This is a genomic window from Gordonia pseudamarae (genome assembly GCF_025273675.1).
GTDB classification, from domain to species: Bacteria; Actinomycetota; Actinomycetes; order Mycobacteriales; family Mycobacteriaceae; genus Gordonia; species Gordonia pseudamarae.
In genome coordinates this window covers 5,067,909-5,125,579 of record NZ_CP045809.1, presented here as the reverse complement: position 1 = coordinate 5,125,579, position 57,671 = coordinate 5,067,909, and the positions used below count along the sequence as shown (strand labels likewise).

The 57,671-nt window shown below is 67.5% G+C and carries 40 protein-coding genes and 1 riboswitch (2 of these 41 cut by a window edge); of the genes, 20 read left to right on the top strand and 20 right to left on the bottom strand.

Annotated elements, in window-relative coordinates; all coding sequences use genetic code 11:
• From murJ to GII31_RS22355, 3 genes are all read right to left on the bottom strand, one after another.
• A protein-coding gene (murJ, locus tag GII31_RS22365; protein WP_407649861.1) for a murein biosynthesis integral membrane protein MurJ crosses the window boundary here: on the bottom strand, positions 1-1,820 show its 5' portion. Its footprint begins 2,143 nt before the window's first position; only the first 1,820 of its 3,963 coding nucleotides appear in the window; it begins with the start codon at positions 1,818-1,820; the stop codon falls past the left edge of the window.
• A gap of 512 nt (positions 1,821-2,332) precedes the next feature.
• A complete protein-coding gene (locus GII31_RS22360) occupies positions 2,333-5,446 on the bottom strand; it encodes a hypothetical protein (RefSeq protein WP_260840205.1) in 3,114 nt (1,037 codons plus the stop codon).
• On the bottom strand, positions 5,439-6,683 hold the full coding sequence (locus tag GII31_RS22355; RefSeq protein ID WP_246222016.1) for an NUDIX hydrolase: 1,245 nt from the start codon (positions 6,681-6,683) through the stop codon (positions 5,439-5,441). The genes GII31_RS22360 and GII31_RS22355 overlap by 8 nt, the downstream gene beginning before the upstream one ends.
• 991 nt (positions 6,684-7,674) lie before the next feature.
• Between GII31_RS22355 and GII31_RS22350 the strand changes: the two genes are divergently transcribed.
• Complete coding sequence (locus GII31_RS22350; protein ID WP_213245617.1) at positions 7,675-9,156, top strand: CCA tRNA nucleotidyltransferase; 1,482 nt, start codon at positions 7,675-7,677, stop codon at positions 9,154-9,156.
• Positions 9,157-9,278: 122 nt separating this feature from the next.
• Positions 9,279-10,619: an NADP-specific glutamate dehydrogenase gene (gene gdhA, locus GII31_RS22345; RefSeq protein WP_213245615.1), complete on the top strand. Its 1,341-nt coding sequence runs from the start codon at positions 9,279-9,281 to the stop codon at positions 10,617-10,619.
• A 188-nt stretch (positions 10,620-10,807) separates the two neighbouring features.
• On the opposite strand, the gene GII31_RS22340 is transcribed toward gdhA, so the two are convergent.
• From GII31_RS22340 to GII31_RS22290, 11 genes are all read right to left on the bottom strand, one after another.
• A complete protein-coding gene (locus GII31_RS22340) occupies positions 10,808-11,884 on the bottom strand; it encodes a 2,3-butanediol dehydrogenase (RefSeq protein WP_213245613.1) in 1,077 nt (358 codons plus the stop codon).
• Positions 11,885-12,087: 203 nt separating this feature from the next.
• A complete protein-coding gene (locus GII31_RS22335) occupies positions 12,088-12,990 on the bottom strand; it encodes a MinD/ParA family ATP-binding protein (protein ID WP_287384401.1) in 903 nt (300 codons plus the stop codon).
• 1,269 nt (positions 12,991-14,259) lie between these two features.
• Complete coding sequence (locus GII31_RS22330) at positions 14,260-15,477, bottom strand: MinD/ParA family ATP-binding protein (RefSeq protein WP_246222015.1); 1,218 nt, start codon at positions 15,475-15,477, stop codon at positions 14,260-14,262.
• Between the two features lie 368 nt (positions 15,478-15,845).
• Entirely contained in the window at positions 15,846-16,985 is a 1,140-nt protein-coding gene (locus GII31_RS22325) for an MSMEG_0565 family glycosyltransferase (protein WP_213245609.1), read from the bottom strand.
• A 19-nt stretch (positions 16,986-17,004) separates the two neighbouring features.
• Positions 17,005-17,901 (bottom strand): carbon-nitrogen hydrolase family protein, encoded by an 897-nt coding sequence (locus GII31_RS22320; RefSeq protein ID WP_213250908.1) that lies wholly within the window; start codon positions 17,899-17,901, stop codon positions 17,005-17,007.
• A gap of 91 nt (positions 17,902-17,992) precedes the next feature.
• Complete coding sequence (locus GII31_RS22315; protein WP_260840203.1) at positions 17,993-19,450, bottom strand: MSMEG_0567/sll0787 family protein; 1,458 nt, start codon at positions 19,448-19,450, stop codon at positions 17,993-17,995.
• A 14-nt stretch (positions 19,451-19,464) separates the two neighbouring features.
• Positions 19,465-20,517 (bottom strand): MSMEG_0568 family radical SAM protein, encoded by a 1,053-nt coding sequence (locus GII31_RS22310; protein WP_213245607.1) that lies wholly within the window; start codon positions 20,515-20,517, stop codon positions 19,465-19,467.
• 57 nt (positions 20,518-20,574) lie between these two features.
• Positions 20,575-21,897 (bottom strand): MSMEG_0569 family flavin-dependent oxidoreductase, encoded by a 1,323-nt coding sequence (locus GII31_RS22305; RefSeq protein WP_213250904.1) that lies wholly within the window; start codon positions 21,895-21,897, stop codon positions 20,575-20,577.
• 14 nt (positions 21,898-21,911) lie between these two features.
• Positions 21,912-22,232, bottom strand: coding sequence for an MSMEG_0570 family nitrogen starvation response protein (locus GII31_RS22300; RefSeq protein WP_213245604.1), 321 nt, complete (start codon positions 22,230-22,232; stop codon positions 21,912-21,914).
• Positions 22,225-23,124: a carbon-nitrogen hydrolase family protein gene (locus GII31_RS22295; protein ID WP_213245602.1), complete on the bottom strand. Its 900-nt coding sequence runs from the start codon at positions 23,122-23,124 to the stop codon at positions 22,225-22,227. The genes GII31_RS22300 and GII31_RS22295 overlap by 8 nt, the downstream gene beginning before the upstream one ends.
• A gap of 6 nt (positions 23,125-23,130) precedes the next feature.
• Entirely contained in the window at positions 23,131-23,655 is a 525-nt protein-coding gene (locus tag GII31_RS22290) for an MSMEG_0572/Sll0783 family nitrogen starvation response protein (protein WP_213245600.1), read from the bottom strand.
• Positions 23,656-23,916: 261 nt separating this feature from the next.
• Positions 23,917-24,105, top strand: a riboswitch (cobalamin riboswitch).
• Positions 24,106-24,173: 68 nt separating this feature from the next.
• Between GII31_RS22290 and GII31_RS22285 the strand changes: the two genes are divergently transcribed.
• From GII31_RS22285 to GII31_RS22255, 7 genes are all read left to right on the top strand, one after another.
• Positions 24,174-25,241, top strand: coding sequence for a FecCD family ABC transporter permease (locus tag GII31_RS22285; RefSeq protein WP_246222013.1), 1,068 nt, complete (start codon positions 24,174-24,176; stop codon positions 25,239-25,241).
• A gap of 83 nt (positions 25,242-25,324) precedes the next feature.
• Entirely contained in the window at positions 25,325-26,386 is a 1,062-nt protein-coding gene (locus tag GII31_RS22280; RefSeq protein ID WP_246222012.1) for an ABC transporter substrate-binding protein, read from the top strand.
• A gap of 219 nt (positions 26,387-26,605) precedes the next feature.
• The gene (locus GII31_RS22275; protein ID WP_246222011.1) at positions 26,606-27,412 is read left to right on the top strand and encodes a Rho termination factor N-terminal domain-containing protein; all 807 of its coding nucleotides are present in this window, start codon (positions 26,606-26,608) and stop codon (positions 27,410-27,412) included.
• A gap of 247 nt (positions 27,413-27,659) precedes the next feature.
• On the top strand, positions 27,660-28,751 hold the full coding sequence (locus tag GII31_RS22270; RefSeq protein WP_213245596.1) for an S-(hydroxymethyl)mycothiol dehydrogenase: 1,092 nt from the start codon (positions 27,660-27,662) through the stop codon (positions 28,749-28,751).
• On the top strand, positions 28,748-29,374 hold the full coding sequence (locus tag GII31_RS22265; RefSeq protein WP_213245594.1) for an MBL fold metallo-hydrolase: 627 nt from the start codon (positions 28,748-28,750) through the stop codon (positions 29,372-29,374). The genes GII31_RS22270 and GII31_RS22265 overlap by 4 nt, the downstream gene beginning before the upstream one ends.
• Before the next feature lie 229 nt (positions 29,375-29,603).
• Complete coding sequence (locus tag GII31_RS22260) at positions 29,604-31,331, top strand: SulP family inorganic anion transporter (protein ID WP_246222368.1); 1,728 nt, start codon at positions 29,604-29,606, stop codon at positions 31,329-31,331.
• A gap of 133 nt (positions 31,332-31,464) precedes the next feature.
• The gene (locus tag GII31_RS22255) at positions 31,465-32,190 is read left to right on the top strand and encodes a glutamine amidotransferase (protein WP_213245590.1); all 726 of its coding nucleotides are present in this window, start codon (positions 31,465-31,467) and stop codon (positions 32,188-32,190) included.
• Between the two features lie 12 nt (positions 32,191-32,202).
• Here the strand turns inward: GII31_RS22255 and GII31_RS22250 are convergent, their stop codons facing one another.
• Positions 32,203-33,234, bottom strand: coding sequence for an NAD(P)-dependent alcohol dehydrogenase (locus GII31_RS22250; RefSeq protein ID WP_246222010.1), 1,032 nt, complete (start codon positions 33,232-33,234; stop codon positions 32,203-32,205).
• A gap of 72 nt (positions 33,235-33,306) precedes the next feature.
• Between GII31_RS22250 and GII31_RS22245 the strand changes: the two genes are divergently transcribed.
• Positions 33,307-33,975 carry a TetR/AcrR family transcriptional regulator gene (locus GII31_RS22245; protein ID WP_213245588.1) on the top strand — a complete coding sequence of 223 codons (669 nt, stop codon included), beginning with the start codon at positions 33,307-33,309 and terminating at the stop codon, positions 33,973-33,975.
• A gap of 29 nt (positions 33,976-34,004) precedes the next feature.
• Here the strand turns inward: GII31_RS22245 and GII31_RS22240 are convergent, their stop codons facing one another.
• Positions 34,005-34,436 carry a YccF domain-containing protein gene (locus GII31_RS22240; protein ID WP_213245586.1) on the bottom strand — a complete coding sequence of 144 codons (432 nt, stop codon included), beginning with the start codon at positions 34,434-34,436 and terminating at the stop codon, positions 34,005-34,007.
• Between the two features lie 360 nt (positions 34,437-34,796).
• Here GII31_RS22240 and GII31_RS22235 point away from each other — a divergent pair, with 360 nt between their 5' ends.
• The 3 genes from GII31_RS22235 (at position 34,797) to GII31_RS22225 (ending at position 38,536) form a co-directional block, all read left to right on the top strand.
• Positions 34,797-36,125 (top strand): sigma-54-dependent transcriptional regulator family protein, encoded by a 1,329-nt coding sequence (locus tag GII31_RS22235; protein ID WP_213245584.1) that lies wholly within the window; start codon positions 34,797-34,799, stop codon positions 36,123-36,125.
• A 249-nt stretch (positions 36,126-36,374) separates the two neighbouring features.
• Positions 36,375-37,898: an acetaldehyde dehydrogenase ExaC gene (gene exaC, locus GII31_RS22230; protein WP_213245582.1), complete on the top strand. Its 1,524-nt coding sequence runs from the start codon at positions 36,375-36,377 to the stop codon at positions 37,896-37,898.
• 200 nt (positions 37,899-38,098) lie between these two features.
• Positions 38,099-38,536: a DUF779 domain-containing protein gene (locus tag GII31_RS22225; RefSeq protein ID WP_213245580.1), complete on the top strand. Its 438-nt coding sequence runs from the start codon at positions 38,099-38,101 to the stop codon at positions 38,534-38,536.
• A gap of 167 nt (positions 38,537-38,703) precedes the next feature.
• On the opposite strand, the gene GII31_RS22220 is transcribed toward GII31_RS22225, so the two are convergent.
• Positions 38,704-39,300: a DUF937 domain-containing protein gene (locus tag GII31_RS22220; protein ID WP_213245578.1), complete on the bottom strand. Its 597-nt coding sequence runs from the start codon at positions 39,298-39,300 to the stop codon at positions 38,704-38,706.
• Between the two features lie 351 nt (positions 39,301-39,651).
• Between GII31_RS22220 and GII31_RS22215 the strand changes: the two genes are divergently transcribed.
• From GII31_RS22215 to GII31_RS22205, 3 genes are all read left to right on the top strand, one after another.
• Positions 39,652-42,525: a branched-chain amino acid ABC transporter permease/ATP-binding protein gene (locus GII31_RS22215; protein ID WP_213245576.1), complete on the top strand. Its 2,874-nt coding sequence runs from the start codon at positions 39,652-39,654 to the stop codon at positions 42,523-42,525.
• Positions 42,522-43,229, top strand: a complete 708-nt coding sequence (locus tag GII31_RS22210; protein WP_213245574.1) for an ABC transporter ATP-binding protein — start codon at positions 42,522-42,524, stop codon at positions 43,227-43,229. Before GII31_RS22215 ends, GII31_RS22210 begins: the two co-directional genes overlap by 4 nt.
• Positions 43,230-43,402: 173 nt before the next feature.
• The gene (locus GII31_RS22205; protein ID WP_213245572.1) at positions 43,403-44,656 is read left to right on the top strand and encodes an ABC transporter substrate-binding protein; all 1,254 of its coding nucleotides are present in this window, start codon (positions 43,403-43,405) and stop codon (positions 44,654-44,656) included.
• Between the two features lie 47 nt (positions 44,657-44,703).
• Here the strand turns inward: GII31_RS22205 and GII31_RS22200 are convergent, their stop codons facing one another.
• On the bottom strand, positions 44,704-45,780 hold the full coding sequence (locus tag GII31_RS22200; protein ID WP_246222009.1) for an alpha/beta hydrolase: 1,077 nt from the start codon (positions 45,778-45,780) through the stop codon (positions 44,704-44,706).
• Positions 45,781-46,335: 555 nt separating this feature from the next.
• On the opposite strand from GII31_RS22200, the gene gltB reads away from it, so the two are divergent.
• Both gltB and GII31_RS22190 read left to right on the top strand, forming a co-directional pair.
• Positions 46,336-50,955: a glutamate synthase large subunit gene (gene gltB / locus GII31_RS22195; RefSeq protein WP_213245570.1), complete on the top strand. Its 4,620-nt coding sequence runs from the start codon at positions 46,336-46,338 to the stop codon at positions 50,953-50,955.
• Entirely contained in the window at positions 50,948-52,429 is a 1,482-nt protein-coding gene (locus GII31_RS22190; RefSeq protein WP_213245568.1) for a glutamate synthase subunit beta, read from the top strand. Before gltB ends, GII31_RS22190 begins: the two co-directional genes overlap by 8 nt.
• 116 nt (positions 52,430-52,545) lie before the next feature.
• Here the strand turns inward: GII31_RS22190 and GII31_RS22185 are convergent, their stop codons facing one another.
• A complete protein-coding gene (locus GII31_RS22185; protein ID WP_260840202.1) occupies positions 52,546-54,954 on the bottom strand; it encodes a protein kinase domain-containing protein in 2,409 nt (802 codons plus the stop codon).
• A 651-nt stretch (positions 54,955-55,605) separates the two neighbouring features.
• On the bottom strand, positions 55,606-55,818 hold the full coding sequence (locus GII31_RS22180; protein ID WP_213245566.1) for an RNA-binding S4 domain-containing protein: 213 nt from the start codon (positions 55,816-55,818) through the stop codon (positions 55,606-55,608).
• An 85-nt stretch (positions 55,819-55,903) separates the two neighbouring features.
• Here GII31_RS22180 and rraA point away from each other — a divergent pair, with 85 nt between their 5' ends.
• Both rraA and GII31_RS22170 read left to right on the top strand, forming a co-directional pair.
• Positions 55,904-56,398, top strand: a complete 495-nt coding sequence (gene rraA / locus GII31_RS22175; protein WP_213245564.1) for a ribonuclease E activity regulator RraA — start codon at positions 55,904-55,906, stop codon at positions 56,396-56,398.
• Positions 56,399-56,437: 39 nt separating this feature from the next.
• On the top strand, positions 56,438-57,671 hold the 5' portion of the coding sequence (locus GII31_RS22170; RefSeq protein WP_260840526.1) for a succinic semialdehyde dehydrogenase. The gene runs 323 nt beyond the window's last position; only the first 1,234 of its 1,557 coding nucleotides appear in the window; it begins with the start codon at positions 56,438-56,440; the stop codon falls past the right edge of the window.

Below are 57,671 nucleotides of genomic sequence, written 5' to 3'. Positions count from 1 at the left end.
AGGCCGGCCAGACCCGACGCCTCGGACACCGCCCACACGGCCGCCGCCACCAGTGTCGACGTGACGATCGTCACCACGGTGGTGCGGTACACATCCTTCATCCGGAACGCGCCGAGGCGGCGCCGGAGAAGCTGGTGACCGACGATCGCGCCGACGAGATAGCCCAGCCCGTTCGACAGCGCCAGCCAGCGCACCACCAGGTCCGGATCGTCGAACAGGACCGTGCCCAGATAGGAGGCGACGACCTTGACGCCGGTGATGCCCACCACCATGACCGTCGGTGTCCACGGATCCTCCCGCGCGTAGAACACGCGCAACTGGACCAGCGTCATCGCGTACGGGATGAGGGTGAACGCACCCCAGGAGAGCACCGAACCGAGTTGGTCGGCGTCGTGCTGGGTGTAGTTGCCGAAGTTGAACACCGCGATCGCGATCGTCGGGCCGAAGAACGTCATGAACGCGACAATCGGCACCAGTGAGACCATCGTGAGCCGGGTGGCCAGCGACATGTCGTCGACGACGGCCCCGTGGTCGTGTGCGGCGGCGTTGCGGGAGAGCCGCGGCATGATCGCGGTCAGGATGGTGACGCCCAGAATGCCGTACGGCAACTGCAGCAGCTGCCAGTGCGTGAAGTAGGCGCTGATGCCGCCCTCGGACGCGGAGGCCGCGATCCGGTAGGTGATCATCATGCCGACCTGCAGCACCAGGACGTAGCCGATGATCGCCACGGCCATGTTGCCGAACTGGCGCAGCCGGGCGTCGATACCCCATTCCAGGCGCAGCTTGACGCCGGCGCGGCGTAGCCACGGCACCAGGATCAACGCCTGCGACACCACGCCCAGCGTGCAACCGATGCCGAGCACCAGCAGCTGAGGATCGGTCATCTTGACCGGGTTGACCGTGATCTCCCCCGGCATCAGCCGGTACACCACCAGCGTGGAGATCTGCACGACGTTGTTGAGCACCGGAGCCCAGGCGCCGGGTTTGAAGTAGCCGCGCATGTTCAGAATCGCGATGAACAGCGCGGTGAGCCCGTAGAACAGGATCTCCGGCAGGAGCAGATAGGCCAGCGCCGTGGCAAGTTGCCGATCGACCTTGCCGTCGCCGACGTTGAGGTATGTCAGCACCGGTGCGGCGATGACGGCCACCACCGTCGCCACCCCCAGCACCGTCACGACCAGCGTGAATATCTTGTTGGTGAATGACTCGCCACCGTCGGGGTCCTCGGCTTCGGCCCTGGCGAGCAGCGGGATCACGATAGCGGTGAGAACGGCACCGAGTACGACCTCGGCGATCATGTTGGGCAGCACGTCGGCCGCCTGGAAGGCCGATGCCAGCGCCGAGCCGAGCATCGACAGGATCAGAACGGTCCGCAGGAAACCGGTGATGCGGCTGAACAGCGTCGCCAGGGCGATCGAACCACCGGTCTTGAGGATCGATGAATCCGAATCCTCGGGCGGCGTGTCGGCCCCGGTCTTGGTCGGGGTGGTCTTGGTCGGGGTGGCGTTGCCCGTGTCGGCGGATGTGCCGGCGGCCCGGGCCTCGTCCACGTCACCCGTCGAGTTCGATTCACGGGCCGATGCCGCGCCCGCGATCAGCGTCTTGGCGCCCGCGCCGACCGCCTGTGGGACGGCCCGGGGCCGGCCCGCAGGCGCGATGTCCGGGTGAACGGTGTCGGTCTGCCGGGCGGATGGTTGCCGGGGTGCGGGCTTCTGGGTTCCGGGTTGCTGCGCCGGCCGGGGCCCGGGCGGGGTTGTGCCGGACCCGGTGGCCGCGGGACGGCGACTGAGGGCGGGGGTGGCGGCTTCGCCGTAGTTCACCGGGCCCCGGGGGCCGCCCGTGCGGGGGGCACCGCCCCGTCCATCGTGTGCCCGTCCATCGTGTGCCCCGGGTGGTGCGCTGTTCGGCGGTGTCGGGGGTTGGCTCTGACGTCCGGCTGGTGCCGACGGTATCTGCACGGGACCGGGTCGCCGGTCGCGGGGCTGTCCGGGATCGGGTGGCAGGTGGTCGGGCAGGCGACGGGTCGGTTGGTCAGGTCCTCGCCCGCGCGGCGCCGGGTCGGGTCGCCGGGCCGGGCCGGGCAACCGGTCCTCGGGCCTGATGGCGCGCTGCGCTCGTGGTTCGGGCCTGCGGACCGGATCGGTTCCGCGCACATCATCCGGCCCGGGCCGTCCTCCCGGGACCTGCCGGCCGTCGTGAGGCTGTCCCGGACCCGGCCGACCCCGGCCTCGCAGCGTCCCGTCATGGCCCGGCCGCCCCTGTGGGGGGGTTCCGGGCTGCTCGCCGGGTGTCCGATCAGGACCACCGGCGGGCGGGGTGGGTCGTTGAGGGGTCACGTGCTGTCTCCACGGTCTTCTGTGGGTGGGTCGCTCGGGGTGGGTGGATGTGTGGGTGGCTGGTCGGGGTTCGGGTTTTCCGCGTCCTCTCGACGGTACTGATCGATACCGCCGTTGTGCTCGGTCGACTCGCGGCGAAACTCATATGTGCTGGCCGCGAGTTGCTTGTCGTGGTCGTCGGCCTCGGGCCGGTCGGCGTCGGCGGGGTCGGGTTCGCCCCGGAAGCGGTGCCACAGGCGTCGGGCGACCAGCGCCACCAGGAGCACCGCGGCCACGATGGTCGCGTAGAACAGTGGTTTGCCGTAGGCGTTGGAGTGCACCGAGATGGTGATCGGTTGTCCGAGGGCGAGGTCGGTCGAGGTGGCCAGACCGATCGACACGGAGGTCGCCTCGGAGGAGTCGGCGTTGGCGGGCAGTTGGATCTGCCGGGTGCCGCGGGCAGGTATCTCCATCACGCCGACATCGCCGATGTTGAGTTCGTCGGGGGCGCTGATCTTCAGCGAAACCCGGATGGGCAGTGCGAGTTCGTTTCGGATGACCAGCAGGATCGGGCTGCGTTCGGAGGCCAGGGTATATCGTCCGCCGGGGTCGAGCATGGTGACCGATTCACGCATCCGGGTGAGTGTGGAGTTCACGGCCGACACGGATCTGTCCCGGTGGGCGCGGTATGCCTCGCGGTCGGCCGGCGAGTCACGGTCCGGGCTGCGCAGTGCCCGCAGCAGGTCTTCGCGCAGCGGCGCCAGATATCGTTCGGGCGTCGCCTCGACGTCGGCGGAGCGTACGAGCGACGACTGCAGCTGCCATGTCAGGTCGGCGTGGGTGCTGATGGCCGCCGCCTGTGCCAGCGACACCACCCACCAGCCACGGGACAGGGCCGGTTTGCCGGGCGGCGCGTGCAGCCGGGCCGGTCTGCGTGCCGTGTCGAGTTCGGACACCACGGTCTCGAGCCCCTCGGGCGTGGCCACGCCGACGTTGAACAGCACCGTCGCGGTCGAGAGCAGCGCATCGGTGTCGGCCTCGGTGGGTGACCAGTAGGCGGGCGGCACGATGAATTGGCTCCGCCCGCCGACGGGCAGCGGGCTGCTCTGGTCCCCGCCCGTGTGGTCGTTCACCGAGTGCGGCGGGGTGAGGGCGGTGAAGGCCAGCGCCGCGGCTGCCGACTGGCGCCTGCTGACCACTGATTCCCGGCTCAGGTCGACGATCTGCGATCGGGGGGTGAGGGTGGGGGTGGTGGGTGCGGCGCCCAGCGCGGCCAGTGCCGCGGTGACCGGTGCCTCGGTGGTCTGTACACGGATGTCGCCGACCTTGTAACGACCGCCCGGGTCGGCCTCGCGGTCCGGGTCGAGTGTTGCGGTCGTCGACACGGCCTTGGTGATGGTCGCCGACTTGAGGACGGTGGCCCCGGTGCTGTCGAGTGTCCCGATGGCGGGGATGGTGATGCCGCGCACGCTGGTGATTCCGAGTATCGAGTCGACGATGTCGGCGGGGCTGGTCAACGCCGCGGTGGTCAGGCCGACGTTGTCGACGTGGGCGAGTGAGTCAAGGTCGGCTGAGGCGAACGGCAGGGCGACCACGCACGTGTCGGCGGCGAGCTGTTTGAGGTCGGCCAGCCAGCGGGCGGCGACCTCGGTGCCTTCACCCGGTGTGGTCGCCGATGTCGGCGAGGACGGGTCGCGCGAGATGACGTATCCGGTGGACATCACGCGCACGGTGATCAGCAGGTCGGGGTCGACGGCCAGGCAAACACTCGTGCGCAGCGCGGCGTTGGTGTCCGCACCGGCGGGCCGGCCCCGATCGGTCGGTCCGGGGGTCTGGGTGCCCGCCGCTTCTGTCGGTGAGTCCCCTGTCGGTGAGTCCCCTGTCGGTGAGTCCCCTGTCGGTGAGTCCCCTGTCGGTGAGTCCCCTGTCGGTGAGTCCCCTGTCGGTGAGTCCCCTGTCGGTGACGCTTCTGTCGGTGACGTTTCTGACTGTGATGGGATCGTCGACGAGTCGGGCTCCGGCGTCGGCGGGGTGTTCGCGGGCGACTCGGTGGAGTCCTCGCCGTCGGTGAGCAGCCGCGAGCGCAGCGCGTCGAGATTGCGGTAGAGCCGTCCTCCGGGAGCCAGGGAGCCGGCCAGGTCGTCGCTGATGAGCCGAACCGGCTCGGTCCCGCCGCCGAGGGTGCCCGGCGCCAGCTGCGGTGGCGCGGCCAACGGCCACAGCAGCGTCATTCGCGACGGGTTGGCGGTGTCCGCGGGTATTGATCCGTCACGTCGGGGCGCGGGAGAGCCGTCATCGTAGGAGCTGTCGTCTTGGGAACTCTCTGCGGGGGAACTCTCTGCGGGGGAACTCTCTGCGGGGGAACCCTCTGCGGGAGAGGACTCCGTCAGGGACGGGTCGGACTGTGTGGCGCTGTACAGCGCCGCGCGCGCCCGGTCGGACGGCAGTGACAGCACCGGCAGAAGCGTCGACGAGTCGGCGACCCGGGCGGCGGACCCGTAGTCGGGGGTCGCGTTGATGTTGACGATGATCGGGTATACCCCGGCCTCGGAGATCTGCAGCCCGCCGTCCGACAGTGGCAGCGTCAGGGTGAAGCCGGTCTGCCCGCCGGGCTGTAGGGCATCGGCGAACGACCGGAACGGTCCGGCGACGCTGACCGGAACGATGTCGGCGGCGGATGCGGTGCGCAGCCCGGCGGCGTCGGTGATCCGGTCACCTCGTTCCAGACGTGCGGTGACCGTCCGGAGCGGCCGATCCCCGGTATTGCGGATCATGCCGCTCACCGAGACGGTCCCGGGGCCGTCGACGGTGACCATCGTCGGGGTGATGGAGGTGATGTCGACGCGGGCGAATGTGCTCGCGCCGTCGTTGGTCCCGGTTTGGTCGTTGGTCCCGGTTGGATCGCCGCCCGGGTTGTCCGAGTCGGGGGTGTCGGAGTCGGGGACGCCGGAGGTCGTCGGGGTGCCTGATGACGGTGAGCCCGGCTGTTGCGAACTCGGGGTATGGGAATCGGGCACCGCTGAACCGGACGGTTCGGCCTGAGCCGGCGGCGTTGCCAGGACGATGAGCAGCAGTGTCAGGACGGCACCGAGGAGAACCGATGCCCGGCCCATGTCACGGCGCTCAGGCATCGCCTGCTGCGGGACGTCGCGCACGTCTGCGTCGACGCCGCGACCGCGTCGACGGTGTCGGATCGTTGCGGCGCTGATTGCGTGCGGCTGCGGCTTTCTCATATGCGTTGGGTTCGGTGCGGACGCTCTCGGCCTCGGACTTTGCCAGCCGGAACGGATCGGCCGCGAGGTCGGCGATGACGCCGCGGGCCATCCGGGCGAGCCGACGCTCGTCAGAGTACGTGAGCCTGCGTGGAAGTTCGCGCAACGGTACCCACGCCACCTCGCTGACCTCGTAGTCGGCGTCGGACAGTTCACCGCCGATGCTCCGCAGCAGGTAGTGGTGCACAGTTTTGTGGATCCGCCTGCCTTCGCTGACGAACCAGTAGTCGATCTTGCCCAGTGGCGCCATGACGGTGCCGGCGATGCCCGTCTCCTCCGCGACCTCGCGGATCGCGGTCTGTTCGGCTGTCTCGCCGGTCTCGATGTGGCCCTTGGGCAGCGACCACATCATGCGGCCGCGCCGGTCGACGCGGCCGATGAGAACGGCGCACAGCTCGTCGACGGGGCTGCTGAGGCCGCCGGAGATCACCAGGCCGCCCGCGGAGGTCTCCCGAACGGTGCGGAGCTTGCCGGTGCCCTCGTCGTTCGCCGGGTGGGCTGCCGCCTTACGGCGGTTGCGGCCGCCCTTACCCTCCGGTCTTGCCTTGCTCTCCGGTGTTGACCTGCCGCCCTGCGGCGAGTCGGCCGGCCTTTTGATCGGCGTGCCCTGGCCGTCGGCCTGAAGCCTCTTCGTGGTGATCCCGGCGGTCCGGCTCACGAGGTCGGACGGTTTCGTACGTCGGGCTTCCGCAGGTGCGGCGCTCTCCTCCGCCCCGGCGGGTTCGGCGGTCGGCCGGTGACGGCCGGCGTCCTGTGCGCGGAGCTTCTCGAAGGATCCGGGCTTGGCGCGCGGCGCACCGCTGGTCGTACCGTGTTTGGCCGCCGGCACCTGCTGCGCGGGCGTGACCGTCGACTGGACGTGTACCGCCGCCCGCTCGTCGTCGAGGGCGGTTTCGGTGGTGTAGCTGACCGGTCCGGTGCGCCTCGGCATGGACGACGGCGAGGGGCGTCGCGACTTGCGCCGCCGGGGCGCCGCCGGGTCGCGGGCCGGCAACCCGGTCACCTCGGATGCCGGTCTGGATACCGGTCCGCCGTCGGTGGGTGGTGCCTCCCCGTCCTTATTGTCTCCGGGGGGCGTGTCTTTTCCGGAGGGCAAGCCTTCTCCGGAGGGGATGTCGGCGGTCGATTGCGTCCGCTGCGGGACGGTTGACGCGCCGCGGCGGCCGGGCGGCCCGGGTTTGGGTACGCGGCGCGGTTCCGATGCCGGTGGTGTCCCGGCAGATGGGGATCCGTCGGGTCCGGGTCGGGTCGACCCGGGCAGGGTCGTATCCGGCCGGTCCGAATCAGCCGGGGTGGAATCAGGTCGGTCGGGCTGGGAGGAGTTGGCCCGATCGGAGCCGGACCGAGCGCCGTCGGCGGTGGTGGTGGCACCGGTTTCGGGTGACCGACGTCCCCGGCGCCTGCCTCGCCGCGACCGTCGTGACCTGCGGCCGCCCTGACCGCCCGCGTTCTCGTCCGGTCCGGTGTCCGCGTCGCCGTCCTGTCGGGAGGACCCTGATCCCGTGCCGGCCGATCGCGCCGGATTGTCGCCCGCCGGATTGTCACCCAAGGGGTTCCCGGACTGCGGTGGTCCATCTCCTGCCGGTGCGGGTGAGCCCTGCTTCCCGTCGCGGTGACCACCTACGGCGTTGTCGCCGTGGCCGTTGGGAGCCGGTGGGTGCGCATCTGTTGGCGAGGTTGTCGCAGGTCGGCGCGGAGTTTGTGGTGTCAGGGAAGTGGCCGGGGCGATCGCGCCGCCCGCCCGTAGGGCGAGGGTCGCCGGACTCGGCCCGCGACCGACGGTGTCGGCGGGGCCGTCGTGACGGCGGGTAGGCGAATCGGTGGACACGTTCCTGATGCTAGCCGCTGGTCACTGACCGTTTGCCTGGATGGCTCCGGCTGTGGACGGAGAACAAGGTACCCGGCGGTGTTACCTATGTGACACAAGTGACATTTGAGTGGCGCGTTGTGCGATGAAATTGTTTGGCCATCGGGCGTGTCGCGGTCTGATACCGGCGAAACCCGCTGACAAAAGGCCGAAATCCACGGAGAAGAGGCCCAAAACCCTCGGCGAAAAGGCATTGCCGGCACCGGTAGTCTGACCAGACGTGACAGGTCCCGAGCACCCCGCTGCTGAGAATCCCGACACCGAGGAACGCCGTACCCGGCTGCTGGCCGCCGCGGCGGTCTCCTTGCGTGGCTTTTCCGACATTCTCCGGCCGCTCGGCGAACTGTTCACCGGTGCCGGCCACGACCTGTTTCTGGTCGGCGGTTCGGTCCGCGACGCCGTTCTCGGCAGACTGTCCAACGATCTGGACTTCACCACCGACGCGCGGCCCGATGTGGTCATCGCGCTGCTGTCGGGGTGGGCCGACGCGATCTGGGACGCGGGCATCGAGTTCGGCACCGTCAGCGCCCGCAAGGGTGACCTGATCATCGAGATCACCACCTACCGGGCCGAGGCGTACGACCGGGTCGGCCGCAATCCCGTCGTCACCTTCGGCGACACCCTTGACGGCGATCTGGTCCGGCGCGACTTCACCGTGAACGCGATGGCGGTGCGTATCGGTCCCGACGGTGCGCAGGAGTTCTGCGATCCGCTCGAGGGCATGACGGCGCTGCTCGCCGGCGTGATCGACACGCCCGCCACTCCGCAGGAATCGTTCGACGACGATCCGCTGCGGATGTTGCGCGCGGTGCGGTTCGTCTCTCAGTTGGGTTTCCGTCTCGCGCCCCGGGTCGTCGAGGCGATTACCGACATGGCCGGGCAGATCGATCGGATCACCGCCGAACGGGTCCGGGTCGAACTCGACAAGCTCATCTGCGGCGAGTACCCGATCGACGGCCTGGAGATCATGGTCGACACCGGTCTGGCCGACCGTGTCATCCCGGAGCTCCCCGGAATGAAGCTGACCATCGACGAGCACCATCAGCACAAGGACGTCTATCAGCACTCCCTCACGGTGCTGCGCCAGGCGATCGACCTGGAGGAATCCGATCCGGACCCGGTCCTGCGGTGGGCTGCGCTCCTGCACGACATCGGCAAACCGGCCACGCGGCGGCATGAGGCGGGCGGCGGCGTCAGCTTTCACCATCACGAGGTGGTGGGCGCCAAGATGGTGCGCAAGCGTATGCGGGCGCTCAAGTATCCGAAGGTGATGGTCGAGGACGTCGCGACCCTGGTGTTTCTGCATCTGCGGTTCCACGGCTACGGCGACGGGGCCTGGACCGATTCGGCGGTGCGGCGGTATGTCACCGACGCGGGTGAACTGCTCGATCGCCTCAACAAGCTGGTCCGTGCCGACTGCACCACCCGCAACAAGCGACGTGCCCGGCGCCTGCAGGAGAACTACGACGACCTCGAGCGCCGCATCGGCGCGCTCAAGGCCGCAGAGGACCTGGGCCGGGTCCGGCCCGATTTGGACGGCAACGCGATCATGGAACTGCTCGGACTGTCTCCGGGCCGTGAGGTCGGCGAGGCCTGGAAGTATCTCAAGGAGTTGCGGCTGGACCGGGGCCCACTGCCCCGCGAGGAGGCGGAGGCGGCATTGCTGCGGTGGTGGGCCGATCGGGGCAATGTCGGCGACTGACCTACTTCACGTCGGTTCTGTATACATCTGTAATCTTCATGTCACTGCCGTGTAAATACCCGGTAAAGCCTGACCGCTCGTGTGGATCCAGTGCGAGCGAGACGATAGTGAAGGGATCGACGGTGCACGCAAAACTCCACGATTTGTACGATCAGGTGCTGCAACGCAATCCTGGTGAGGCTGAATTCCATCAGGCCGTCACCGAAGTGTTCGACAGCCTCTCCCCCGTTGTCGACAAACACCCGCACTACGCCGACGCCGCGGTGATCACCCGGCTGTGTGAACCCGAACGACAGATCATCTTCCGCGTGCCGTGGATCGACGACGAGGGCCAGATCCACGTCAACCGTGGCTTCCGTGTCGAATTCAACTCGGCACTCGGACCCTACAAGGGAGGACTCCGGTTCCATCCGAGCGTGTACCTCGGTATCGTCAAGTTCCTCGGATTCGAACAGATTTTCAAGAACGCGCTCACCGGGCTGCCGATCGGTGGCGGCAAGGGCGGCTCCGACTTCGACCCCAAGGGCCGCTCGGATGCCGAGGTGATGCGCTTCTGTCAGTCGTTCATGACCGAGTTGTACCGGCATATCGGCGAATACACCGACGTTCCCGCCGGTGACATCGGCGTGGGCGGGCGCGAGATCGGCTATCTGTTCGGGCAGTACAAGCGCATCACCAACCGCTACGAGTCGGGCGTGCTCACCGGCAAGGGTCTGGCCTGGGGTGGATCCCAGGTTCGCACCGAGGCAACGGGTTTCGGTGCTGTCTTCTTCGTCGACGAAATGCTCAAGGCCAAGGGCGATTCGCTCGAGGGCAAGCGCGCGGTGGTGTCCGGCTCGGGCAATGTGGCCACCTACGCCATCGAGAAGATCCACCAGCTCGGTGGCACCGTCGTGGCCTGCTCGGACTCGTCCGGCTATGTCGTCGACGACAAGGGTATCGACCTCGACATCCTCAAGGAGGTCAAGGAGGTCCAGCGCGGGCGCATTGTCGATTACGCGCGCCTGCGCGGCGAGAACGTGAAGTTCGTCGGTGGTGGCAGCATCTGGGATGTGCCCGCCGACATCGCGATTCCGTGCGCCACGCAGAACGAGCTCGGCGGCAAGGATGCCAAGCAACTCATCGACCACGGCTGCACCATCGTCGCCGAGGGCGCCAACATGCCCTGCTCCCCCGATGCCATCCGGTTGTTCACCGACGCCGGTGTGCTGTTCGCACCGGGTAAGGCCGCCAATGCCGGTGGTGTGGCCACGAGTGCTTTGGAGATGCAGCAGAACGCATCTCGTGATTCTTGGAGCTTCGAGCACACCGAGGAGCGCTTGGCCGACATCATGCGCGGCATCCACGACCGCTGTCTGCACACCGCCGACGAGTACGGTGCCCCGGGCAATTATGTGGTCGGTGCCAACATCGCCGGCTTCATCCAGGTCGCGGACGCGATGCTCGCGCTCGGCGTCATCTGAGTCACCGACTCAGCCACTCGCCGGTTGAGGATAGATCATCGGCCGGGCGAGGAGCACCGAAACCTGGTGAGACAGCTTGCATCGTCTCACCAGGTTTCGAATTTTGTCAGGTTTGGAGTTGATCGGTCCACCCCACCGGTACCGTCATCGCGTAGCCCGGCGAAGGGAGAATCCGGTCTCGGCCGGGTCTACAATCCCGAGCCCGACGGGGACACCAGGATTTTCACAGCGGTCTCGTTGCGGTGGATGAGGGTGTCGAAGCCCTCGTCGATGAGGTGGTCGAGGCCGATTCTGCCGGTGATGAACGGTGCCAGGTCCACCTTGCCCTCCTCGACCAGCCTGATGGTGTCGGGGTGGGAGTTGACATAGGCGATGGTGCCCCGCATATCGATCTCCTTGAGTACCAGCTTCTGCATGTCCAGAGTGCCTGGGTATCCCCAAATCGACACCACCACAAGGACTCCCGTAGGCTTGAGCGCGTCGAAGAGGGTATCCAGAGCCGCTTGCACCGACGTGCATTCGAAACCGGCGTCGGCGCCGCGTCCGTCGGTGATGGCGAGGGTCCGGGCCACCACGTCCTGTGTGACGGGATCCAGAATATGGTCTCCCACACCGGTTTCGGCTGCCTTGGCGCGGCGCAACGGGCTCGGTTCGCTGATGATGGTGGTCAGGCCGCGGGCCTTGCAGACCGCCGCGGTGAGCAGACCGATCGGTCCGGCGCCGGTGATCAGAACGGTGTCTCCGGCGATGGCGTCGCTGCGGTCGACGGCGTGATAGCCCACCGATAGCGGCTCGATGAGCGCGGCCTGATCGAGTGGTACGTCGGCCGATATCTTGTGCACCCAACGACGTTTCACGGAGATCTTCTCCCCCAGTCCCCCGCCGCAGCCCCCGAGGCCGATGAAGTTCATGTCCTTGGACAGGTGGTAATCGGTGCTGGTGGGTCCGGTGTCGACATCTTCGTACAGGATGTACGGCTCGACCACCACGTGATCACCGACCGCGAGGTCGTCGACGCCCTCACCCACGGACGACACCACGCCGGACATCTCGTGGCCGAGGGTGACGGGGGCGTCCTCGTGGCTGATGGGGTGCGGGTGCCCGGCGGGTGGGATGAAGATCGGGCCGTCGGCGTACTCGTGCAGGTCGGTGCCGCAGATGCCGCACCAGGCGACGTCGATACCCACCTGACCGGGTCCGACGGCGGGTTCGGGGATGTCTTCGATTCGGATGTCGCCGCGGTCGTAGTAGCGTGCTGCCCGCATGGGAGTGGCTCCGTTCGTGAGGTGCTGGTCCGTGGTCGATAGGTGATATGGATCACTCATCTACCACGGGCAAGTCCACTCCGCGTGGTGGCCCCACCGCAACGGTTGCACTGGGTTGTACCGTGCGTATCGCGGCGAATCCGCTGTTCATGGTGACAAGTTGGGTCGTTGGTCCCGTGGAAACAGGACCAACGACCCAACTGTCAGCGGTGCCGGGCGTTTGGGAAGTCGGCGGCCACGGTCGCGGCCAACTCCATGAATGCCAGCTTCACCGGCTTGCTTACCCGATCAAGGTCTACTTCGGCGCCCTCGGCCAGGTGGTCGTCGAATCCTATGTGCTCGATGGCCCGGCAGCGGGAGGAGAAATACTGTGTCAGCGGCGCGGTGTCGATGTTCGACGATCCGGGCCGCGGCGAGCTGATCACGACGATCGCCGACGACACCAGTCGGCCGAAGCCGTGGGCGTCGAGCCAATCGAGGGTCGATGCCGCGCTGCGGGCACCGTCGATCGCCGGCGAGGTCACCACAATGATCGAATCAGCGGTTTCCAGAACGCCTTTCATTACCGAATGGCTCAGTCCGGTGCCGCAGTCGGTGATGATGATGTTGTAGAATCGTTGCAGCACGCTCAGCACACTGCGGTACTCGTCGTCGCTGAACGCCTCCGATACCGATGGGTCACGTTCGGAAGCAAGAACTTCCAGTCTGCTCGGGGCCTGCGAAGTATGTGCGCGAACATCGGAATAGCGAGTGAGATCACCGTCGGCGAGCAGATCACGCACGGTGGAATCGGTCTGTCGCTGAACCCGCTGTGCGAGCGTACCCAGGTCGGGATTGGCATCGACGGCGATCACCCGGTCGCCACGCACGGATGCCAGTGTGGCGCCCAAAGTGACTGTGGTGGTGGTCTTTCCGACACCACCCTTGAGTGAGAGCACCGCAATCCGGTAGTCGCCGGCCAGTGGTTGGTTGATCGCCGCCACAAGTTCGCCGCGATGGATCTCCGAGCGCGGAGTGCGCGGTTTGATGGTGCCGCCGCTCATCTTGTACACCGCGCGCCGCCAGCCCTTCGGCGGTGTCCGGAAGTCGCGCCGGACCAGTGTCACGTCATCGATGGGATGTGAATCTGTTTGTGGCGCAGGGTATATGACGTGTTCGGTACCGGTTGCCCCAGGTCCGAAGCCGGCCGGGGGTACCCCTGTCGGAGGTGCTGTCGGGTGGAATGCGGCGTGTCCGGGCACGCCCTGATACGGCGGCACCGGGGCGGCGCCCGGCCTCGGCATGGGCGCGGACTGCCGGGGACCGGCGGACCGGGGGTCGGGATAGTGCTGATCCGGGTGCGCCCGATCGCGGTATCCGGGGCCGGCAAAGCCCGGGTCGCCGAACCCGGGATTCATCTGGCCGGGATCTGCATGGTCGTGTCCGGGTCCGGCCTGCGGCGCGAACGGTGCCCGCACGGTATCGCCACCGGGTGCCGGAAACGGCGTGAACGGCCCCTGTTCGGCGGGGGCGAACGGAGGTTGTGCGGCGGGCGGGATCGGTGGCTGGGCCGGATCCGCAAATGTCGTCACGTTCGGGCTGAGCCCGTCGGGACCACCCGGGAACCCCCCTGGTACAGGCCCTTCTGGTACATGCCGTTCTGGGACATACTCGTCTGGACCGAATCTCTCAGGACCAAACCGCCCTGGCCCGAACCCTTCAGGACCGAACCCTTCAGGCCCGAACCCGCCTGGTCCGAATCCTTCCGGACCGCCCTGGTTCGGATGCGGTCCGGAGAACGGCACCGGACGGAAGGCTCCGCCCGTCGCCGGTGCACCATTGTGAGGGTCGGCCCACGGTGGCGCGTAGGCCGCCGGCGGCATGTCCGGCCCCTCACCCCTGGGGACCCAGCTCGGCAGGTTCTGCTCGGGCCCGGGTAGGTGATCGGCGAAGGGCGGCTGATCGGCGAACGGCGGGCCATCGGGTGCCGGTTGACCGGGATCGGCATCCGGGCCTCGTGACCCGCTCTGATCACGCCTCCAGGTGCGATCACGTCCCCAGATGTCGTCCGGCCCCGCGCCCTGTGGGTGGCCCGGGCCGTGCTCGGGCGCCGGACCCGGCTCGGGGATGCGGCGCGGTTCGGGGACCGGCGGCAGATCCGAGAAGCTCACCGGTCCCAGGTGCGGACGCGCACCCGGATGGGGTGGGTGTTCCGGGCCTTCCGGCCCGGTGAAATCTGCCGAATGATCGGCGGGTGTGTCGTCTTGTGCGCCCATCGGATCGTTCCCCCCTCGTATGCCGACCCTACCCGGTCGTGCGTGTCCTGCCGTCGAATCTAGGGCATGTCGTAGCCGGTTCGCCGATGACGGTCTCGTGACGGAGCCTCCGCCTGCCGGTCACCAACCCTCAGGTGAGGGCGGGCATCGGCCCGACCGGAAAGAGCCCGCCACGGTGGCGGCCAGTTCCAGGAATGCGGTGCGGGTACGCCGGTCCATCCGGTCGAGGTCGATGTACGATCCGGTCGCCAGATGCTCGTCGTACGGAATAACCTGAACCGCCCGGACCCGACCCAGGAAGTGTTCGGTGAGGGCATTGATGTCGACGGCCGAACCACCCGGCCGGGCCGCGGAGATCACCACCACAGATTCCTGGACCAGGCGTTGATAACCATGTGCCTCAAGCCAATCCAGAGTTGCCGATGCGCTCTGCGCTCCATCGACGGCGGGCGTGGTGACCACGATGATCGCGTCGGCCAGTTCCAGCACGCCTTCCATCGCCGAATGCACGACGCCGGTGCCGCAATCGGTCATGATGATGTTGTAGTACGACTCGAGAATGGCGATGACCCGCCGGTAGTCGTCCGCGTCGAACGACTCCGAGATCGCCGGATTACGTTCGGAAGCAATTACTTCCAGACGGCTCGACGACTGGTTGGTGTGTCGCCGGACATCGGTGTAACGGCGCAGGTCCGGATCGTTGAGCAATGTGCGTACGGTGGCCGCGGACTGCTCGGGAATCCGCCGGGCGAGAGTCCCGAAGTCGGGGTTGGCGTCGACGGCGATCACCCGGTCACCGCGCAGTGAGGCGAACGCGGACCCCAATCCTACTGTGGTGGTGGTCTTTCCGACACCACCCTTGACAGAGAGGACAGCCAGCCGGAAATCACCGTGGATGGGGGTGCGGGCGTGGTGCACCAGCAGTGCGAGCTGCTCCTGGGTCCTGCTGGCCCCGAACGTGATCAGGCCGCCGGAAGCCGCCCGGAGCCTTTCGCGCCAGCCGCCGGGATGTTTGACGCGCCGGACCGGATGAGCCAGGTCGTCCGGCAGCTGCGGTCGCCGCTGGGGCCCGGTCCACTGGGGCTGTGTCAGCGGGTACGGTGCCGGATCGGGAGGTGCCGGCTGTGGTGCGGGCCGGTATCCGTTGAACCCGGACGGAACCTGTCGATGACCGATTCCCGGTCCGGTGTTGTGCTGTGCGCCGGGGTCCGGCCGCGTGTCCGGGACCGGCCGGATCGGAATCGTGAGCGGCCCAGGGCCGCCGTCGTCGAACCGATATGGAGCGGACCGGCCGGGGGATGTGGCCGCAGGAGATGTGTTCGCAGGGGATGTCGTCACCCGGGACGTGTTCGCGGGGTCCTGGGCAGCCTCGTCGGGGGCCGCGGCGCGGTCAGGGGGTCCGGGCGGAGCAGTCCGCACGGGCACCTCCGGCCTGGGTGTCTCCCGCTCGGGTGCCGTCTGCTTCGGTAGCTCTTGCTTTGGTGTCGCCTGGTTAGGTGTCTCGGTGTCGTGCTCGCCCGAAGAGTCCTCACGGTCCTGGTCCGCAAGGTTGTCGCCGTCGATCGCCCGGAGCCAGGGGGCCGACTGTGGGTGGTCGGGCAGTGACATCAGGGGTCCCCTCGCTCGGGTACGGCCTTCCCCGGGGTCCGAGGCTGCCGGGTTCGTGCGGATCCGCGGCCGGCCGTCACAGGTGGTCGGGTGTCATCTTACCGGGACGGGTACCGCGTAGCGCGTGGCTGTCGGCCCGCAGGGGGATGAGCAGTGTAGAACTCGAGGTGCGCCCGCGCCGCCCGATCCCAGGTCAGCGATTGTGCGAGCAGCCTGCCACGTTCGGTGCGATCGTCCGGACCCGAACTCGAGTGGGCTGTCGCCCGCGCCATCTGGGCCGCCATCTGCGCCGGGCTCGACGCGTAGCGAACGGTGTCGCCGAACACTTCGCGCAGCACGGGCAACTCCCGGGCGACGACGGGTCGTCCGGCCGCCAGCGCCTCCATCGCGGCCAGCCCGAAACCTTCCTTGGTCGACGGGAAGGCGAACACCTCGCACGCGGCGACCAGGGCGGGGAGGGCATCGTTGTCGATGCTGCCCAGAATGATCGGGGAAACACCGAGTTCGGCTCTGCATCTCTCGAATTCAGCGCGGTAGTCGCGGTAGTCGAACAGGGTCTCACCGCCCGCGAACACCAGCTGCAGCGATGGATCCTCACGGCGCAGCAACGCGAACGCCTCGATCAGATCGATGCTGCCCTTGCGGGGTTCGATGCCGCCGACCGCCAGCACATATCGCCCCAGCCCGGTTCTCCACCGTGACCGCGCCGCCACCGCATCGCAGCGATCCGACGCCGCTGCCGCAAACCGTGCGAAATCCACGCCGTTGGGAATCACCGTCGGTGAAATGCCCCAGCCTTCGTTCACCTCCGACGCGACACCCCGGGAGACGCAGATGTGCGCGTAGGGGGTCACGATGGCCTTCTCGTGGCATGCGGCGAGTACCGGTGTGGTGAACCGGTCGAGATGGTGGACCGTCCTGATGCATGAGCCGACCGCGTTGGCGCTGATGCAGTCCTGGGCGTGCACGATGTCGTAGTCGGATCGGAATCCGCTGCGCAACACCTCGATCGAGCGGACGATACGGTCGCCGACCGTCTCCCCGGCCACATCCGGAAACGGCAGAAGCCGTTGCCGGACAGCAGGATCGACATTCCGGAAGAATCCCTGATCCCCGCTGCGCGCCAGACTCCACACGGTGACGTCGGTGCCGAGTGCGGCGAGTGCCTCGGCCAGATTCAGCGTGTGGACCACACCGCCGCGCGGCCGGGTCGAATACGTCAGCAGTGCGATGCGCATCGAGTCACCCCTGTTCTGATCATTGCTGTTCCGACAGGTCCTGTTGTGATCGTTCACCGCCGGGCTCCCGACCGGTCGGTGTGACCGCGGCTGATGCGTACAGTTCCGGCCGCAGCTCGTTCAGATGATTGAGAACCTTTCTGGCCCGGTAGATATCGGCATCGACATCGGTATCGTAGGTGGCCATGCCGCCCTTCGAACGGGTGGTGGCGAGGATATCGCCGCCGGGGCCGACGATCTTGGCCTGCCCGAGGAATTGCAGCGAGCCGGTCACCCCCGTCAGGTTCGACGACACGACGAACACCTGGTTCTCGGCGGCCCGCGCACAGTCGTACAGGTCGAACAGCCGGGACTGCCGATCGGCCGGAAGTCGTGCCGCCCGGTCGGTGACACTGGCGGGCCACGCCGACAGCGCCGCGATGATCCGGGCGCCGTCGAGGGCGAGGGTGCGGGCCGACTCGGGGAAGGTCTTGTCGTAGTCGATCAGCATCCCGAGTCGCCCCACCGGGGTGTCGAAGGCGCCGAAGGTGTCACCGGCGGCGTACGCCTTCTCCTCGCCGGCCGGCTGATGGACCTTGCGGTGGTGTCCCAGAATTCCGTCACCCGATACGCACACGGCCGAGTTGTAGTGCAGTGCTCCAACAGCTTCGGTGTAGCCCAGGCACACCGTCATCGGTCCGGCGGCGGTGATGACCCGTCCCAGCTCCGGGCCGTCAGGAGCGATGGCGGGCGGTAGCTCGAATCGTTCCGGGTTGCGCATGTCGCCGATGTATCCGCCGAGGGTGGCGTCGGGAAACACGAGCAGGTCCACCCCGTCTCGGCGGGCGGCCTCGATGATGCTCAGCGCCTTGGTCAGTCCTCGTTCGATGTCCCGGCCGAAATGTCCGGCGAGCGCGCCCAACGACACCGTGCCCATCTCCGGGTCCTTTCGCTTCACGTCTACCGTTTCCCTTCACCTCCCCGTGCTGACACCCGCAGCTGCCGGCGCACCGTCGTGATCGGCCCGGCTACGCGGGCCCCAGACCGGTCACGCGCTCGGTCAGCGCCGTGGTGACCTCACCGTCCGGCCAGCGTAGCCGTACACCCGGTTGCGCGGTGAGTCGTCCGCAGGAGGCGGCGGTGACGGGTGTTGGGGTGACGGGTGCCGTGACGGCGGGCGCGGCCGCGGGTCGGTCGGCGACCAGCATGGCGAACCCGGGGAAACATGTCAGCCAGTCGCCCATGGCTGCTCCGGCGGGCCGCGGCACGGCACCGACGTCGAGTTCTGCTCCGGTCCCCGATGCCTCGGCCAGCATGCCCAGCGTTCCCGCGAGCCCGGCCATGCTGACGTCCTTCGCCGCGGCCGGCCGGAGCGCGGGGACTATCGAGGACATCGCGACGAGCTCGTCCGACGACCGTGCGCTGGTGCTGTCCCACTGGCGCCCTTGGTATCCGGGACGCCATCGCCCGCCGAGGTCGGCGATCACCGATACGGTGTCACCGACACGGCCGCCGCCCGCCGGGACCGGTGCGTCGGCTCGCCCGAGAGCGGTCACCGACAGCGCCGCCGGCACCCCGGCCTGTGTGTGACCACCGAGAACCGGTGTCCGCCAGGCCTGTGCCGCCGACGCGATGCCCCGGACGATGCGGGTGAGCTGCGAGGTCGTGGGTGCGGCGACGGCGTCGAGCACACCGACGGGCCGCGCCCCCATCGCCGAGAGATCATTGAGGTTGACCAGAATCGAGCACCAGCCGGCCCATTCCGGGTCACGTTCGATCATCGACGGAATGATGGCATCGCAGGCGGCGATCAGATCGCCGCCCGGTACCGGTACCCTGTCGTCACCGCGAAAACCCTCCGGCCCCAGACCGTTGCGCTGCTCGGCCAACGGGGCCAGGACACCGGCGAGCATGGCCTTCGTCGACGACGCCAGCTGCTCGATCCGGCCGATCGGCCACCGCACTCGCCGGTGCGCCCGTCCGGAGATCACCGCCCCGGCGCTGTGATCGGACCACCCGAGGCGAGTGAACAGGGGTGCGTAGCGGTCCTGGATCTCGGCGTCGAATCGCAGCACCCCCGCCGACTCGACGAAGGCGCACGCGGCCCGCACCAGCGCCGAGCCGACACCGGCCGCCGTCGCGCCGCCCGCCTCCGCGGTCACGACGAGCCGACTGCCCGCCCACCAGCCGAGGTCGACCGGGGTACAGGGTGCGACCCGCACACCACCGATCACGCTTCCGTCCGGCGTCCGGGCGACCAGAATCCGGGCGCGTGGATCGTCGTCGATGTCGTCGCGATCGGTGTGGGTGAACAGCCCCTGGCGTTCGACGAACTCACGTCGGCGCAGAGCAAGATACGCACGTTCCGATACGGCATCGTCGGCAACCGAGATCAGGAACGGCAAGGCCGGCGTCGGCCGCGCACCGGCCAGCAGCGACAGGTCCGTCGTCGAGGGGATCGTGGGAGTGTTCGGCGTCCACGTCATTCCGTCGAGCATGATCACGCCCCCAGGCTCTGCAGCACGCCGCAGGCACCGCATGCGGCACATCCGGCCGACTGGTCGCCGCCGAGCATCCCGACCAGGCGCAGGTGCGCGGCCACCTCACGGCTGATCTTCTCCACCAGCGCCGGATCGGGTGCCCTGGCGCCGTCGACATCGACGGCCAGGGTGCCCGCATGCGGCCGGAACGGCACCACGAACGGGTACACGCCGGAGTCGGCGAGCAGTGTGGCACCGGAGATCAGCTCCTCCGGATCCTCACCGAGACCGACAAGCAGATAGGTGGAAACCTGGTTGCGCCCAAACACTTTCACGGCATGATGCCATGCCGCCCAGTACTCGGCCAGTGGTACCGACGCCTTGCCGGGCATCCAGGTGCGCCGGACGTCGTCGTCGAGGGATTCGACGTGGATTCCGATGGCGTCGGCACCGGCGTACCGCAGGTCGTCGATGGTGGACAGGTCGGCGGGCGGTTCGCACTGCACCTGGATGGGCAGTTCGGGGACGGCTTCCTTCACCGCATGCACACATCTGGCCAGATGCTTTGCACCACGATCGGTTCCGTTGGACGTGCCGGTGGTCATCACCATCTGGGTGACACCGTCGAGATCGACCGCGGCACGGGCCACCTCGGCGAGTTGTCCGGGCCTTTTCACCGCCACCGTCGACCCCGACCGCAGTGATTCCTCGATGGAACAGAACCGGCATCGCTGAGCCTCGTCGTAGCGTACGCAGGTCTGGACGACGGTGGTGGCCAGGACGTCGCGGCCGTGCAATGTGGCGATCTGCTCGTAGCGCACCCCGTCCTCGGTGGTCAGATCGTAGAAGCGGGGTCTGTCGATCACGCTGATCTCGACACCGCAGTCCGCACCGTCGCGGAGTATGCGGCTTCCATCGAAGATAAAGGGACTGTTCTGATTTCGTGGTATCGAAGCGTTGAGGCCGTCGATGAGAAAATGTCCGTCGTCGGTGGGACCGGCACCACCGGTGCGATTGACCGGCGGACTGCCGCGAACCCCGAGGAGGGTGAGATCGACTCGTGTGGAGACCATGGGTTGCTCCCGTCGTGGCTATCGGGTGGAGGTGGGGTCGGGGACGTGCGGGGCGGGCTACTGGCCCGCGGCGAGGCGGAATCGGCGGCCGGTGTTCAGGGCTTCGGTGTTCAGGGCTTCGGGGTCCAGTGCCGCGGGGTCCAGCGATTGCGCGATCACCTCGGCGATGTGCCGGGCGTCCCGGTCGATCCCGAGGAACCGTCCCGATCCCCAGGTATGCATCCACGGCAGCCCGACGAAGTTCAGTCCGGGAACCTGTGTGACACCACGGGTCTGCATGGGCCGGCCGCCGCCGTCGAAGGCGCTTGCCTCGATCCAGCGGTAGTCGGGCCGATAGCCGATCGACCAGATGACCGAGGTGATCCCGGCCTCGGCGAGATCGAGTTCGGTGGGTTCATCGGCGGGCTCCCACACCGATCGGTACCTCGACGGCGGCGGCGCGTCTATCCCCTCGGCGGTGATGTGGGCGTCGATGTCGGCGCAGATGGAGTTGTACGTGGCGTCGGCGGCGTCCAGTGATGCGGTGAGCGTGGGCGCGAAGGTCAGCCGCGTATCCTTGCCGCCGATGAGATGCCCGTACAGGTGCATCCCCTCGGTGGCGAAACGCCGCAGATCGATGTCGCGCCCGCCGTCGCGGCCGGTGACATAGTGGTTTGTCTTCTCCTGCGCCGCTTTACCACCCGGATACTGGGCCGCCGGCGTGTCGTAGATTCCCATGTCCGAGAGCCAGGTCATGCAGTCGCGGCCCCGGTAGGTACGGGCCACCCGCGGCGCGTTGCCCACCGCCAGGTGCACGGTGCGCCCGGCCAGATGAAGATCCTCGGCGATCTGCGTCCCCGACTGTCCGGTACCCACGACCAGCACCGCCCCGTCCGGAAGCTGTTCGGGTGCGAAGTACTGCTCGGAATGAAGCTGCGTGACAGCCGGATCCAGTGATTGCGCGAACGGTGGGGTTATCGGAAGCGGATACCCGCCGGTAGCGACGACGACCTGTTCGCAGTGCAGTACGCGGGGTCCGTCCGACCCGGACAGGGTGAGCTCGAATCCGTCTCCGGCGAGCTGCCGCAGACGCGTCACCGTGGTGTGCTCGCGCACCGGCGGCGTGAATGTGCGCAGCCAGGACGCGAGCCAGTCGACCACCTCGTCGCGGGTCATGAATCCGTCCGGGTCGGGACCGTCGTAGACGTGGCCGGGCAGTCGGCAGTGCCAGTTGGGTGTTACGAGAGTGAAGTTGTTCCAACGCTTGTCGGACCACGCGTGGACGAGGGTTGCCGACTCGACAACCAGGTGCTCGATGCCCGCGGCGCCGAGATACCAACTCACCGAGAGCCCGGCCTGGCCGCCGCCGATCACCACAACCGGAATTCGTTCTGGGGGCATATAGTCGGGGGCGTTCACGGGTTCACCTCCCCGACGGTGGCCGCGGTGGGCAGGGGTGGCCGCATCGCGACGATCTGTACGGTCGCTCCGTCCTCGAAAGCGGCTGCATCGGTGTGGATCTGCTCGGTGGTCATCGCCGCGGAGGTGCATGCGAAGCCGAACTTGGCGCGAACTCGCTCGGAGGCCTCGGACAGTGCCGTGGTGCTGCGGGCGCGGAAGTCGGTGACGGTGTAGGTGCCGCCGACGTCGAGATGATCGTGCATGACGAGGCTGGGGGAGTAGTACTCCCGTCGTCGGCCGTCGGGCCATCGCACGGAGAACAGCATCTCAGGCATGGGCCGACCTCCGCCATCCGGCCGCCCCGGTCGGGTCGAGGTCGATCAGCGGTGTGTACACATCGGGCCGCCGATCGCGGAGGTGGAACATCCCGGCGCGCATCGTCGCGAATGTTTCGGCGATGTCGACCTTGGCCACCGCCATACCGCTGTCCAGGAGGGTGGTGGCCAAGGTATTGCCGCCCGGATCAACGATTTTCGCATTGCCGACGTAGCGGAGGGAGCCGAATGTGCCGGACTGGTTGGAGGCCACCCAGAACACCTGATTGTCCAGCGCGCGGGCTGCGTCGAACAGGTTGAACCGGTATGTCCAGCGATCGTCCTGCAGGTTCTCGGCGGTCGCGGTGCGGGCCGCCGGCCAGGCCGACAGGCTGGCGATGATCTCGGCGCCGTCGAGCGCCATAACCCGGGCCGCCTCGGGAAATGCCTTGTCGTAACAGATCTGGAGTCCGACTCGGCCCACAGGAGTGTCGAAGACGCCGTAGTCGCCGCCGGGGGAGTACGACATGTTCTCGCCGAGCGGCTGATGGACCTTGCGGTAGGTTCCGTAGACGCGATCGCCGTCGAGGATGGCGGCGGCGTTGTAGCGGGTCCGGCCGTCGTCGGCGAGTTCGCAGAAGCCGATCGCGATCACCAGATCGCCGATGATCGACTGCACGCGCGCGATCTCGGGTCCGTCGAGACGGATGGCCGGCGGGAGCGAACGGCCCGTGTTCTTCACGGTGTCGCCGTGGTTGCCCAGCGACGAGAGGTATCCGCCGATCGCTGCTTCCGGGAAAACCACGAGGTCGACATTCTGTTCTCGGGCGCGGGTCGTGAACTCGGCGATGACGCGGTAGTTCTGTTCGAGGTCGCGGGTGAAATTGGCTGCGACGGAGCCGATGACAACCATATCTGGCTACACCATGTAGGTCGAGTTGATGATGGCGCCCTTGCGGGCGAAGTGGATGAGGGCATCCTGGACGTCCAGGGGATGCGCTGGGATGACGCCGTCGATCAGATCCTCCTCGCGGCCGCCGTGCAGCGCGAGACCGAACCTGCAGCAGAACACGGCGCCGCCCTCGGCGATGAACGTCTCGAGGGAGTTGTTGATGTTCTGCTCACCCGGGAATCCGGAATCTCCGGTTGTCGGAAATCCGCGCGTGGCAAGGCAATTGATGGCTCCGGGACCGTAGAAGTACATCGTCGAGTCAAATCCCTTGCGCAGCGCGCGGGTGGCCTGCAGGACGGCGACGAAGGACACCGACGATTCGTGGGCGATTCCGTGTACGAGGGTGAAGTACGATTCGCCCTCGTGGGCCTGATAGTCCGGGAAGATCTTGGTGCCGCCATAGATGTTGGAGCCCTTGGGAAGTGACGGATGGGGGATCTCGGCGAGGGAGGTGGCGATGTTGTCGGCGATGGCGGGATCGAAAGAAGGCACGATGACTCCTGAGATAGGGGATGGCAAACAGATGAGGGGGGTGGGGGCGGGCGAGGTCGCCCGGTCGGATGTGGCCGGTGGTCGCTCGTCGTCCGCGTTGACGGCGTATTCCGTTCGGCTACGGCTATCAGTTCACGCCTCGAATGATTCCGTGTGGTTACCGATGGAAGAATTGCCGAACCAATCGCGTTAACACGCCGGTCCACCGGGGTTCGGCGGTGGTGTCGTGTCCGAGGTGGTTGAACCCGCGCGGCGGATGATACTGTCCAGCGCAGAGTCGGTGCCACGCACATCCGCGGATGTGCCGGGAATCCGGTGAGAATCTGGAACTGTCGCGCAGCGGTAAGGGTGATTGACCGGGGCGAGTACCCACTGGGCAGGGATGTCCGGGAAGGGGCCCCGGCCGAGGTGACCCCGAGTCCGAAGACCGGCCGACTCTGTGGATTGTTGGCCGGGCTTCGCGAATTGAGCCCCGACACGTGAGGGCAGGCATGACGCCAGCGCCTGATGGTGCCACCGTGAGCGGCGTTCGACGCGGGCGGCGCGGCGACGCACGCCGGGTACCGGTTCTTCCGCTGGTCGTGGTCCTGGTGGTGGCGGCGCTCGCCAGTGCTGTCGTCTCCCTGGCGTTCGGTTCCGAACCGCTCGAGCTGGGCGGCGTCGTCGATGTGGTGATCGCGCGGCTCGGCGGATCCGCCGAGCCGGATCAGGTGTACGACACCATCGTGTGGGATCTGCGTGCCCCCCGCGTCCTGTTGGCGCTGATCGTCGGCGCAGGTCTGGCGGTGGCCGGTACGTGTATCCAGACGCTGGTGCGCAACCCGCTCGCCGACCCGTTTCTGCTCGGTATCTCCTCGGGCGCCGGGGTGGGGGCGACGTCGGTGATCGTGCTGGGCCTGTTCGGCGCCTTCGGTGTGTGGGCGTTGTCGGCGGGTGCGCTGGTGGGCGCGCTCGTGGCCACCGCGCTGGTGTTCGGGGTGTCGATCGCGCAGGGCGGGATCGACCCGTTGCGGCTGGTGCTGACCGGTGTGGTGTTGTCCTCGGCGTTCTCGTCGGTGTCCAGCTTCCTGGTGTTCGCGAGCGACGATCCCGAGGCCACCCAGTCGGTGCTGTACTGGCTGCTGGGCAGCTTGTCGGGCACCACCTGGGCGCATGTGCTTCCGGCCTCGATCACCGTCGTGCTCGGTGTGACGGCATTGCTGGGCCTGCACCGTTGGCTCGACGCCCTGGCCATCGGCGGCGACGCCGCCGCCGGGCTCGGGGTGCCGGTCAAACAGCTGCGGATCGCGCTGTTCGTTCTCTCGTCGGTGCTGGTGGGAGTGCTGGTCGCAGTGTCCGGCGGCATCGGATTCGTCGGGCTCGTGGTGCCCCATCTGGCGCGTATCCTCGTCGGGTCACGGCACTACGCGGTGCTGCCGGTGGCGGGGGCCGGCGGCGCGCTGTTCCTGGTGTGGGTGGACACGCTCGCCCGCACCGTCGTCAGCCCTCAGGAGATCCCGCTGTCGGTGGTCACCGGCCTGATCGGAGCCCCGATCTTCCTCATCCTGCTCGGCCGTAGACAGTACCGCTACGCGGGTGGTGCCTGATGGTTTGGCGCCTGATGGTTTGGTGATCGGGGGCTGGGAGCCCCGTTCGATTCCCCGGAAAACCCCTATCGAAAGGAGCCGATATGACCGTGAGAACGGTGCGGTACAAGAGGACCGGTGTGGCGATGGCCGGAGCGCTGGCGCTGGGCGTCATTCTCTCCGGCTGCGGCGACGATTCCGGCGGTGACAACGCCAGGTCGACGACGGCCATCGAAAACTGCGGCGGCCAAGAACAATTCCCCGTTCCGGCCGAACGGATCTTCGTCAACGACGGAAACATGACCTCGATGCTGCTGCAACTCGGTGCGCAGGACCGGATCGCCGGGGTGTCCGATCTCGAACGGCATCGGGACGTGCTGTCGCAGGTGTACGGCAAGGATGTGGTCGACGCGCTGCCGGTGGCGGCCGAGTCGTATCCGACGCTGGAGAACATCATCGCGCGCACACCCGATGTCATGGTGGCCGGGTGGAACTACGGCTACAAGCAGGAGAAGGGTGTCACGCCGGACATCTTGCGGAGCAAGGGAATAGCTCCCTACATCCTCACCGAGAGCTGCCGTCGCGACGACGGCGCCCGCGGTATCGTGCCCGCCTGGGAGGCCCTTGACACCGACCTCACCAACCTCGGTGTGCTCACCGGTGAGGAGGTCACGGCGAAGGAGACCATGGCCGACATCGACACCCGGCTGGCCGCCCTGGCACAGGCCCCCAAGGGTGACAAGGTGCCGACGGTGTTTCTGTTCGACAGCGGTACCAACGAGATCTACACGAGCGGATCGTACGGTGGGCCGCAGGCGATCATCTCCGCGGCGGGGGCGCGCAACGCCACCGAGGACGTCCAGGACACCTGGACCGGTGTTTCGTGGGAGCGCCTGGTCGCATCGCGGCCCGACTTCTTCGCCTTCGTCGACTATCCACCGCAGACGTTCGCCGACAAGGTGAACGTCCTCCGCACCAATCCGGCCACCAAAGACCTTCCGGCGGTGAAGGAAGGACGATTTTTGAATCTGCCGTACGCCACCTGGACGAGCGGCCCGCTGAACGTCGACGCCGCCGAGAATCTGCGCAAGGCATTGGAGACGGCGAACCTGTTGCCCGAGAGTCAGATCGCGCCCCGGCACGATCTGGGCCTGCCGCTGTCGTAGCCGTCTGTCGGCATTCCGTCCCGGCCGGACCGTCCACGCGACGGCGAGGCCGGGTCCGGCGGCCGCTCGCGCGGTGAAGTGGTGGAGTGGTGCGGCGGCTCCATATATCGCACGTGGTCGGCATGTACTCCCGCACAACCGGACGGTCGCTGGTTACGCTGCACGCAGCGTCGGCAATACTGTCGGCGCCGCGTCGTACCCGTGATGAATGGAACTCAGATGTCGAGGAAGAACAAGATCATCGAGCGGCTGGAGGTCGAGGTCACCCGGCTGCGCGGCGAACTGAAGAATGTGACCAGACAGGCCAAGGAGGCGGACAAGGCCGCGCGCAAGCGCTTCCGCCGGGCCGAACGCGACATCGCCACCCTGCGTGACGATGTGCTCGCCGCCCTCAACCTCGGCGGCGGCAGCAGCGCCCCGATCGCCTCGGTGACGCCGCTTGTGGCCGAGCCCACCGCCGCTGATGCCCCGAAGCCGGACGAGAGCGAGTCCGTGACGGATGCGCCGCCGGTGCCCGCCGCCGCCCGGCCCGTACCCGCCGGGCCGCCTGAGGCCGACCCGGTCGCGGCCCCGCCCGCGCCTGCGGACAAGGCGACACCGGTGAAGAACGCGGCACCGGCGAAGAAGGCACGTGCCGAGAAGGCATCGTCGCTCGAGGAGATCCCCGCGGCCAACAAGGAGCCGGTGGCCACGAAGGAGCCGGTGGCCGCGAAGGAGACTGTGGCGAAGAAGGAGCCGGTGGCCGCGAAGGTGCCTGTGGCCAAGAAGGAACCCGTGGCCAAGAAGGAGCCGGTGGCCAAGAAGGAGCCGGTGGCCAAGAAGGAGCCGGTGGCCAAGAAGGCGCCTGTGGCCAAGAAGGAACCCGTGGCCACGAAGGCCCCTGTGGCCGCGAAGGAACCTGTGGCCAAGAAGGCACCTGCCCGTGGTGGGCCGACCGTCGCAGAGTTGCGTGCCCGGGCCAAGGCCACGGGGATCACCGGATACTCGTCGATGACCAAGGCCCAGTTGATCGAAGTGCTCGGCTGAGGGCGTCGGCGGCGCGTCGACCGCTTCTACTGCTACTTCGCGAGTGACGACCCCGAAATCTGGACACTTGTCTAGTCTTAGGGGAGGCGTTCGGCGCGGACGCTCACGCATGGTGAATTTGCCCACTCATGGTGGACGTAATTTACTACGAGTGGACCGAGCGCGCGGTCGTCTATAGGCTGACGGCCATACGTCCCCTGCAGTCATCAGGTCTTGCAGGTCCACAGCGTCGCGGAAGGAACCTCGTATGTCACAGACCGTCAAAGGTGTTATCTCACGAGCCAAGGGAGCGGCGACCGAGGTCGTCGACGTGGTGGTTCCCGATCCGGGTGCCAACGATGTGATCGTCAAGATCGCTGCGTGCGGTGTGTGCCACACCGACCTGGCCTACCGTGAGGGCGGCATCAACGACGAGTACCCGTTCCTGCTCGGCCACGAGGCCGCGGGCATCGTGGAGACGGTCGGTGAGGCCGTCACCCACGTGGAGGTCGGCGACTTCGTCATCCTCAACTGGCGCGCCGTGTGCGGCCAGTGCCGCGCCTGTCGGCGAGGACGCCCCTGGTACTGCTTCGACACCTTCAACGCCAGTAAGAAGATGACCCTCACCGACGGCACCGAACTCACCCCGGCCCTCGGCATCGGCGCGTTCATCGAGAAGACGCTCATCCATGAGGGTCAGTGCACCAAGGTCAACCCGGAGACCGACCCGGCTGTGGCGGGCCTGCTCGGCTGCGGCGTGATGGCCGGCATCGGTGCGGCCATGAACACCGGCAACGTCGGCCGCGGCGACTCGGTCGCCGTCATCGGCTGCGGCGGCGTGGGTGATGCCGCGATCGCCGGCGCCAAGCTGGCCGGCGCCACCACGATCATCGCCATCGACCGCGACCCGGCCAAGCTGGACTGGGCCACCGGACTCGGCGCAACCCACACCATCAACGGTGCCGAGGTCGACGACGTGGTCGAGGCCGTGCAGGAACTGACCGGTGGCAACGGCGCCGACGTGGTCGTCGACGCGGTGGGCCGTCCGGAAACCTACGAGCAGGCCTTCTATGCCCGTGACCTGGCCGGCACCGTCGTGCTGGTGGGTGTGCCGACGCCGGAGATGAAGCTTGAACTGCCGCTGGTGGACTTCTTCTCGCGCGGCGGCGCGCTCAAGTCGTCGTGGTACGGCGACTGCCTGCCCGAACGCGACTTCCCGATGCTGATCGACCTGTACGAACAGGGCCGCTTGCCGCTGGAAAAGTTCGTCACCGAACGTATCGGGATCAACGACGTCGAGGCCGCCTTCGATGCGATGAAGGCCGGCAAGGTGCTGCGTTCGGTGGTGGAGATCGGATGACCTTCGGCATCACGAACGTCGTCACCTCGGGGACCTTCTCGCTCGACGGTGGCACCTGGGACGTCGACAACAACGTCTGGGTGGTGGGTGACGAGAACGAGGTCGTCATCATCGACGCCGCACACAACGCGGCACCGATCCTGGAGACCGTCGGTGATCGCACCGTGCGGGCGATCGTGTTGACGCACGGCCACAACGATCACGTCACCGTGGCCCCGGAACTGTCGCGGGCCACCGGCGCGCCGATCCTGCTGCACCCCGGCGACGACATGCTCTGGAACCAGACGCATCCCGACGTGACGCACGTCGATCTTGAAGACGGACAGAAGATCTCGGTCGCCGGAACCGAACTGACCGTGATCAACACGCCGGGCCATTCACCCGGATCGTGTGTCGTATACGCCCCCGAGGCCGGCGTATTGTTCAGTGGTGACACGCTTTTCCGCGGCGGTCCGGGTGCGACGGGGCGCTCGTTCTCGAGCTTCCCGACGATCATCGAATCGATCCGCGACAAGATCTTCACGCTCGACCCGGAGACCAAGGTCTACACCGGACACGGCGACGGTACGTCGATCGCCGACGAGGCTCCGCATCTGGAGGAGTGGGTCCGGCGCGGACACTGATCTGCCCGAGCACTGATCCGCAGACGCGACGGCCGTCGGGTCCGCCGGGGACCAACCGGTCCCGGCGGCCCGGAGGCCGTCGCCGAGGTCGGCTGAACGGCAGATCGACTGAACGGCAAGGGCGCCGGGCCCTGGTCGTCCGCCGGATTTCCGGCGTAACGTCCGGTGAGTGAGCGAGGATAACAGGTCCGGCCCGGCATTCGGGAAACCGGGCAGCCGGGTTCGGGACCTGCTTGACCGGGGGCTGCTGAATTCCCTGACACCGCCGTCACTCGTCGGTTACCGGGTGCGCTGGCTCGGCCGGGACGTGCTCGCCGGTGTGACACTGGCGGCCATCGCGATTCCCGAATGTCTGGGGTACGGCGCCATCGCCCAGGTGCCGGTCGTAGCGGGTCTTTACACGATCATCCTGCCCGCCATCGTGTTCGCACTCGTCGGGTCGTCGCGGTTGATGGTGGTGGGGGCCGACTCCGCCACCGCCGCGCTGTTGTCGTCGGGCATCGCCGGGCTCGGGGTGGCCGGGCTGCGGGCCGGTTCGGACCAGTGGCTGCAGTGGGCGTGCCTGATCGCCCTGGTGACCGGGGTGATGCTGTTCGCGGCGTGGATCTTGCGCCTGGGGTTTCTCGGCGATTTCCTGTCCACCGCGGTACTCACGGGATTCCTTACCGGCACCGCGATCACCGTGATGACAGGCCAGCTGCCGACGATGCTCGGCATCCCCGACGGCCACGCCGACCAGATCTGGAACCGGTGGTGGGAGATCGTCCGGGCGATCGACGACATCGATTGGTGGGACGCGCTTCTCGCCGCCATATCACTGCTGGTGCTGGTCGCCGGCCGGCGAATCGCGCCACGCCTGCCGATACCCTTCGTGTTGGTGACCACGGCCATCGCGCTGGTGTGGATTTTCGGCTGGGGTGAGGAGGTCGCGGTCGTCGGAAAGGTGGACGCCGGGCTTCCCGAGCTGGGTCCGCCGGACGGGCTGGGCTTGTCCGACGCGGTCACCGCGGTGTCGATCGCATTCGGGTGCACCATCGTGATCCTGGCGCAAAGCGCCGCGACCGCACGCGGATTCGCGCAGCGTCGAGGTGAATCGGCCGACGTGAACCGGGACATTCTCGGTTTGGCCGGGGCCAATGTCACCGCTGGGCTCAGCGGTGGCTTCGTCGTCAACGGCAGCCCGACCAAAACAGAGGTACTCGATGAGCAGCGAGCGCACAGCCAGGTGGCCAATCTGACCATGGCGGCCGCGACGCTGCTGGTGGTGACGCTGCTCAGCGACGCACTCGCCCATCTGCCGCACGCGGTACTCGGCGCGATCGTGTTCGTGGTCGCGGCCAAACTCATCGATGTCCGCGAATTTGTGCGGATCGGCCGGGTACGCAGATCCGAGCTGGCCATCGCGGTGTTCGCGGCGGTGGTCGTGATCGTGTTCGGCGTGCAGACCGGCATCGTCGCGGCGATGACGGTGTCGCTGCTGGCGCTGATCCGGCGGCAGTATCGCCCCGAACGCTTCGTGATCGGGGTGAATGACCGGGGTACCCGCAGCTTCCTGCCCGCACGGCCCGGCCTGCAATCGTTGCCGGGGCTGATCATCTTCCGCTACGACGCCGACCTCTTCTACGCCAACGCGAGTCGCTTCTCCGAGGATGTGCAGAGCCTGCTGCGATCGGCGCCCACCCCGGTGCGCTGGCTCGTCCTGGACTGCACGGCCATCGGTGACGTCGACTATTCGGCGTCGACGATGCTCGGATCGCTCATCGACTACGTGCACTCGCACGGCGCCCACTTCGTGCTCGCCGGGGTCGATCCCGAACTGCAATCGGCGCTGCTCACCGAGGGTGTGTTGGCCGGACTCGATCCGGACCACGTATACGCCTCGGTCGGTGCGGCGGTGCGTGCATACCGGAGTCTCGACGGGGAAGATGATGAGGCCGCGGGCCAGGAAGGGCCGTAGGCGGACGCGAGCGAGAACGACGCGGCAGAACATCACACCCGCGCACATCGTCGACCCGGTGGTACCGGCCGCCCAACGAGGTTGGGGCCGGCTGCCCGGCTGATGTGTCACGCTCGGCGTAGTGTCCGTGCGTGTGAGTACCGCATACGTCGTCCGGCACCTGATGTTCGAGGATGCAGGACTCCTCGCGCCACTGCTCATCGAGCGGGGCTATCGCATCAGAGTTATCGAACCGGGAGTCGATGATCCGGGCCCCGGCGGTGTGCTGTCCGAGGCCGACGATTCCGACCTGCTCATCGTCCTCGGTGGCCCGATCGGGGTGGGTGACGCCGCCGGGTATCCCTTTCTCGTCGACGAGACCGCGGCTCTGCGGGAGTGGATCGACGCCGGGCGTCCCGTCCTGGGTATCTGCCTCGGTGCACAACTCATCGCCGCGGCGCTGGGTGCGCGGGTGCGACCGACGGGACGCAAGGAGATCGGATTCTCCGAACTCGAATTGACCGATGAGGGGTCCCGGTCGGTGCTCGCGCCGCTGGCCGGGGTCGACGTCCTGCACTGGCACGGCGACGAGTTCCTCGTGCCCGACGGAGCGGCGTTGCTGGCATCGACGCCGGGGTTTCCCAACCAGGCCTTCGCAGTCGGCGGGCCGACGGGTGATCGGGTGTTGGCACTGCAGTTTCACCTGGAGGTGGAGTGCGGTCTCATCGAGCGCTGGCTCATCGGCCATGCCGGTGAGTTGGCGGCGTCGGGGATCGATCCCCAGGCCATTCGCGACGATGCGGCGACGGCGCGGCCGGCCCTGGAGGCCGCTGCCGCCGCAGTGTTCTCGCGCTGGCTGGATCGGGTGGCGGCGGCGTGATCGGCGGCCCGCTCAGCGATCGAGGGTGACCACGATCTTGCCGCGGGCCGCCCCGGACAGCAGGTAGTCCATCGCCCGCGCGGCGTCGTCGAGGGCGAACACCTTGTCGACGGCGGGCCGGATGCGGCCGTCGTCGACCATCGCCGCGAGTTCGGCGATGTCGGCGCCGGTCTCCTTGCTGACCAAGCCGGTGAGGCGGTGGCGCACGAACAGCGAGGTGACGCCCGCGTACAGCTGCCGCTGCACGCCGTCGGTCCAGCGGCCGCCGGTCTCGGCGCCGACGACGACCAGCGTGCCCCGGTTGGTGAGCATCCGCCGCAGCCTGCGGACCGGCAGATACCCGGCGATGTCGATGACGGTGTCGAACCGGGCGCCCGTGCGGTCGATCGGGCCGGCGGTGTAGTCGATGAAGCCGCTCGCGCCGAGTGACCGCACGAAGTCCTCCTTGGGTCCGGACGCCGCCGCGATGACCTCGGCTCCCGCGGCCGTGGCGATCTGCACCGCGTACGAGCCGACCCCACCGGATGCGCCGGTGACCAGCACGCGGCCACCCGGGGCGATGCGTCCGGTGCGGACGGCCTGCAGTGCGGTGAGCCCCGAGATCGGCAGGGCGGCGGCCTGCGCCGGGGCGGCCGCCGACGGTGCCACCGCGAGCCGGGTGAGCGGGACCGTCGCGTATTCGGCCAGTGAGCCGTCGGCGGTGCCGATCACCTCATCACCGCAGGTGAATCCGGTGACCCCCGGGCCCACTGCGGCGATCGTCCCGGCGATGTCGCGGCCGGGGATCGGCGTCCTGGGCCTGCGCATTCCGATCGCGGGCCGGGCGATGAGCGGCAGACCGGCCATCAGATGCCAGGTGCCCCGGTCGATGGCCGCAGCCCGCGTCCGGACGAGAACCTCACCGGGACCCGGCTCGGGCCGGGCCAGCCGGGTGATCTCGAAGGTTTCGCTGCCGCCGTATCGGCGCTGAACGATCGCCCGCATCGTCGCGGTCGCCTGTGTGGGTGGGTCCTGCATCGTCGCCTCGCCGTCCGTCCGAAACACCCTTACTTTGTAAGGCATGCGGCTCAAGCTACCCTTACAAAGTAAGGGCGTCAATCGTGGGAAAGGTGCGACATGTCCGGAAACTCGCGCTCGACACCGCTGACGCGCGCCGACATCGTCGGTGGCGCGATGGCCATCGCCGACGCCGACGGGCTCGGCGCGGTCACCATGCGCGCCATCGCCCGCGGCCTCGGTGTCGAGGCCATGTCGCTGTACCACCACGTCGCCAACAAGGACGCGATTCTCGACGCGCTCGTCGACGCCGTCTTCGACGAGATGTACACCCCGCGGATCGGTGCGCCGTGGGCGCAGGAGCTGCGCCGCCGCTGCCATTCGGGGCGCGAGGTGCTGACCCGTCATCCGTGGGCGGTCGGCCTGATGGATTCGCGCCGGGGCGCCGGGTACGCGACGATGCGGCACCACGACGCCGTTCTGGGCTGCCTGCGCGAGGCCGGATTCACACTCGAGGCGGCGGGTGCGGCATTCGCCGTGCTCGACGCCTACCTGTACGGATTCCTCGTCCAGGAACTCGCGCTGCCGTTCGGCGGGGACACCGAGCGCACCGAGGTCGTCGGCGAGATGCTCACCGCAGTACCGGACGGGGAGTTGCGCTACCTCAGTGAGTACGCGACCGGGCGTGTCTGCCTGCCCGGATACTCCTTCGGCAACGAGTTCGACCCGGGGCTCGAGCTGATCATCGACGGGCTCGAACGGCGCCGGGTGGCCGACCGGGCGCGGTAGGACCGGTCGGTGCCGTTACCGATATCGCGCTACCGGTACTGCTGGGGCGCCCCAAACTGCTGCGGGGGATAACCGGTGGCCGCGGGGGAGTCGCTGGGCACGATCTCGGCGCCCAGTGGCAACAGCGACACCGGCACCATCTTGAACGAGGCGATCCCCAGCGGGATACCGATGACGGTCAGGCACAACGCGATGCCGGTGGTGATATGACCGATCGCCAGCCAGATGCCCGCGACCAGCAGCCAGATGATGTTGCCGACCATCGACATCGTGCCGGCCTCGGGGTGGCGCACCACGGTGCGGCCGAACGGCCACAGGGCGTAGTTCGCCATCCGGAAGCTGGCGATGCCGAACGGAATGGTGATGATGAAGATGACACAGATGACGCCCGCCACGGCGTAGCCGATCGCCATCCAGAACCCCGCCAACAGCAGCCAGATCACGTTCAACACGGTCTTCATCGGTGTGCCTCTCTCCCGGATGTCGCCTCTCATTCTGCCCTGCCGGGCACCCGTTCGGGTGATGTGACCGGCGTCGCGTGTATGACCCGAGACATCGCTCTGTGACACCGTGGTCGATGACGCCTCGTGTGCGACGCATCGTCGATGTTTCACATGAAACATCGACGATGACGTGCGGCGAGACCGATGCGGACGGGTATCTTCGGGATCAAGTACGTGCAACCGTGCGCTGATCACGCCGGTATTCCGGGCAGCGGCAGGAGGGCAATGGGACAAGGTCCCCACATCGTCCGGGTTATCGTTGCCTGCATCACAGTGTCACGGCACAATTGGACATGATGACGAAGTCGGTGAGTGGATGTGAGTGATCCCGGTGCGGGGCCTTCGCGTGTTCGGCGCGCTTACGAGGATTTTCTGTCCGGTGTCACGCCGTCATCCGACGCCGTCCGCACCGTGGTCCGCGACTCCTGGGCCCGATCCATGCACAATGGCGTCGATCCTGGGATAACCAGTCCCGACGACCCGCGGGTGATGAGCCACCCGGAGTTCATCGAGTACCGCGCGACCCACCCCATCACCGCCGTCCTTCCGCTCGTGCGTTCGCTCATGCTCGATGACATCGCCGATTCCGGCGTGCTGGTCGCGCTCACGGACGAGGTCGGCAGGCTGCTGTGGGTCGAGGGATCCTCGGATGCCCGCGACAGGGCCGGCGGTATCAACTTCGTCGAAGGCTCGGTGTGGAGCGAGGACGTCGTCGGCACCAATGCCCCGGGTCTGGCGCTGGCCGTCGACCGCGGGGTGCAGGTGATCGGCCCCGAACATTTCGCCGGACCGGTCCAGCAGTGGAGCTGCGCGGCCGCGCCGGTGCACGATCCGATCACCGGGCACGTCATCGGTGCGATCGATGTGACCGGTGGGCGCGAGGTGGAGGCGCCGTTCGCCCTTGCCGCCGTCCGCTCGGTGGTCGCGGCCGTGGAGCGTGAACTCAAATCTCGCGCGGTCGACCTCGCCGCCGTCCGCGACGGCGCGCGGCGGTCGGGCCGGTCCTCGGGCATCCCGCACGTCGTGGGAACCACGGTGCCCGCGCCGCGCGGGGCACGGTTGGAGGTGCTCGGTGACGGCGGATATCGCTGGCAGCGAGGCGGCGACATGACCGGCGTGCGCAACCTGTCCAAGCGGCACGCCGAGATCCTGGTACTTCTGCAGTCCTTCCCCGACGGCCTCGGCACCGAACAGCTCGCGCTGCTGCTCGCCGAGGACGGCCTCGACCCGGTCACCGTCCGCGCCGAGATCTCCCGGCTTCGCAAGGACCTGGGCAGCACGGTGGTGGGATCCCGTCCGTACCGACTGACCGTCGCCGTCGATTCGGACCTCGGCCGGATCCGCGAGCAGATCGCCTCGGGCGACGACCTGGTCTCGGCGATCGAACGGCTCGGCCGCGGCGGATTGCTCGCCGAATCGTCGGCCCCCGGCATCGTCGATATTCTCGAAGAACTACGGGAGGATCTGCGCTCGCGCATCATCGCCGCCGGCGACGTGGCCGCGTTGCGCAGGTGGACGACGTCGGTGCACGGCCGCGACGATCTCGACGCCTGGCGGAGGCTGGAGCACCGGCTGCCGCCCGGACATCCCGACCGGGCTGTTGTCGCCGGACGTATTCGATTGCTGGACAAGCGCTTCGGGATCTGAGTCGAATTCTCCGCCGCGCACGCCGCAGCCCCACCGCGCGGATGTCGCCGACGGCGGGGTCGTGAGATCACGTCTGGAGACCAGGTGCCGCCGGGGTCATGACTCCAGGGCGTGCTGAACAGATGTTTACCTGCGGTTGTCGTGTTCTCCCAACGTTGGCAACGTAATGCATGGTGACTGCAACCACCCCAGCTCTAATCTATGTAACAGATCACATCCAGGTCCGCGCCACACTGTTGAGGAGAAGCGATGACTGTTTACACCAAGCCGGGCACCGAGGGTTCGGTGATGAACTTTGAATCCCGCTACGAGAACTGGATCGGCGGCAAGTGGGTTCCGCCGGTCAAGGGCCAGTACTTCGAGAACCCGTCCCCCGTCGACGGCAAGGTGTTCTGCGAGGTCGCCCGCTCGACCGCCGAGGATATCGACCTCGCCCTCGACGCCGCCCACGCCGCCGCACCGGCCTGGGGCAAGACCTCCGTCGCCGAGCGTTCGCTGATCTTGCTCCGCATCGCCGATCGCATCGAGGAGAACCTCGAGAAGATCGCCGTCGCCGAGACCTGGGACAACGGCAAGGCCGTCCGCGAGACCCTCGCCGCGGACATCCCGCTCGCCGTCGACCACTTCCGCTACTTCGCCGGTGCCCTTCGCGCGCAGGAGGGCTCGATCTCCGAGGTCGACGAGGACACCGTCGCCTACCACTTCCACGAGCCCCTCGGCGTGGTCGGCCAGATCATCCCGTGGAACTTCCCGATCCTCATGGCCGTGTGGAAGCTCGCCCCAGCGCTCGCCGCCGGCAACGCGGTGGTGCTCAAGCCGGCCGAGCAGACCCCCGCCTCGATCCTGTACGTGATGAGCCTCATCAGCGACCTGCTGCCCGACGGTGTCATCAACATCGTCAACGGCTTCGGTGTGGAGGCGGGCAAGCCGCTCGCGTCGAGCAACCGGATCCGCAAGATCGCGTTTACCGGTGAGACCACCACCGGCCGCCTCATCATGCAGTACGCGTCGGAGAACCTGATCCCGGTCACCCTCGAACTCGGCGGTAAGAGCCCCAACATCTTCTTCAGCGATGTCACCGCCAAGGACGACGGCTTCCTCGACCGCGCCCTCGAAGGCTTCACGATGTTCGCGCTCAACCAGGGCGAGGTGTGCACCTGCCCGAGCCGCGCACTCATCCAGGGCGACATCTACGACGACTTCATCGGTAAGGCCGTCGAGCGCGTCAAGCAGATCAAGCAGGGCAACCCGCTCGACACCGACACGATGATGGGTGCGCAGGCATCCAACGATCAGTTCGAGAAGATCACCTCGTACCTGAACATCGGCAAGCAGGAAGGCGCCAAGGTCCTCACCGGTGGCGAGCCCGCCGACCTCGGTGGCGACCTCGCGGGTGGCTACTACATCCAGCCCACCGTGTTCGCCGGCGACAACAAGATGCGCATATTCCAGGAGGAGATCTTCGGTCCGGTTCTCGCGGTCACCACGTTCGACTCCTACGAGGACGCGATGGCCATCGCCAACGACACCCTGTACGGCCTCGGTGCGGGTGTGTGGACCCGTGACGGTGCCACCGCGTACCGCGCCGGCCGCGAAATCCAGGCCGGTCGTGTGTGGACCAACACTTACCACGACTACCCGGCACACGCCGCCTTCGGTGGTTACAAGCAGTCCGGTATCGGCCGCGAGAATCATCTGATGATGCTCGAGCACTATCAGCAGACGAAGAACCTGCTGGTCGGTTACGCTCAGAGTGCGAAGGGTTTCTTCTGATCCGGAGAACCGTCCGGAGGATTCTGATTCCCTGATTCTCCGGGAAGGAGTTGTCGTCCGGAAAGGAATTGTCCGGGAAGGAATTGTTCGGGCCTGGGCCGTCACCGCGATGAGGATGTCGCGGTGGCAGTCCAGGCTCGGGTTACAGCCAAGTCACTGTCGGGACCGCTTTCATCAACCAGATTGAGAGGTGACAATCCGTGTCAGAACAGAATGTTTCACAACAGGACGTTCCCGATCGGGTCACCGCCACAGACTCCGCCGTGCAACTCCTGACCAAACTATCGGAGTTGCACGGCGGCCTCATGATCCACCAATCCGGCGGCTGCTGTGACGGTTCGGCCCCGATGTGCTACCCGGTCGGCGAATACCGCATCGGCCAACGCGACGTGCTGGTCGGTGAGATCGGACTACCCGAACCCATTCCGGCGGTGCGGGTCTGGATCAACGGTGACCAGTTCGAATTGTGGAAGCACACACAGTTGATCCTCGACGTGGTCAAGGGCCGCGGTGCCGGATTCAGCCTGGAGGCCCCTGAGGGTGTGCGTTTCCTGTCGCGCTCAAGGGCTTTCAGTGCCGACGAGAACGATCTGCTGGCCCAGGCACCGCCGAAGGTCGGGGCTGATTTCAGCGCGTAGGTCATCGGCCCCGTACCGCCGGTTGAGATGTGACCACGGTAGGTGAAGTGCGGGCCTGTGAGCCCAGAAACCCGGTGAGACGACGACGCCGTCGTCTCACCGGGTTTCTTGTCATCTCACCGGTTTCGAGGTTCGCCGCCCGCGCCCTCACCTTTACCGGCCGGTGGCTACTTGCGGCCGCCGAGGATTCCGCCGAGCAGATCGCCGAGTCCGCCGCCCTTGGCCGCCCCGCCGCCCGCGTTGCCGCCGAGCACCGAACCCAGGATGCCGCCCAGGCCGCCGCCCGCGTTGCCGCCGAGTACCGAACCCAGGATGCTGCCGAGGTCGCCGCCGGAGGATTTCGTGCCGCCGCCCTTGCCGCCGAGGACCTTGGAGGTCAGGTAGCTGAGCACGATCGGTGCGAGTATCGGCAGCAGCTTCTGCACCAGACCCTGGTCGACACCCGCGGCGGCGTTGGCGCCGGACAATGCCTGGGCGACGTTGTCGGTCTCGGAACCGAAGATCTTGTTGACGATCTTGCCGCCGTCGGCGGTGTCGACGTCGGCGAGGTTGATGTCGCCTTCGGCGAGGTCGGCCGGGTGCTGGGCGAGCGCTGATGCGAGCCCCTGGGCCGATGCCTCGTCGGTGGTCTGCTGCTGCAGCCCGGTCAGCAACGCCGGCACCGCCTGTTCGACCGCCGCGCGGGCGGTCGTGTCGTCGACACCGAGTTGCTTGGCGATGTCGCTGACGGGGATGCGGGTGAGCAGGTCGTCGAGATCTGACATGGTGAACCTTTCCTGGGTCCGGCGCCGTCGCCGGCCGTCTCGCTGAACTGCGAGAACTCTATCCCGTTGCCGGTGTCGGCGACGGGATCGCGATGGCCCGCGCCCCGTCGGTGGGGTGAGTCGAGGCATTGCATGGACGGTCCCCGACTGGGATCGTCTCCGAGTGGATCCCCGGTGGGGGCCGCTCGATCCGGCCGTAAGAAAAGCGATGTAGTTGTCAAGAGTCGGGCGCCGTTGCCAACAGGCTATCGGGGTCGATACTGTTGGCATCACGGTGAGACTCACGTCACATTGCTCATGCCTACGGAGGGACACGGCCACGATGCCCGTAGACAGTCCGGGGTGGTCACGGTGACCGACCACGTTCAGTTTCTGCTGCTCGGACTCGGGTCGGGTGGGGTGTTCGCCGCCCTCGCACTGGCACTGGTGGTGATCTACCGCAGCTCCGGCGTGATGAACTTCGCCACCGGATCGCTGGCCCTGTTTGGCGCGTACACCTACGCCTACCTGCGCCAGGGTGAGTTGCTGGTGATGATCCCCGGACTGCCCGAGAGCATCGAGATCGGCGGTGATCCGGGATTCGCGGTCGCGGCCGTCATCTCGATGATCGCGTGCGCGGCAGTCGGCCTGCTTCTGTACCTGGCGGTGTTCCGGCCATTGCGCAAGGCGCCACCGGTGGCGCGTACGGTCGCGTCGATCGGCGTGATGATCATCTTCGCCGCCCTCACCACCGCCCGGCTGGGCACCAAGGGGCCGGCCGTCGATGCGATCTTCCCGATCGACATCCTCGAGTTCGGTGACATCCGGGTGCCCCTGGACCGGGTGCTGTTCGCCGCCACCATCGTGGTGATCGCCCTGGCCCTGGCCGCGGCCTACCGGTTCACCCGGTTCGGGCTGGCCACCCGCGCGGCGTCGGAGAGCGAGGCGGGAGCCTACGTCAGCGGACTGTCCCCGGACAGGATCGCCGCCGCCAACTGGATGATCGGCGCCGCCGTCGCGGGCCTGGCCGGCATCCTGATCTCGCCGATCGTGCCGCTCACGCCCAACGCCTACACGCTGTTCATCGTGCCCGCGCTGGCCGCGGCGATCATCGGCCGGTTCTCCTCGATCCTGGCGGCGGTCGCCGCGGGTCTGGTGATCGGGATGTTGCAGTCGGAGGCCACCTACCTGCCGCGCGTGTACGACTGGCTGCCCTCGACCGGGCTGGTCGAGCTGGTGCCGCTGATCGTGGTGCTGGTGGTGCTGGTGTTGTGGGCCAAACCGCTGCATTCGCGGGGTGCGGTGATCGTCTCCGGACTCGGCAGCGCGCCGTACCCGCGGCACGTGGCCGCGTGGGCGGCGGTGGCGGCGGTCGTGGGTGCTGTGGCGGTCATGGTGACCGGCGGCGACTGGCGACTGGCGGTCATCGCCACGATCATCATGACGGTCATCGGGCTGTCGCAGGTGGTGGTCACCGGCTACGCGGGCCAGGTGTCGCTGGCACAGCTGGCCATCGCCGGTGCGGCCGCGTTCCTGGTCGGCCCGATCACCGACAGCTGGGGCGTCCCGTTCCCGTTCGCGCCGCTGCTCGCCGCACTGATCGCCGCGGCCATCGGTGTGGTGATCGGACTGCCCGCGTTGCGCATCCGCGGTCTCACCGTGGCGGTGGTGACGCTGACGATGGCGTACACGCTGGAGGCGTTCTGGTTCCGCAACACCGACTTCGTCGACGCGAGCGGTGTCGACGTCCCCGACCCGTCGATCTTCGGCATCGATCTCGGTGTCGGCACCGGCGGCGACTACCCCCGCGCGGGCTTCGGGCTGTTCGCGCTGGCGGTGGCGATCGCCGTGGGCGTCGGGGTCGCGATGCTGCGGCGCAGCCGCCTCGGCTCCCGGATGCTCGCGGTACGCGCCAACGAACGATCGGCCGCGGCGTCGGGGGTCAACGTGGTGGCCACCAAGCTCGCCGCGTTCGGCATTGCCGCGTTCATCGCCGGTCTCGGCGGTACGTTGCTGGCCTACCAGCAGACCAATGTCTCGTTCCAGCCCTTCGCGGTGCTGTACAGCGTGCTGCTGTTCGCCACGGTGTACCTGGCCGGGGTGACCTCGGTGACGGGTGGGGTGATCGGCGGTGTTCTCGCCACGGGCGGGGTGTTCTACTACGGCCTCGACGCGGCCGGTGGCGGCGACCTGTATCAGCTTCTGGTCGGACTGGCACTGATCGTCGTGGTGCTCTTCCGGCCGGAGGGAATCGCCGGTGGGGTGCTGGCGGCGGGCAGGACGATCAGGCGAGGCCCGCCGGCCCCAGCCGATACGGCATCGGTGACCGGGCACGGCGCGGCCGAGACTGCGCCGGCGCTCACCCACACCGCCGGGACCGACCGCGTAAGAATATCTAATTCGGCTCCTGTGCACGAGATTTCGGATACCGATGTGGTGCTGAAGCTGTCCGGGGTCACCGTACGGTACGGCGGCGTGGTCGCCGTAGACGACGTCGGGTTCTCGGTGCCGCGCGGCGCCATCGTCGGGCTCATCGGGCCCAACGGTGCGGGCAAGACCACCCTGATGGACGCGATCAGTGGCTTCGCCCGCTGCGAGGGCGAGGTCGGACTGGCCTCGGCATCGGGAGAGATCGGCATCATCAGCAGCGAGAGTACCTACCGCAGAATCCGTTCCGGCCTCGGCCGAACGTTCCAGGCCATCGAACTCTACGAGGATCTCAGTGTCGCCGAGAACGTGTCGGTGGGGCTGTCCGGCCGGCCGGCCGGTGCGCGGGCGGACGCGGCCGAACTCGACGAGATCTTCGCCACTCTGGGCCTTTCCGGCGTCCAGCATGTTGCGGCCGGACAGCTCTCGCAGGGACAGCGGCAGTTGGTGTCGATCGCGCGGGCGCTGGCGGGCACACCGTCGGTGCTGCTGCTCGACGAACCCGCGGGCGGTCTGGACACCGGTGAAAGCGCCTGGCTGGGTGAGCGTCTCAAGGCATTGCGGAACACCGGCGTGAGCATCCTGCTCGTCGAGCACGACATGGGCCTGGTGCTGAGTATCTGCGATCGGATCCACGTACTCGACTTCGGCAAGCTGCTCGCCAGTGGCACTCCCGAACAGATCCGCACCGACCCGGCTGTGCTCACGGCCTATCTGGGAACGTCCGCCTCCGGTGCTGCGGATCCGGCGACCGCGGTCGCCGGACCGTCGGCGGACACCACACGAGCGGCGGACGCCACAAGCGAGGCCGTGTCATGAGTTTGGTGGTTTCCGGACTGGTCGCCGGACACGGGAAGGTCCCCGTGGTGCGGGGTCTGGATCTGGCGGTGCCCGGCGGCACGGTGCTCGCGCTGCTCGGGCCGAACGGCGCGGGCAAGTCCACGGTGATGCTCACGCTCGCCGGTCTGCTGCCCCGGCTGGGCGGCGAGGTGCGGGTCGGTGACCGATCCTTGCCGAGTGGAAATCCCGGCCGGACCAACAAGTCCGGCCTTGTCCTCGTGCCCGACTCCCGGGCGCTGTTCGGCGGATTGACCGTGGCCGAGACTCTTTCGCTCTCGGAACGAGAAGGGGGTGTCACCTCCGCCGAGGTTTCCGACCTGTTCCCCGCCCTGCGAAAACGCTGGAAGGTCAAGGCGGCAGCACTGTCCGGCGGTGAGCAGCAGATGCTCGCCGTGGCGCGGGCTCTGGTACAGAAGCCGGGCGTGCTGCTGATCGATGAGATGAGCATGGGACTCGCGCCGGTCATCGTCGAGGGACTGCTTCCGGTGGTCCGGGATATTGCCGATTCCACCGGTGCCGCAGTGATTCTGGTGGAACAGCATGTGGCGTTGGCGCTGGAGGTGGCCGACGAGGCGATGGTGCTGGTACATGGTGCGGTCACGCTGCGCGGCACCGCCGCCGAACTGCGGAAATCGCCGGAGGTGCTGCGCGGAGCGTACTTCGGCGGCGACACCGCGGCCTGAATCTTCGGGCAATTCCGGGAAAGTTGCCGGAAATTTCTGTTTTTCGGGCAGAATCAGCAGCACGCACATGTGCTGAATGGTCGGGATCATCCAGCTCGGCGCTCCAGGTGCGGTGGCGTCGAAAATTGTTTTGCCGCAGTACTTCACTGCGCTTTGAGCACTTGGGAGAGAACGTGACGGTTACCTGGCGCAAGCGGGCGATGGCGCTCGCATGTACGGCTGCGGCAACAACATTGGTGATAGCGGGTTGCTCGGGCAGCGACGACGACTCCGATGACGGTGCCGCGGATACCGCGGTGCTCGGTGAGGCGAAGGCGGCGTCGGGTGATCCGATCGAGCTTGTGCTGAACACCACCGGCGACAAGGCCCCGGCGTACACGCACGAAACCGAGGTCGCCAACGCCACGGTCTCCTACATCAACGACTACCTCGGCGGCATCAGCGGCCGGCCGGTCAAGCTGACGATCTGCTACGACGACATCCAGGCCGCCAAGGCCCGCGAATGCGCCAACAAGGCGGTCGGCTCGCCGGCCGTCGCGGTGCTCGGCGGCAGCCCGTCCAACCCGGACTCGGTCACCGCGGTCACCTCGCCGGCGGCGATGCCGTATTTCATCGCGGTCGGTGGCGGGCAGACGACTCTGCTGCAGCCCAACAGCTATGCCCTGTCCAACAGCGTCGGTGGCCTGCTGGGCCAGCCGGTGTACATCGCCAAGGAGAAGGGCGTCAGCAAGGTTGCCGTCCTGGTGATCGACGCGCCGATCGCCACCACCCCGTTCACATCGCTCGGCGGGATTGTCAAGGCCAATTCGGGTGTCGAACTCGAAGTGGTCGCGGTGCCGCCGGGCACCGCCGACATGACGCCGTTCGTCCAGTCGGCGGTGAAGAGCGGGGCCGGTCAGATCCACCTGGTCGGCGACGAGGCCTTCTGCACCCCGATCTTCAAGGCGATCGCGAGTCTCGGTGTGGATCTGCCGATCACGGCGCTGTCGAACTGCGTGAGCGAGGACGGCGCCGAGCAGGTGCCCGGTGGATATCCGGAGGCCGATGTGCTGGTGACGGCCAATCGTGATCCGGAGTCCGAGGACTACAAGGTTTTCCAGGCGGTTCTGGACAAGTACGGCGTCGATGACGACAAGGAGGATGGCGTCACCGCCTACTGGGCGATTCTCAGCCTGCAGCGGGCTCTCGACGGCATGACGGGCGAGATCTCCCGCGAAACCATCATCGACCGGCTCAACACGATGTCCGAACCGGTGGTGATTCCGATGATGAACGGCAAGACGTTCCAGTGCGGCACCAAGCCGATGCCGATCACGCCCAACGTGTGCTCCGGCGGTATCCTCAGCGCGGCACTGAAGTCCGACGGTGACATCGGCGAGGTCAACTCCCTGGACGTGGCGTCCTACTTCACGATGCCGGGCCAATAGGCCTATCCGGCACTATTATTCGGAGTCCAAGGTGGCGGGTACCCCGGTCAGGGTGGTGTGCCGACGATGAACGTGGCCAGATCGTCAAGGGCCTCGCGCGCGGCCGGGCCGCCGAACATCTGAAACACGTGCCCCTGGTCGGTCCAGCTCTGCAGCCGCACCTGTGCACCGGCCGCCGACAACATGTCGTGGGCGGCCCGGGCGTCGGCGGTCATCACCTCGATACCGCCGTGCTGGATGAGTGTGCGCGGGAGGCCGTCGTCGGGGGACAGGACCACCCGCATCCGGGGGTGATCGGTGTCGGCGTCGCCGGTGTACAGGCGCAGGACGGCGCCGGCGCCGGATGCCTCGATGAACGGGTCGCGGGCGCGGCCGGTGCGCTGGTAGGCCTGGGCGAGGGCGAATGTCGGGTCGTACAGCGGCGACAGCAGCGCCAGCCCGGCCGGTTGCGGGGTGCCGGTGCGCTGGTTGTGTCCGAGCAGATCCAGTGCCAGATGTCCGCCCGCGGAATCTCCGGCGACGACGATCCGGTCCGGGGCGAAACCCTGCTCGAGCAGCCACAGATAGCCGCGGATGGTGTCGTCGCCCGCGGCCGGCCAGCGGTAGCGGGGCCCGAGGCGGTAGTCGAGGCTGAACACCGCCCGGCCGGTGCGGTTGCTCAGCCGTGCCGTCAGACCGCGATGGGTGCGGGTGGAGCAGACCACATAGCCGCTGCCGTGCAGGTAGTAGATGATCGGCTGATCCGGGCGCACCTGACCGATGCCCGAGCGCCCGCCGATCACCCATTCCCCGCGCACCTGCTCCGACCTCGACGGATAATCGAGGGTGCGGATCGTCTGCCGGACCTGCCGGGTGCGGGTCCCGGCGGGTACCCGCGCGGCCGTCGCAAGCATCCGATTGAGACCGGGTCGGCTCGCCCGGACCATCACGGCGACCATCGGTGCCGGTATCACTGCGGTGGCCTTCATGACCGGCACCGACGTCACCGATACGAAGTTCCGGACATGCCGCCGCGTCGCGCGGGCCCGGGCCGCCGGTGCGTGTGGTCCGGGCGACCGATCGGGCCGTTCCTGGTCGCGGCCCGCCCGTTCCGGGTTCGGGTCGGCCGCGGTTGTTGCGCTCACAGTCCTCGACCGTAGGTGATGGGCGTCGTTCACACAGCCGGATCGGACGGATTGTCGGGTGCCGCGCGGCGTCGATGAGAACTGCTTGTGACATGGCGTTAACTGGGCAAACCTCCCAGCGATCACCCGATTGTGATAGCCGGATTTCCAAACCGGGTACACAGCGTGAGAAAATAGCCGACGATGCTTCTTGAGCCCCGGCATCCACACAGCCCCCTCGTGGCTGCCGGCGGGCAAGAATGTTGGGTCAGCAACGGCGCTGGCCGGGTCAGCAACGGCGCTGACGAACCGGACACTTGCTCCAACCGCGCGCGGAAACAGCCCTGGCAGCCCCAGTCGTTACAGACGCGGTGAGAACGGTCCACCGATGTCACGCGGCACAACCGCACCCACGATCGGTACCCGTCTCACGGAGTGACTCCGGAGTCCGAAGTCGAACTGCGAATCCGCACCGATCAATGGGCCGACACCCTGTGGTGGCCCGGATCCCTTGGTGACGCAGACGAACTGTGAACTCGGGTGCGCAGGTGATGCCGCGCACGAAGTGAGGCCGAAATGAAGCACGCTCCGGGCCCCGTGGGCCTGTACGACCCTGCCAACGAGCACGACGCCTGTGGTGTCGCATTCGTCGTCGACATGTACGGGCGGCGCAGCCGCAACATCGTCGACAAGGCCATCATGGCGCTGGTCAACCTCGAACACCGCGGTGCGGCGGGAGCCGAACCGAACACCGGTGACGGTGCGGGCATCATGCTGCAGGTCCCTGACCGTTTCCTGCGGGAGACCGTAGACTTCGAGCTGCCCGCCGAAGGCGCCTACGCCACCGGCATCGCCTTCCTGCCGCAGGGCGCCGAGGACGCCCGGCTGGCCTGCGAGGGTGTGGAGAAGATCGTCGAATCCGAAGGTCTGCGGCTGCTCGGCTGGCGCGAGGTGCCCATCGACGACTCGTCGATCGGCGCGCTCGCCCGTGACGCCATGCCCACCTTCCGGCAGCTGTTCATCTCGCTGAGCGCCGGTGCCGGCGACGCCGACGGTATGGAGCTCGAACGCCGCGCGTACGTCGTGCGCAAGCGTGTGCAGTACGAACTCGGCGCGAAGGGCGCCGGTCAGGACGGTCCCGGCCGCGAAACCGTGTACTTCCCGAGTCTGTCGGGCAAGACCTTCGTGTACAAGGGCATGCTGACCACCCCGCAGCTGCGCGAGTTCTACCTCGACCTGCAGGACGACCGCCTCGAATCGGCTCTGGGCCTGGTGCATTCGCGGTTCTCCACCAACACCTTCCCGTCGTGGCCGCTGGCGCACCCGTTCCGCCGCGTCGCCCACAACGGCGAGATCAACACCGTCACCGGCAACGAGAACTGGATGCGGGCGCGCGAGGCGCTCATCGACACCAGCGCCTTCGGCGAGGACGCCGCCGCGAAGATCTTCCCGGCGTGCACACCCGGGGCCTCCGACACCGCCCGCTTCGACGAGGTGCTCGAACTGCTGCACCTCGGCGGCCGGAGCCTGCCGCACGCGGTGCTGATGATGATCCCGGAGGCGTGGGAACGCCACGAGACCATGAAACCGGCACACAAGGCCTTCTACCGGTACCACGCATCGCTGATGGAGCCGTGGGACGGACCCGCGTCGGTGTGCTTCACCGACGGTGACGTCGTCGGCGCCGTCCTCGACCGCAACGGCCTGCGCCCGAGCCGCATCTGGGTCACCTCCGACGGCCTCGTCGTGATGGCATCGGAGGTGGGCGTGCTCGACGTCGACCACGCCGACGTGGTACAGAAACTGCGCCTGCAGCCCGGCCGCATGTTCCTGGTGGACACCAAGGCCGGCCGCATCGTCGACGACGAGGAGGTCAAGGACGAACTGGCCGCCGAGCACCCGTACCAGCAGTGGCTCGACGAGGGCCTGCTCACGCTCGACGACCTCAAGAGCCGCCCGCACGAGCACATGCCGCACCACCGGGTGAACCTGCGGCAGCTGGTGTTCGGATACACTAACGAAGAACTGAATCTGCTGGTCGCACCGATGGCCAAGTCGGGCGCCGAGGCCATCGGCTCGATGGGCACCGACACCCCGATCGCGGTGCTGTCCGCACGGCCACGGATGCTCTTCGACTACTTCCAGCAGCTGTTCGCACAGGTCACCAACCCGCCGCTGGACGCGATCCGCGAAGAGATCGTCACCAGCGTCGGCTCCACCATCGGTTCCGAGGCCGACCTGCTCAACCCCGGTCCCGGATCGTGCCGCCGGATCGTGCTGCCGATGCCGGTGCTCGACAACGACGCCCTGGCCAAGCTGGTGCGCATCGAGGAGGACAACGACCTGCCGCACCTGCGCAGTCGGCAGATCCACGGCCTGTACCCGGTCGCCGAGGGCGGCGACGGGCTGCGCACGGCACTCGACGAGGTGCGCGCGCAGGTCAGCGCGGCCATCGACCAGGGCATCTCGATCATCGTGCTCTCCGACCGTGAGTCCGACGAAACGCTGGCGCCGATCCCGTCGCTGCTGCTGACCGCCGCCGTACACCACCATCTGGTGCGTGAACGCAAACGCAGCCGGGTCGGCCTGATCGTCGAATCCGGCGACTGCCGCGAGGTGCACCACGTGGCCGCACTCGTCGGCTTCGGCGCGGCCGCGGTGAACCCGTACATGGCGTTCGAGTCGATCGAGGACATGATCGAGCGCGGCGCACTCACCGGCATCGACTTCGAGACGGCCCGTGCCAACTACATCAAGTCCGCCTCCAAGGGCGTGCTGAAGGTGATGAGCAAGATGGGCATCTCCACGCTCGCCTCCTACACCGGCGCCCAGCTGTTCCAGGTCATCGGAATCGGGCAGGACACCGTCGACGAGTTCTTCACCGGCCTGCAGAGCCAGCTCGACGGCATCGGTCTCGCCGAGATCGCCGCCGACGTCGCCGCCCGGCACGACCTGGCGTTCACCGACCGTCCCACCGAACTCGCGCACCGCGAACTGCCGGTGGGCGGCGAATATCAGTGGCGCCGTGAGGGTGAATACCACCTGTTCAACCCGGACACCGTGTTCAAACTGCAGCACTCCACGCGCACCGGGCAGTACTCGGTGTTCAAGGAGTACACCAAGATGGTCGACGACCAGACGCAGCGGCTCGGCACGCTGCGCGGCCTGTTCGACTTCAATTTCGGTGACCGCGATCCGATCCCGATCGATAAGGTCGAGTCGGCCGCGGAGATCGTGAAGCGATTCTCCACCGGCGCCATGAGTTTCGGCTCCATCTCCGCCGAGGCCCACGAGACGCTCGCAATCGCGATGAACCGTCTCGGCGGCCGGTCGAACTCCGGCGAAGGCGGTGAGGATCCGCGCCGCTTCCACCACGACGAGAACGGTGACTGGCGCCGGTCGGCGATCAAGCAGGTCGCGTCGGGCCGGTTCGGTGTCACCTCGCACTACCTGTCCAACTGCACCGACATCCAGATAAAGATGGCCCAGGGTGCGAAACCCGGTGAGGGCGGTCAGCTTCCGCCGCACAAGGTATACCCGTGGGTGGCCGAGGTGCGCGGTTCGACACCGGGCGTCGGCCTGATCTCGCCGCCGCCGCACCACGACATCTACTCGATCGAGGACCTGGCGCAGCTCATCCACGACCTGAAGAACGCCAACCCGGCCGCACGGATCCATGTCAAGCTCGTCTCCGAGCTCGGCGTCGGTACCGTTGCCGCGGGTGTGTCGAAGGCACATGCCGATGTGGTGCTCATCTCCGGGCACGACGGCGGCACCGGCGCCTCCCCGCTCACCTCGCTCAAACATGCGGGCGCGCCGTGGGAGATCGGCCTGGCCGAAACGCAGCAGACATTGCTGCTCAACGGTCTTCGTGACCGCATCGTCGTGCAGGTCGACGGTCAGCTCAAGACCGGCCGCGACGTGGTGATCGCCGCACTGCTGGGCGGCGAGGAGTTCGGTTTCGCCACCGCGCCACTGGTGGTCTCCGGCTGCATCATGATGCGGGTGTGCCACCTCGACACCTGCCCCGTGGGCGTGGCCACCCAGAACCCCCTGCTGCGTGAGCGTTTCGCCGGCAAACCGGAGTTCGTGGAGAACTTCTTCCTGTTCATCGCCGAAGAGGTCCGAGAACTGCTCGCCCGACTCGGCTTCCGGACCCTGCAGGAGGCCGTCGGCCACGCCGAGGCCCTCGACACGCGGAAGGCACTGGCGCACTGGAAGTCCGCCAACGCCGGCAAGCTGGACCTGTCCGCGGTGCTGGCGCAGCCGGAGTCCCCGTTCATGAACCAGGACTTCTACTGCTCCGGCAAACAGGACCACGGTCTGGAGAAGGCGCTCGATCAGCAACTGATCGCCGCCTGCCGCGAGGCCATCGACTCCGGCAAACCGGTGGAGCACACCACCACCATCACCAACGTGAACCGCACCGTCGGCACCATGCTCGGCCACGAGGTCACCAAGGTGTACGGCGCGCAGGGACTTCCCGACGACACCATCAAGATCGGGCTCACCGGTTCGGCCGGCAACAGCTTCGGCGCGTTCGTGCCCAAGGGTGTGTCGCTGCGCCTGGAAGGCGATGCCAACGACTTCGTCGGCAAGGGCCTCTCGGGCGGGAAGATCGTGGTCCGCCCGGCCCGCAACGCCCCCGAAGGCTTTGTGGCCGAGGACAACATCATCGCCGGCAATGTGATCGGATTCGGCGCCACCGGCGGCAAAATCTTCCTGCGCGGTGTGGTCGGCGAACGCTTCTGTGTCCGCAACTCCGGTGCCACCACCGTCGTCGAGGGTATCGGCGACCACGGTTGCGAGTACATGACCGGTGGCCGGGTGATCGTGCTCGGCGCCACCGGCCGCAACTTCGCGGCCGGCATGTCCGGCGGTATCGCCTACCTGTACGATCCGGAATGCAAACTCGAAGGTGGAGAAGGTCGTCCGGGCAATCTCAACCCTGAACTCGTCGATGTCGAGGCGCTCGACGTGGAAGATCTGCGATTCGTCGCCGACATCGTGCGTGAGCACCTGGCGGAGACCGACTCGCCCGTCGCGGCGGCGATCCTGGACGACTGGGACACCGCGCAGAAGGATTTCGTCAAGGTCATGCCCCGCGACTTCAAGCGGGTGCTCCTGGCAATCGAGGCCGCCGAGACCAGCGGCCGGGACGTGAACGAAGCGATCATGGAGGCGGCTCGTGGCTGATCCCAGAGGTTTTCTCAACCACCCCGAGCGGGAACTGCCGGACCGTCGTCCGGTGGAACTGCGGCTGCTCGACTGGAAAGAGGTGTACACCGACTTCGACAAGGGGCACCTCAAGACACAGGCGAGCCGCTGCATGGATTGCGGTATCCCGTTCTGCCACAACGGTTGCCCGCTGGGAAATCTGATTCCCGAGTGGAATGACCTGGTGTACAAGGATCGTTGGCGCGAAGGCATCGAACGCCTACACGCCACCAACAACTTTCCTGAGTTCACCGGCAGGCTGTGCCCGGCACCGTGCGAGGCGTCGTGCGTTCTCGGCATCAACCAGCCGGCCGTGACCATCAAACAGGTCGAGGTCGAACTCGTCGAGAACGCCTTCGACGAAGGCTGGGTGGCGCCGGTGATGCCCACGGTCAAGACCGGCAAGAACGTCGCCGTGATCGGTTCGGGACCTGCCGGTCTGGCCGCCGCGCAACAGCTCACCCGTGCCGGCCACGGGGTCACCGTGTTCGAGCGGGCCGACCGCATCGGCGGTCTGCTGCGCTACGGCATCCCCGAGTTCAAGATGGAGAAGCGCTTCATCGACCGGCGTCTGGAACAGATGCAGATCGAGGGCACCGTCTTCCGCACCGGTGTCAACGTCGGTGTCGACGTGACTGTCGACGAACTGCGCGAGGACTTCGACGCCGTCGTCCTGGCCGTGGGCTCCACCATCGGCCGTGACCTGCCGATCCCGGGCCGCGAACTCGACGGCATCCACCAGGCGATGGAGTTCCTGCCGCAGGCCAACCGGATCCAGCACGGCGACACCTGGGCGAGCGGAGCGACGGGGGATGTCACCGTCCCCGGTCAGATCACCGCGACCGGCAAGAAGGTCGTCATCATCGGCGGCGGCGACACCGGTGCCGACTGCCTCGGCACCTCGCTGCGCCAGGGCGCCGAAAGCGTGCACCAGTTCGAGATCATGCCTCGCCCGCCGATGGAACGCGCCGGTTCGACCCCATGGCCGACCTACCCGCTGATGTACCGGGTGTCCTCGGCGCACGAGGAGGGCGGCGACCGGGTGTTCTCGGTGAACACCGAGGAGTTCGTCGGGGAGAACGGCAAGGTCACCGCTCTCAAAGCCCATGAGGTGACGATGGTGGCCGGACGGTTCGAGAAGGTCGAAGGCTCGGACTTCACCCTCGAGGCCGACCTCGTCCTGCTGGCCATGGGCTTCGTCGGTCCCGAACGCGAAGACCTGCTCGACAAGCTGGGCGTCGAGTGGGGTGAGCGTGGCGTGATCAAGCGCGACAACAGTTTCGCATCGTCGGTCCCCGGCGTGTTCGTCGCCGGCGACGCCGGCCGCGGACAGTCGTTGATCGTCTGGGCCATCGCCGAGGGTCGGGCCGCGGCCGCAGCCGTCGACAAGTTCCTCGAAGGCCACACCGTGCTGCCCGCGCCGATCGTCCCGACGCAGGTCGCCCAACGCTGAGCCCGCGAGCCTCGAAACCTCGTGTGTGGACTCGTTGTTGTCCCGTGGGGTTTCGAGGCTCGTCGCATGCGCTCCGCGCACCTCACCCGGCGAAAGGGGGTGTTGGTGTGGTAGCTCTACAGGATTCGGCGGTCACCGAATTCGAGGCCGCCACCGGCGTACACCTTGCCGCCGGCGATCACCGGGGCGCCGGGGTACTGGCCGGACGTCGGGACGCGCATCTGCCAGATCGGGTTCGCGTTGTTCTGCTCGAACACCAGGAGTTCCTGGGGGCCGGTGCCGCCATAGGCGGGGCGCGAGAGCATCGCGAACCGGACGCCGTCGCTGCCGAGTGGGGAACCGGCCTGAGTGCCCTTGGGCGGGACGTACATCGAACCGCCGGAGCCGTCCCGGGCGTCGAACCATTCAAACTCGTTGCCCGATGCGGTAAGGACGATCTTGCTGCCGAAGCCTTCGGCGGAATTGGGGGAGTCAATCTGATATGACTTCTGCCACAGTTGTTTTCCGGTGACCGGATCGAATGCGGCGATGGCGGTCTGTGAGGTGTTGAGCAGGACCGGCACCGGGGCGACCGAGGGCGGTATCGGGCTGTCGGTGGGTGGCAGCGGCAAGGTCCACTCGCCGGACATCTCGGCCGTGACGGTGCCTTCGGCGTCGTAGAAGGTGAATGTGGGCGGCCTGTCGGAATCGGATGATTCCGTGCGCACCACGAAGCCGTTCGCGAACGGCTGCCAGGATTCGCCGCGGTCGTCGTCGAGGGTGTGGACGGCCTTGCCGTCGGTGACGCGGTGCAGCGACTCCTTCCCCGACCCGGTCGAGGGTTTGAGATCGATGACCGGCGACCCGTTGACCACAGGGTATGACGAGGGCACGGTGACCCCGGTGACCGCGAAGTTCTTTCGGCCGGCTGAGCCGCCGTACACGCCGTCATCGGCGACGAGTACGTAGTTGTCGCCGGTCACCGCGAAATAGTCACCTTCGGCATCGGTCTTGTCCGCAGTGCCCGCCGCGACATCGATGACATAGGGTTGCGGGTCGCCCACCGACTCGACGTCGGCACCCCAGCACACGAGCGTCGACGAACCCGGGTCACCCAGTTGCTGACAGCGCTTGACCGCAACCGGCCTGTCGCTGAGCGTGATCGTGCGGACGGTCTTGCCGCCGGCCGCGTCGAGAACGCCCAGAATGGTCGCCCCGGACGAACTCTTGCTCACCGCGACCGCGTACCTGCTGGTGCCGCCGACGATTCCGAGATCTTCCTGGTATTGGTCGGACACCACCGTAGGTGCCCACGTCCACAACGGTTCGGTTCGCGGGGAGGCGAGGGCCGACAGGGTTGCGCCGCGGCCGGGAGTGTCGTCGTCGGAGTCGTCGGAGGTGAACAGCCATGTCGTGACAGCGCCCGCCACGAGAACCACCACCACGACGAGTGCGCCGATGAGCAGCCACCGGTGGCGCCCGGTGCCGGGTGGTCGTGTGCCGTGCGATCCGGGATGGGCCGGCCCGGGGCCGGAGACCTGCCACGGCATCCCCGTCGGGTCCGGCGGGTACTGTGCCGCGATGGGTGCGGCGGTGTGGGGGACGGGCCGGGTCGGTGGCGGCGTTGTCGGAGCCGATACGGTCAGGGGTGATGCGGTCGGGTGAGGTGCGGCGGGCGGCGGCGGAAACGTCGTCGCGGCCGGGTATGTACGCGGCGGCGCGGTCACCGCCTCGGTGAGAGCCGCGGCGAAGGTGCGGTTGTCACGATAGCGGTGGTCCCGGTCCTTCGCGAGGCCACGGGCGAGCACTCCGTCGACGGCGGGCGGCACCCATCCCGGGGCACGTGCGCTCGCCGCGGGGATCGGGTCACGCACGTGCGCGAGGGCAATCGCGGCGACGCTGCCGCCGGAGTAGACGTTGGTGCCGGTGAGCAGTGCGAAAGCGGTGCAGGCCAGCGAGTACTGGTCGGCGCGCGAGTCGACGCCGTGGCCTTGGAGTTGTTCGGGTGCGGCGAAGGCGACGGTGCCCAGGGCCACGCCGGTGCCGGTGAGCCGGGTGGACTCCTGGCCGGGGTGGGCGATGCCGAAATCGGTGAGCTGCGCCCGGCCGGAGTCCTCGAGCAGGATGTTGGCGGGTTTGACGTCGCGGTGGGTGAGGCCATGACGGGCGGCGGCGTCGAGGGCGTCGGCGATCTGCGCGATGATGCGGGCCACCTCACGGGGTGGCAACCGATCCGCGGACACGTGCCGGGTGAGGTCGTGTCCGTCGACATAGTCCAGCGCGATCCACAGGCGCCCGTCGAACTCGCCGCGGTCGTGGACTCCGACGATGGACGGGTGGCGCAGAGCGGCGACGACGTCGGCCTCGCGCTCGAATCGGGCGCGGTAGTGGGGATCGTCCCCGAGTCCGGCGGCGAGCACCTTGAGAGCGTCGTGCCGGGGCAGCCGCGGGTGCCGGGCCAGGTACACCTCGCCCATGCCGCCGGCGCCCAGCTCGCGTTCGATCGTGTAGCCGGCGAAGACGTCGCCGGGCCGGAGCCTGCTCACCGGATGAATCTTAGGTGCTCGACGGCGTGTTCCGGCAGGCCGTGGCGGACCGCCGGCGATGCGGACACCCCGGGCGCACCGTTGCGGTCTGTCGCCACCGGTGAGGTGGCGACATGGGTATGGCGGGTGTGCTCAGACCGACAGAAGGCGTTGCAGTTCGGCCTGGGTGACGAGGCGCTCGGCCTCCGCCGGGAACATCTGTGCCGTGCGGCCACGTCGGGAAGCACTCCGGGAGGTTCCGCCGTGGAACACCCCGCTGTGCTGAAACACCCTGTGCTGTAACACCCTGTGCTGAAACACCGAGGTCAGTTTCATGACCGGTCACATCCTCGAAAACTACGACAACGAGCCAACGCCGAGCACTCTAGGACAAAAATTCACGATAGTGAAATTTTTGTAGGATCCGGGAGATTTGCACTCGACACATCGGTTGACCGACGTGCATGGCGTAGTTCGATGGTGGCACACCGGGCGTTACCGAACGGGCGAGAAAATACCCCACCAGCCACATTCATCTCATCGGTAACAGATGGTGTCCAATCTCATAGCGACTTCCGGGAGGTGTGAATCACGCTCCACCATTGCCTGTGACCTGCGTCGACGTGGACCCGATGAAGCGTACCGAATGAGGTTGACCTCAGTCGGGACCGGTCAGGCGGGGCTGACGCGCGCGGATTCGCCGTCGATCTCGACGACGTCGCCGACCGCGAGCTGCCGCCCCCGCCGAATCTCGGTCTCGCCGTTGACGCGGACCAGACCGTCGGCGAGGACGCCCTTGGCGTCGGCGCCGGACTCGACCAGGTTGGCGAGCTTGAGGAACTGGCCCAATCGGATCGAATCGTCGGAAATCGGCACATCGAACATGGTCACCAGTATCGCCGACCGAATCGGCGAGAAGAACTTACCCGCGGGTAGGCAAGACCGTCGTACACACCTATGCTTGATCGGCATGAGCGATCTCACCTTCACCGCCACCGCTGACCTCGTCGATGAGATCGGTGCCGACGTGCGCAGTTGCGACACCCAGTTCACCCAGTACGGCGGCGTCCGCGAGTTTGTCGGCCGGGTGAGCACAGTCCGGTGCTTCCAGGACAATGCGCTGCTCAAGTCCGTTCTGAGCGAGCCCAACCCCGGTGGTGTGCTGGTCATCGACGGTGACGCCTCGGTGCACACCGCACTTGTCGGCGACATCATCGCCGAACTCGGCCGCTCCAACGGCTGGGTCGGCGTCATCGTGCACGGCGCCATCCGGGACGCCAAGACCATCGGCGGCATGCAGATCGGTGTCAAGGCGCTCGGTACCAACCCACGAAAGTCGACCAAGACCGGTGCGGGAGAGCGCGACGTGCCGCTGACCATCGGTGGGATCACCGTCAATCCTGGCGACATCGCCTACTCCGACGACGACGGCATCGTGCTCGTCGCCCCCGTGGGCGGCGCGTAGCGCCGGACACCCCAGCTCCAGACCGCCCAGGAGGCATCCATCATGGCCAAGCCAACCCCCGAAACCTTTGACCGGCTGCGTGAGCTGGCGGCCATCGACAAACCCGAGGACCGCGCCACCCGTCCCGTGCTCGAGGCGTTCAGCGGTGCGGAGATGACGACCATCCCCGTCGCCACCGCCGAGGACCTGCAGACCGCCGTCGACCGCGCCCGCGTCGTGCAGGAAGGGTGGGCGCAGCTGTCCACCGCCAAACGCGCCAAGGTGATCGACGCGTTCGCCGAACTCGTGCACAAGCACGCCGGTGAACTCATGGATATGGCGCAGGCCGAAACCGGCAAGGCCCGCGCCTACGCGCAGGAAGAAGTCCTCGACGTCGCGCTGACCGCCCGCTACTACGCGCTCAACGGGCCCAGGATGCTGGCCGAGCACAAGGTCAAGGGCATGCTGCCCGGTGCCACGAGCGTTCGCGTGCGGTACCAGCCCAAGGGTGTCGTCGGCGTCATCAGCCCGTGGAACTATCCGCTCACCCTCGCCGTGTCCGACGCCGTCGCCGCACTGATGGCCGGCAACGCGGTGGTGATCAAACCCGACAGCCAGACGCCGTACTGTGCGCTCGCACTGGCCGAACTGCTCTACCGGGCCGGGCTGCCGCGCGAGCTGTACGCCGTCGTCCCCGGTCCCGGCGGCGTCGTCGGCCAGGCCATCATGGCCACCACCGACTACGTGATGTTCACCGGATCCTCGGAGACCGGTGCCTCGCTGGCCGAGCAGGCCGGTCGCCGGCTGATCAGCTTCTCCGCCGAACTCGGCGGCAAGAACCCGCTGATCCTGACCGCATCGGCCAACCTCGACGAGGCGGTACCGGGTGTGGCCCGCGCCTGTTACTCCAACTCGGGGCAGCTGTGCATCTCCATCGAACGGATCTACGTCGACAAGAGCATCGCCGACGAGTTCACCACCCGGTTCGCCGCATACGTCACGAACATGACGCTGGCCGCGACCTACGACTTCAACGCCGACATGGGATCGCTCGCCTCGGCCGCACAGGTCGACACCGTTGAGGCCCATGTGCAGGACGCTGTCGCCAAGGGTGCGACGATCGTGGCCGGCGGCAAACGGCGCGCCGACCTCGGCCCGTTCTTCTTCGAACCTACCGTCCTGACCGGCGTCACCGACGAGGCCACCTGCTACGCCTCGGAGACCTTCGGGCCCGTCGTGTCGATCTACCCGGTCGACTCCACCGCCGAGGCGATCACACGCGCCAACGACACCG

What these genes read in the sequence shown, in the direction of transcription:
- GII31_RS22360 (WP_260840205.1), bottom strand. Translation starts at nt 5,446, where the DNA reads ATGCCTGAGCGCCGTGACATGGGCCGGGCATCGGTTCTCCTCGGTGCC.
- GII31_RS22340 (WP_213245613.1), bottom strand. Translation starts at nt 11,884, where the DNA reads ATGCGGGCAGCACGCTACTACGACCGCGGCGACATCCGAATCGAAGAC.
- GII31_RS22325 (WP_213245609.1), bottom strand. Translation starts at nt 16,985, where the DNA reads ATGCGCATCGCACTGCTGACGTATTCGACCCGGCCGCGCGGCGGTGTG.
- GII31_RS22320 (WP_213250908.1), bottom strand. Translation starts at nt 17,901, where the DNA reads ATGGGCACGGTGTCGTTGGGCGCGCTCGCCGGACATTTCGGCCGGGAC.
- GII31_RS22315 (WP_260840203.1), bottom strand. Translation starts at nt 19,450, where the DNA reads ATGACGTGGACGCCGAACACTCCCACGATCCCCTCGACGACGGACCTG.
- GII31_RS22310 (WP_213245607.1), bottom strand. Translation starts at nt 20,517, where the DNA reads ATGGTCTCCACACGAGTCGATCTCACCCTCCTCGGGGTTCGCGGCAGT.
- GII31_RS22305 (WP_213250904.1), bottom strand. Translation starts at nt 21,897, where the DNA reads ATGCCCCCAGAACGAATTCCGGTTGTGGTGATCGGCGGCGGCCAGGCC.
- GII31_RS22300 (WP_213245604.1), bottom strand. Translation starts at nt 22,232, where the DNA reads ATGCCTGAGATGCTGTTCTCCGTGCGATGGCCCGACGGCCGACGACGG.
- GII31_RS22295 (WP_213245602.1), bottom strand. Translation starts at nt 23,124, where the DNA reads ATGGTTGTCATCGGCTCCGTCGCAGCCAATTTCACCCGCGACCTCGAA.
- GII31_RS22280 (WP_246222012.1), top strand. Translation starts at nt 25,325, where the DNA reads ATGACCGTGAGAACGGTGCGGTACAAGAGGACCGGTGTGGCGATGGCC.
- GII31_RS22275 (WP_246222011.1), top strand. Translation starts at nt 26,606, where the DNA reads ATGTCGAGGAAGAACAAGATCATCGAGCGGCTGGAGGTCGAGGTCACC.
- GII31_RS22270 (WP_213245596.1), top strand. Translation starts at nt 27,660, where the DNA reads ATGTCACAGACCGTCAAAGGTGTTATCTCACGAGCCAAGGGAGCGGCG.
- GII31_RS22265 (WP_213245594.1), top strand. Translation starts at nt 28,748, where the DNA reads ATGACCTTCGGCATCACGAACGTCGTCACCTCGGGGACCTTCTCGCTC.
- GII31_RS22245 (WP_213245588.1), top strand. Translation starts at nt 33,307, where the DNA reads ATGTCCGGAAACTCGCGCTCGACACCGCTGACGCGCGCCGACATCGTC.
- GII31_RS22240 (WP_213245586.1), bottom strand. Translation starts at nt 34,436, where the DNA reads ATGAAGACCGTGTTGAACGTGATCTGGCTGCTGTTGGCGGGGTTCTGG.
- exaC (WP_213245582.1), top strand. Translation starts at nt 36,375, where the DNA reads ATGACTGTTTACACCAAGCCGGGCACCGAGGGTTCGGTGATGAACTTT.
- GII31_RS22220 (WP_213245578.1), bottom strand. Translation starts at nt 39,300, where the DNA reads ATGTCAGATCTCGACGACCTGCTCACCCGCATCCCCGTCAGCGACATC.
- GII31_RS22210 (WP_213245574.1), top strand. Translation starts at nt 42,522, where the DNA reads ATGAGTTTGGTGGTTTCCGGACTGGTCGCCGGACACGGGAAGGTCCCC.
- gltB (WP_213245570.1), top strand. Translation starts at nt 46,336, where the DNA reads ATGAAGCACGCTCCGGGCCCCGTGGGCCTGTACGACCCTGCCAACGAG.
- GII31_RS22180 (WP_213245566.1), bottom strand. Translation starts at nt 55,818, where the DNA reads ATGTTCGATGTGCCGATTTCCGACGATTCGATCCGATTGGGCCAGTTC.
- rraA (WP_213245564.1), top strand. Translation starts at nt 55,904, where the DNA reads ATGAGCGATCTCACCTTCACCGCCACCGCTGACCTCGTCGATGAGATC.